General features: G+C 64.3%; 51 protein-coding genes, 1 tRNA gene and 1 other RNA gene (2 of these 53 cut by a window edge). 47 read left to right on the forward strand and 6 right to left on the reverse strand.

Translation table 11 applies throughout. The features are described from left to right. The 7 genes from KOL99_RS14390 to KOL99_RS21825 form a co-directional block, all read left to right on the forward strand. Positions 1-310, forward strand: the end of a protein-coding gene (locus tag KOL99_RS14390; RefSeq protein WP_216511177.1) for a sensor histidine kinase. Its footprint begins 1,628 nt before the window's first position; the window shows 310 of its 1,938 coding nt (coding positions 1,629-1,938); the start codon falls outside the window, past its left edge; its stop codon occupies positions 308-310. A 13-nt stretch (positions 311-323) separates the two neighbouring features. Next, the gene (locus KOL99_RS14395) at positions 324-974 is read left to right on the forward strand and encodes a response regulator transcription factor (protein WP_216511178.1); all 651 of its coding nucleotides are present in this window, start codon (positions 324-326) and stop codon (positions 972-974) included. A gap of 133 nt (positions 975-1,107) precedes the next feature. Beyond that, complete coding sequence (locus KOL99_RS14400; protein ID WP_216511179.1) at positions 1,108-1,365, forward strand: hypothetical protein; 258 nt, start codon at positions 1,108-1,110, stop codon at positions 1,363-1,365. Positions 1,366-1,575: 210 nt separating this feature from the next. After that, complete coding sequence (locus tag KOL99_RS14405) at positions 1,576-1,755, forward strand: CsbD family protein (protein ID WP_199396606.1); 180 nt, start codon at positions 1,576-1,578, stop codon at positions 1,753-1,755. Between the two features lie 150 nt (positions 1,756-1,905). Next, complete coding sequence (locus KOL99_RS14410; protein WP_216511180.1) at positions 1,906-2,097, forward strand: Thivi_2564 family membrane protein; 192 nt, start codon at positions 1,906-1,908, stop codon at positions 2,095-2,097. Positions 2,098-2,151: 54 nt separating this feature from the next. Continuing rightward, positions 2,152-2,301, forward strand: coding sequence for a lmo0937 family membrane protein (locus KOL99_RS14415; RefSeq protein WP_183345221.1), 150 nt, complete (start codon positions 2,152-2,154; stop codon positions 2,299-2,301). A 73-nt stretch (positions 2,302-2,374) separates the two neighbouring features. Further along, positions 2,375-3,196, forward strand: coding sequence for a hypothetical protein (locus tag KOL99_RS21825; protein ID WP_328760460.1), 822 nt, complete (start codon positions 2,375-2,377; stop codon positions 3,194-3,196). Positions 3,197-3,315: 119 nt separating this feature from the next. On the opposite strand, the gene KOL99_RS14425 is transcribed toward KOL99_RS21825, so the two are convergent. After that, positions 3,316-5,886 carry a sensor domain-containing protein gene (locus KOL99_RS14425; protein ID WP_216511181.1) on the reverse strand — a complete coding sequence of 857 codons (2,571 nt, stop codon included), beginning with the start codon at positions 5,884-5,886 and terminating at the stop codon, positions 3,316-3,318. A 248-nt stretch (positions 5,887-6,134) separates the two neighbouring features. Between KOL99_RS14425 and KOL99_RS14430 the strand changes: the two genes are divergently transcribed. The 5 genes from KOL99_RS14430 to KOL99_RS14450 all read left to right on the forward strand — a co-directional run bounded on the left by KOL99_RS14430 (position 6,135) and on the right by KOL99_RS14450 (position 11,827). Then, the gene (locus tag KOL99_RS14430; protein ID WP_216511182.1) at positions 6,135-7,667 is read left to right on the forward strand and encodes a mercuric reductase; all 1,533 of its coding nucleotides are present in this window, start codon (positions 6,135-6,137) and stop codon (positions 7,665-7,667) included. Between the two features lie 60 nt (positions 7,668-7,727). Then, positions 7,728-8,411 (forward strand): TVP38/TMEM64 family protein, encoded by a 684-nt coding sequence (locus KOL99_RS14435; protein ID WP_216511183.1) that lies wholly within the window; start codon positions 7,728-7,730, stop codon positions 8,409-8,411. A gap of 66 nt (positions 8,412-8,477) precedes the next feature. Then, positions 8,478-9,533, forward strand: coding sequence for a pyruvate dehydrogenase (acetyl-transferring) E1 component subunit alpha (pdhA, locus tag KOL99_RS14440; RefSeq protein WP_216511184.1), 1,056 nt, complete (start codon positions 8,478-8,480; stop codon positions 9,531-9,533). Beyond that, entirely contained in the window at positions 9,533-10,495 is a 963-nt protein-coding gene (locus KOL99_RS14445; RefSeq protein ID WP_216511185.1) for an alpha-ketoacid dehydrogenase subunit beta, read from the forward strand. Before pdhA ends, KOL99_RS14445 begins: the two co-directional genes overlap by 1 nt. A 15-nt stretch (positions 10,496-10,510) precedes the next feature. Continuing rightward, positions 10,511-11,827 carry a dihydrolipoamide acetyltransferase family protein gene (locus KOL99_RS14450; protein WP_216511186.1) on the forward strand — a complete coding sequence of 439 codons (1,317 nt, stop codon included), beginning with the start codon at positions 10,511-10,513 and terminating at the stop codon, positions 11,825-11,827. A gap of 11 nt (positions 11,828-11,838) precedes the next feature. Here the strand turns inward: KOL99_RS14450 and KOL99_RS14455 are convergent, their stop codons facing one another. Beyond that, positions 11,839-12,930 carry a Glu/Leu/Phe/Val family dehydrogenase gene (locus KOL99_RS14455; protein ID WP_216511187.1) on the reverse strand — a complete coding sequence of 364 codons (1,092 nt, stop codon included), beginning with the start codon at positions 12,928-12,930 and terminating at the stop codon, positions 11,839-11,841. 217 nt (positions 12,931-13,147) lie between these two features. On the opposite strand from KOL99_RS14455, the gene KOL99_RS14460 reads away from it, so the two are divergent. From KOL99_RS14460 to bfr, 4 genes are all read left to right on the forward strand, one after another. Further along, positions 13,148-13,984 (forward strand): rhomboid family intramembrane serine protease, encoded by an 837-nt coding sequence (locus KOL99_RS14460; protein ID WP_216511188.1) that lies wholly within the window; start codon positions 13,148-13,150, stop codon positions 13,982-13,984. Positions 13,985-14,201: 217 nt separating this feature from the next. Continuing rightward, positions 14,202-14,831 (forward strand): uracil phosphoribosyltransferase, encoded by a 630-nt coding sequence (upp, locus tag KOL99_RS14465; protein WP_216511189.1) that lies wholly within the window; start codon positions 14,202-14,204, stop codon positions 14,829-14,831. A 64-nt stretch (positions 14,832-14,895) separates the two neighbouring features. After that, a complete protein-coding gene (locus tag KOL99_RS14470; RefSeq protein ID WP_216511190.1) occupies positions 14,896-16,176 on the forward strand; it encodes a uracil-xanthine permease family protein in 1,281 nt (426 codons plus the stop codon). A gap of 398 nt (positions 16,177-16,574) precedes the next feature. Further along, on the forward strand, positions 16,575-17,042 hold the full coding sequence (gene bfr, locus KOL99_RS14475; protein WP_216511191.1) for a bacterioferritin: 468 nt from the start codon (positions 16,575-16,577) through the stop codon (positions 17,040-17,042). Between the two features lie 61 nt (positions 17,043-17,103). Here the strand turns inward: bfr and KOL99_RS14480 are convergent, their stop codons facing one another. After that, complete coding sequence (locus KOL99_RS14480) at positions 17,104-17,556, reverse strand: PAS domain-containing protein (protein ID WP_216511192.1); 453 nt, start codon at positions 17,554-17,556, stop codon at positions 17,104-17,106. A gap of 211 nt (positions 17,557-17,767) precedes the next feature. Here KOL99_RS14480 and KOL99_RS14485 point away from each other — a divergent pair, with 211 nt between their 5' ends. Then, positions 17,768-19,849 (forward strand): methyl-accepting chemotaxis protein, encoded by a 2,082-nt coding sequence (locus KOL99_RS14485; RefSeq protein ID WP_216511193.1) that lies wholly within the window; start codon positions 17,768-17,770, stop codon positions 19,847-19,849. 659 nt (positions 19,850-20,508) lie between these two features. Continuing rightward, a complete protein-coding gene (locus KOL99_RS14490) occupies positions 20,509-22,107 on the forward strand; it encodes an acetyl-CoA hydrolase/transferase C-terminal domain-containing protein (protein WP_216511194.1) in 1,599 nt (532 codons plus the stop codon). A gap of 178 nt (positions 22,108-22,285) precedes the next feature. Here the strand turns inward: KOL99_RS14490 and xerC are convergent, their stop codons facing one another. Further along, positions 22,286-23,161 (reverse strand): tyrosine recombinase XerC, encoded by an 876-nt coding sequence (gene xerC, locus KOL99_RS14495; RefSeq protein WP_216511195.1) that lies wholly within the window; start codon positions 23,159-23,161, stop codon positions 22,286-22,288. A gap of 61 nt (positions 23,162-23,222) precedes the next feature. Between xerC and KOL99_RS14500 the strand changes: the two genes are divergently transcribed. From KOL99_RS14500 to KOL99_RS14520, 5 genes are all read left to right on the forward strand, one after another. After that, positions 23,223-24,359 carry a DUF362 domain-containing protein gene (locus KOL99_RS14500; RefSeq protein WP_216511196.1) on the forward strand — a complete coding sequence of 379 codons (1,137 nt, stop codon included), beginning with the start codon at positions 23,223-23,225 and terminating at the stop codon, positions 24,357-24,359. A gap of 438 nt (positions 24,360-24,797) precedes the next feature. Continuing rightward, a complete protein-coding gene (locus tag KOL99_RS14505; RefSeq protein ID WP_216511197.1) occupies positions 24,798-26,321 on the forward strand; it encodes a lytic transglycosylase domain-containing protein in 1,524 nt (507 codons plus the stop codon). Between the two features lie 60 nt (positions 26,322-26,381). Beyond that, entirely contained in the window at positions 26,382-27,110 is a 729-nt protein-coding gene (locus KOL99_RS14510; RefSeq protein WP_216511198.1) for a tetratricopeptide repeat protein, read from the forward strand. A 104-nt stretch (positions 27,111-27,214) separates the two neighbouring features. After that, positions 27,215-29,020 (forward strand): translational GTPase TypA, encoded by a 1,806-nt coding sequence (typA, locus tag KOL99_RS14515; protein ID WP_216511199.1) that lies wholly within the window; start codon positions 27,215-27,217, stop codon positions 29,018-29,020. Between the two features lie 77 nt (positions 29,021-29,097). Beyond that, positions 29,098-29,877: an outer membrane protein assembly factor BamD gene (locus tag KOL99_RS14520; RefSeq protein WP_216511200.1), complete on the forward strand. Its 780-nt coding sequence runs from the start codon at positions 29,098-29,100 to the stop codon at positions 29,875-29,877. 56 nt (positions 29,878-29,933) lie between these two features. Here the strand turns inward: KOL99_RS14520 and KOL99_RS14525 are convergent, their stop codons facing one another. Next, positions 29,934-31,223 carry a sensor domain-containing diguanylate cyclase gene (locus tag KOL99_RS14525; RefSeq protein WP_216511201.1) on the reverse strand — a complete coding sequence of 430 codons (1,290 nt, stop codon included), beginning with the start codon at positions 31,221-31,223 and terminating at the stop codon, positions 29,934-29,936. 380 nt (positions 31,224-31,603) lie between these two features. Here KOL99_RS14525 and KOL99_RS14530 point away from each other — a divergent pair, with 380 nt between their 5' ends. The 24 genes from KOL99_RS14530 (at position 31,604) to KOL99_RS14645 (ending at position 57,308) form a co-directional block, all read left to right on the forward strand. Further along, entirely contained in the window at positions 31,604-32,728 is a 1,125-nt protein-coding gene (locus KOL99_RS14530; protein WP_216511202.1) for a THUMP domain-containing class I SAM-dependent RNA methyltransferase, read from the forward strand. A 75-nt stretch (positions 32,729-32,803) separates the two neighbouring features. Next, a tRNA-Ile gene (locus tag KOL99_RS14535) sits at positions 32,804-32,880 on the forward strand. A 120-nt stretch (positions 32,881-33,000) separates the two neighbouring features. Then, a complete protein-coding gene (locus KOL99_RS14540; protein WP_216511203.1) occupies positions 33,001-34,119 on the forward strand; it encodes a Nif3-like dinuclear metal center hexameric protein in 1,119 nt (372 codons plus the stop codon). A 47-nt stretch (positions 34,120-34,166) separates the two neighbouring features. Further along, positions 34,167-34,880 (forward strand): zinc ribbon domain-containing protein, encoded by a 714-nt coding sequence (locus KOL99_RS14545; RefSeq protein ID WP_216511204.1) that lies wholly within the window; start codon positions 34,167-34,169, stop codon positions 34,878-34,880. Between the two features lie 15 nt (positions 34,881-34,895). Further along, an RNA gene (rnpB, locus tag KOL99_RS14550) (RNase P RNA component class A) lies at positions 34,896-35,316 on the forward strand. A 296-nt stretch (positions 35,317-35,612) separates the two neighbouring features. Then, positions 35,613-36,107 carry a hypothetical protein gene (locus KOL99_RS14555; RefSeq protein ID WP_216511205.1) on the forward strand — a complete coding sequence of 165 codons (495 nt, stop codon included), beginning with the start codon at positions 35,613-35,615 and terminating at the stop codon, positions 36,105-36,107. Positions 36,108-36,126: 19 nt separating this feature from the next. Next, entirely contained in the window at positions 36,127-36,453 is a 327-nt protein-coding gene (locus tag KOL99_RS14560) for a hypothetical protein (protein ID WP_216511206.1), read from the forward strand. Between the two features lie 276 nt (positions 36,454-36,729). Beyond that, positions 36,730-37,212: a division/cell wall cluster transcriptional repressor MraZ gene (gene mraZ / locus KOL99_RS14565; protein WP_216511207.1), complete on the forward strand. Its 483-nt coding sequence runs from the start codon at positions 36,730-36,732 to the stop codon at positions 37,210-37,212. Next, positions 37,213-38,151, forward strand: coding sequence for a 16S rRNA (cytosine(1402)-N(4))-methyltransferase RsmH (gene rsmH, locus KOL99_RS14570; protein ID WP_216511208.1), 939 nt, complete (start codon positions 37,213-37,215; stop codon positions 38,149-38,151). Positions 38,152-38,165: 14 nt separating this feature from the next. Continuing rightward, on the forward strand, positions 38,166-38,501 hold the full coding sequence (ftsL, locus tag KOL99_RS14575; RefSeq protein ID WP_216511209.1) for a cell division protein FtsL: 336 nt from the start codon (positions 38,166-38,168) through the stop codon (positions 38,499-38,501). Then, positions 38,498-40,456, forward strand: a complete 1,959-nt coding sequence (locus KOL99_RS14580; protein ID WP_216511210.1) for a penicillin-binding protein — start codon at positions 38,498-38,500, stop codon at positions 40,454-40,456. Before ftsL ends, KOL99_RS14580 begins: the two co-directional genes overlap by 4 nt. A gap of 14 nt (positions 40,457-40,470) precedes the next feature. After that, complete coding sequence (locus KOL99_RS14585; RefSeq protein WP_216511211.1) at positions 40,471-41,985, forward strand: UDP-N-acetylmuramoyl-L-alanyl-D-glutamate--2,6-diaminopimelate ligase; 1,515 nt, start codon at positions 40,471-40,473, stop codon at positions 41,983-41,985. A gap of 153 nt (positions 41,986-42,138) precedes the next feature. After that, positions 42,139-43,548: a UDP-N-acetylmuramoyl-tripeptide--D-alanyl-D-alanine ligase gene (locus KOL99_RS14590; RefSeq protein WP_216511212.1), complete on the forward strand. Its 1,410-nt coding sequence runs from the start codon at positions 42,139-42,141 to the stop codon at positions 43,546-43,548. After that, entirely contained in the window at positions 43,548-44,624 is a 1,077-nt protein-coding gene (mraY, locus tag KOL99_RS14595) for a phospho-N-acetylmuramoyl-pentapeptide-transferase (protein ID WP_216511213.1), read from the forward strand. Before KOL99_RS14590 ends, mraY begins: the two co-directional genes overlap by 1 nt. 16 nt (positions 44,625-44,640) lie before the next feature. Then, positions 44,641-46,002, forward strand: a complete 1,362-nt coding sequence (murD, locus tag KOL99_RS14600; protein WP_216511214.1) for a UDP-N-acetylmuramoyl-L-alanine--D-glutamate ligase — start codon at positions 44,641-44,643, stop codon at positions 46,000-46,002. A gap of 20 nt (positions 46,003-46,022) precedes the next feature. Further along, on the forward strand, positions 46,023-47,102 hold the full coding sequence (gene ftsW / locus KOL99_RS14605) for a putative lipid II flippase FtsW (RefSeq protein ID WP_216511508.1): 1,080 nt from the start codon (positions 46,023-46,025) through the stop codon (positions 47,100-47,102). After that, positions 47,099-48,178 carry an undecaprenyldiphospho-muramoylpentapeptide beta-N-acetylglucosaminyltransferase gene (gene murG, locus KOL99_RS14610; protein ID WP_216511215.1) on the forward strand — a complete coding sequence of 360 codons (1,080 nt, stop codon included), beginning with the start codon at positions 47,099-47,101 and terminating at the stop codon, positions 48,176-48,178. The genes ftsW and murG overlap by 4 nt, the downstream gene beginning before the upstream one ends. 45 nt (positions 48,179-48,223) lie before the next feature. Next, on the forward strand, positions 48,224-49,609 hold the full coding sequence (gene murC / locus KOL99_RS14615; RefSeq protein ID WP_216511216.1) for a UDP-N-acetylmuramate--L-alanine ligase: 1,386 nt from the start codon (positions 48,224-48,226) through the stop codon (positions 49,607-49,609). Further along, positions 49,606-50,511: a UDP-N-acetylmuramate dehydrogenase gene (gene murB, locus KOL99_RS14620; protein WP_216511217.1), complete on the forward strand. Its 906-nt coding sequence runs from the start codon at positions 49,606-49,608 to the stop codon at positions 50,509-50,511. The genes murC and murB overlap by 4 nt, the downstream gene beginning before the upstream one ends. Before the next feature lie 64 nt (positions 50,512-50,575). Continuing rightward, positions 50,576-51,493, forward strand: a complete 918-nt coding sequence (locus KOL99_RS14625; RefSeq protein WP_216511218.1) for a D-alanine--D-alanine ligase — start codon at positions 50,576-50,578, stop codon at positions 51,491-51,493. Positions 51,494-51,613: 120 nt separating this feature from the next. Next, positions 51,614-52,438 (forward strand): cell division protein FtsQ/DivIB, encoded by an 825-nt coding sequence (locus KOL99_RS14630; protein ID WP_216511219.1) that lies wholly within the window; start codon positions 51,614-51,616, stop codon positions 52,436-52,438. A 15-nt stretch (positions 52,439-52,453) separates the two neighbouring features. Further along, positions 52,454-53,692 carry a cell division protein FtsA gene (gene ftsA / locus KOL99_RS14635; protein WP_183345316.1) on the forward strand — a complete coding sequence of 413 codons (1,239 nt, stop codon included), beginning with the start codon at positions 52,454-52,456 and terminating at the stop codon, positions 53,690-53,692. A 111-nt stretch (positions 53,693-53,803) separates the two neighbouring features. After that, complete coding sequence (gene ftsZ, locus KOL99_RS14640; protein ID WP_216511220.1) at positions 53,804-54,958, forward strand: cell division protein FtsZ; 1,155 nt, start codon at positions 53,804-53,806, stop codon at positions 54,956-54,958. A gap of 184 nt (positions 54,959-55,142) precedes the next feature. Beyond that, positions 55,143-57,308 (forward strand): sensor histidine kinase, encoded by a 2,166-nt coding sequence (locus tag KOL99_RS14645; RefSeq protein WP_236026260.1) that lies wholly within the window; start codon positions 55,143-55,145, stop codon positions 57,306-57,308. Here KOL99_RS14645 and KOL99_RS14650 read toward each other — a convergent pair. After that, positions 57,274-57,671: the end of a DNA polymerase III subunit alpha gene (locus KOL99_RS14650; RefSeq protein WP_216511221.1), read on the reverse strand. The gene runs 2,707 nt beyond the window's last position; the window shows 398 of its 3,105 coding nt (coding positions 2,708-3,105); the start codon falls outside the window, past its right edge — the gene reads right to left on this strand; it ends in the stop codon at positions 57,274-57,276. The genes KOL99_RS14645 and KOL99_RS14650 overlap by 35 nt on opposite strands.

Consider the following 57,671-nt stretch of genomic DNA (forward strand, 5'->3'; position numbering starts at 1 on the left):
CTTGCCCTACGAGATCCGCTCCACCGTGTTCCAGGCCGTCCGCGAGCTCATGCTGAACGTGGTGAAACACGCCGGCACGCTGCAGTGCCGGGTCGCGTTGTTTAGGAGCGACGGGTTCCTGGTCATCGCGGTCGAAGACGACGGCATCGGCTGCGGCGCGGAGCAGGGTGAGGCGGAAACACGAGGCGGCGGCTTTGGCCTCGCCAACGTAAGGCAGAAGATACAGCATCTGGGCGGGACTTTTACCATCACCAAAAAGGGAGCAGGCGGAACCCTGGCCACCATAACGGTGCCGCTCGGGTCAGGCTGATAAAGGGGGAAGCATGAAGTTGAAGGTTCTGATCGCCGACGATCACGCCATCGTGCGCCAGGGGCTGCGTGCGCTGATAGACAAGGAAGACGACATGATGGTGAGCGCCGAGGCGGGGACCGGCGCCGAGGCTATCAGCTTGACCCGGGAGGAGCGCCCCGACATCATCGTCATGGACATCTCCATGCCCGACACCAACGGCATCGATGCCACCCGCAGCATCACGGCTGCCTTCCCCGAGGTGAAGGTGCTGGCCCTGTCCATGGAGTCGGACCGCCGCTTCGTGGTCGAAGTGCTGAAGGCGGGGGCCAACGGCTACGTGCTCAAGGATGCCGCCTTTTCCGAGCTCGCCACCGCCATCCGCGCCGTGGCCGCCGGTGAAACCTACCTCCCTTCGCGGGTGACCACCCTCTTGATCAAGGAGTACCTGCAGCGCATCCCCGAGGACGTTCCGGCGACCTACGAGAACCTCTCCACGCGGGAGAGAGAGATCCTGCAGCTCATCGCCAACGGCTCCAACGCCAAGGAGATCGCCTTCGCCTTCGGCGTCAGCGTCAAGACCGTGGAGAACCAGCGCCACAGCATCATGAAGAAGCTCGACCTGTTCAGCATCGCCGAATTGACCAAGTACGCCGTGCGCCAGGGGCTGACCTCCTTGAAGTGAGGCCCATCCCAAGGCCCGCGCTGCTTGTGATATGCCGCAGCCGGGCCTGCCGATTCACCTATTTATTTGCGGGTGCGCTTCACCGCATACTGGCGCAGTCTCAACTGCAACCCACGCGCGCCAGGGGTAGGAAATGCACACGAAAGTCCAACCGGAGGAGGTCCGGGACTCCACGAAAGAGCAAGCGGACGAGGCGCGGGAGCCCTCCGGCGCCGCGACCGATCAGCCCGACGAGGCCCGCTGCCGCACCCAGTCGCTGGTCTCGGCGTTTTCCATGTGCCTGCTGAAGAAGCGTTCCTGCCCCTACGCCATGTCGTTCGGCCACCAATATTTGTGCCGGCATCCCAATCACACCAGGTTCCTGGTCCCTTCCCAAAAGCCTAAAAAGTAGACCGCGTCCTCCCTCGTCCCGGCATCCCCGCCATCTATCGCTTGACACGAAAGCGACCCACTATACACTTGTCCAGTTGTAAATTAATAAAATCTAATATTTGAACAGCGCTTCCCCTGTCAGCCGTCGCGTCGATCGCCAGCAGAGCGACCGCAGTCACCATGCAACCTGCATCCTCCCGGCACAAAGGTATGACTCAGGAGGTACACCATGAAAGCGAGTACGAAGGACCAAGCCAAAGGCAAAATGCATGAGTTGAAAGGACAGGTAAAGGAATCGGCAGGAAAGACCACCCGTAACGTTTCCATGGAGCAGCAAGGCAGGGGGGAGAAAATCACCGGCAAGGTTGAGAAGAACGTCGGTAAGGCGGAGAAAAAACTGGAGAAATAACGCCACACCTGGCCTGCCACCGGGTGGAACAACGCTGCGGGGGGTGCCGTCACGGGACTTTCCCGGATGCCCGGTGGTGGCTGCGGTCGCTCTGCTGGTGATCGTGGCGTTACCTTGAGTGAAGCGAGCCGGTCAAAGAGGAGGTCCTTCATGCCGCTGGTACATGTCCTACTGGTTCTGATCGTGGTCGGCGTTTTGCTGTGGCTCGTCAACACCTACATCCCCATGGCGGGGTCGATCAAGTCGATACTCAACGCCGTCGTCGTCATCGTGGTCGTGCTCTGGCTTCTGAACGTCTTCGGACTCATGGACAACCTGACGAGGCTCAGAGTGGGTAAGTGACAACAGGCAACCGGGAGCCGCGGCAGGTAACTGGAGGTTCCCAAAGGAGGCAACATGCTCTGGACGATCGTAGTGATACTTCTGGTACTGTGGCTGCTGGGACTGGTAACCAGCTACACCTTGGGCGGGTTCATCCATCTGTTGCTGGTCATCGCCATTATCATCGTTATACTGAACCTGATACAGGGACGCAGGCCTCTATAGCCAGAGAGGCTGCGGCAAAGACAACGGGACGGGGTGTCAAACCGTCTCGACACGGTACGAGGGGGAGCCGCCAGTGAAAACAGTGTTAACACTCTTAGCAGTTCTTGCCGCCTTGCCGGCCTTCGCCGCCGGCCCTGACGCCATGCCGGGAATGGACGCCGCGGTGCCCGCCTCCCCCGGTTACGTGATGAAGCGCCCCATGGCGGGCCAGATGATGCGCTCCCCGGAGCACCAACTGATGATGGCCTACCACAAAAACGTAGCGAACTTCGGCCGTCTGCTCTACAGGGCGGCGGAAGAAGGGGCCACGGTCTCGCCGCAGCTGGCGCGGGTGGCGGTGGCCGAGATGAGGCGCAGCGTCGATGAGATGGAGAAGTACCGCGCGTCCGTAGCGGGGCAGATGCCCCCCGAGCGGCAGCGCATGATGGACGGGCACCTGGTGCAGGTGAAGAGCCACCTGAGGGAGCTGGAGCTGGTGGTGCGGCAGGACCGGATCGACTCCGAACAGGTGAAGCGGCTTGTCGAGCCGATGCTTTCCGGTCGCGGTGCCCCCGACTGCGCCCCCGGGAGGGGAAGCGGGGACGGGTGGCGCGGCGGGGCTCCCGGGCCCGGCATGATGATGGAACGGATGCTGGGTAAGGTGAAGGAGCAGGACGCGGAGCTGGCGGCGCGGGTGCGCGAGATGGAACAGGCGCCGCGCGAGAAGAAGCTGGATCTCCTGGCGGCAATCGTGGCCAGTATGGTGCGGCAGCGGGCCGAGATGACGGAGGAGATGGAGAAAAACCACCACGAGATGATGCACCGGTTCGGGCCGATGCCGCAGCAAGAGATGAATGAGGATGACTCCGACGACGAGGACCATGGCTGGAACGGCGACGAGTCGGACGAGGATTGACCGGTAACGGTGCGGCGCGTGCCGCACGTGTCTGACACCAAAAGAGGCCGGCGCATGGGAGGTGATCTTCTTTCCCGCGCCGGCCTCTTCTCGTTTGCCGAACCGCCAGCCTGACCTTTTCAGAACTGCTTCGCCTGCATCCGCCCCCGGGGGTTGTGCAGGAAGTTGGCCTTCTCCTTGAGCAGCGCGGTTATCGTCCGTACCGGTACCGGGCGGCTGAAGTAGTACCCTTGCGCCTCTTCGCTCCCCTCTGCCTGCAGCCAGGCCAGTTGCGACGCGTTCTCCACCCCCTCGGCGATCACCTTGAGCTGCATGCTGCGCCCGATGCTGATCACCGCCCGCACCACGGCCGCGTTATCGCTGTCGCGGGCGATGTTGCGGATGAAGGACTGGTCGATCTTCAGTTTGTCCACCGGCAGCTTCTTTAAATAGCTGAGGCTCGAGTAACCGGTGCCGAAATCGTCGATGGAAAGCTGCAGCCCGAGCGCCTTCATGGCAGCCATGCTCCCCAGCACCCGCTGCGGGTCGCTCATGATGGTGGCCTCGGTGAGCTCAAGCTCCAGGGACTCGGGCGGGATGCCGGTCTCCAGCAGCGAGGCCTCGATGGTCTCCTCGAAGTCGCGGTGCTGGAAAAAGCTGGCGGAAAGGTTGACCGCCGCCGATACCTGCCCAAGCCCCTGCTGCTGCCACTGGCGCAGCTGCCGGCAGACGGTGGGGATGATCCACTTGCTGATCTGGTGCAACAGGCCGCTGTCCTCGGCGGTCTGGATGAAATACTCGGGCATCATCAGGCCGTGCACGGGGTGCTGCCAGCGGATCAGTGCCTCCATGCTGCAGAAGTGGCCGGTGGCCAGGTCCACCTTGGGCTGGTAGTGGAGCACGAACTCGTCGTGTTCCAGAGCGTGCCGCAACTCGGCCTCCAGGGCGAAGCGCTGGTTGGCCATCTCGTTGAGCCTGTGGGTGAAGAACTCGAAGTTGTTCCCCCCTCCTTTCTTGGCGTGGTACATGGCGATGTCGGCGTGCTTCAGGAGGGAGAGGTAGTCCTTGCCGTCCTCGGGGTAGATGCTGATGCCGATGCTCGGGGTCACGATGACGTTGGTCCCCGGGAGCGGGAAGCCGGCATTGATGATCTTTTCCGCCACTACGGTCGTCTCGGTTACGCCGCAGTCCCAGAGCACCACCACGAACTCGTCGCCGCCGAGCCGGGCCACCACGTCGCAGGAGCGGGTGCAGTCTCCGAGCTTGCGCGCCGCCGACTGCAACAGTCGGTCCCCCACGTCGTGCCCCAGCGAGTCGTTGATCTGCTTGAAACCGTCGATGTCGAGGAACAAAAGGGCCACGCTGGTGCGCGTTTTCTGGGCCACCTTGAGGACGTCCTCGATCCTGGCGTAGAGGGTACTGCGGTTGGGGAGCTTGGTGAGCGGGTCGTGGTGGGCGAGGAAAAAGATGTTTTCCTCGGCGCGCTTGATGTCGGTGATGTCGAGGATGAAACCGTCCAGGCGGGATATCGCGATGCGGTTCCCCTTGCGGACCCGTTGCACCGCGCAGTTGTTGAGGATCCAGCGTATCGACCCGTCCTTGTGCATGATCCGGTGCCGGATCGGGTCCTGGTCTTCTCCAGCGAAGATGCTGTTGAGGAACTGGACCACCTGGTTGCGGTCCTCCTCGTGGATCATGGTGAACCACAAAAGGGGATCGCGGTAGTACTCCTCCGGGCTGTACCCGGTGATATCCAGGCACTTGGGGCTGTGGTAGATGGACTTGATGTCGCCGTCCTCGAAGCGGACGCTGTAGACGTACTCGTTGATATTGCTGACGATGGTGCGACACTGCTCCTCGCTTTTCAAAAGCGCTTCCTCCGCGTTCTTGCGCACCGTGATGTCGCGGATGTTGAACTGCAGCACCTTGCTCCGGTCGATACGGTAGCCGGTGACCACCACCTCGACGATGACGCCGCGGCCGTCGCGCGTGGCGAGGCGCAGGTCGTCGTTGTGCAGGTAATCCCGGTGCTGGAGCACCGCGAACTCGGCGTCGCTCGCGGCGAGGGGGGTGAGGGGGGGGACTTCCCAGAGCAGCTTTCCCACCAGTTCGTCCCGTTGGTATCCCAGCATCTCGGTGAGGTAGGGGTTGACGTCGTGTATCTCGCCGGTGCCGGCGTCGACGATCATGATGCCGTCCTTGGCGGCCTCGAAGAGACCGCGGTAGCGCGCCTCCGTGATCTGCAGGGCCTTGGCGGCCTTCTCGCTTTCGGTGATCTCTATCAGGGCGAGCCTGATCTCGGAGCCGTCCCGGCAGGGGATGGCCTCGATGCGTAGCTGTTGCAACGCGTTGCCGGCGTCGGAGAGCAGGGCGTTGCAGGAGTTTCTCTGGTTCGAGGCGAGCAGGCGCTCGAAAAAGTCGGCCAGCGGCCGGCGTGAGCTCTCGCTGAACAGGTCCGCGAACGGGCGCCCGATCAGGGAGTCGCGCTCCACGCCGAGCATCTGTGCCCCGGTAAGGTTGACGGCGCGGATCACCCCGAAGCGGTCCAGGGTGATGTGGGCAACCGGTGCATGCTCGTAAAGGTCGGCATACAGCTTGAGTTCCGCAGCGAGTTCGTTGCGGGAAAGGCGCGTGGCCTTGGCGGTTTTTTTCGAGTTGCTTTTTTCGGAACGAATCCGGGTGGTACTCTTCGTTCCTACTGCTCCGCTCATGGGCTCCTCCGTGTTGTCGGCCAAATGAGGTTTGCGGCTAGTTTCGATGCTGTGATTCCAGTGGGTTACCCGTAGGGGGGCGGTCACTCTCCTAATTGGTCCGGCGCCCCTGTCGTTATTATGATAAAAATGATAAGGGAAAAGGAGCAAAAGTGCACCGGGAATTATCGAAACAAAGGTTCATTTAGCCCCTGCAATGGGCGATATTTCAGCATGTTGCGGGGTGGCAGCCTGAAACGGGAACGGCCATGATCACCAACGACCTGGAACCATTGCCGGATAACGAGGAGAACCGTTTGCTTGCGGCGAACGTGCATCCCGAGGGGTGGTGCAACCCGCAACCCGCGGAGCGCTACAACCTTGTCGTCGTGGGTGCCGGAACCGCCGGCCTGGTCTGCGCGGCGGGCGCCGCCGGCCTCGGAGCGCGGGTGGCCCTTGTCGAACGCGGTTTTTTAGGCGGTGACTGCCTAAACGCCGGTTGCGTCCCGTCCAAGGCGCTCCTGCGGGCGGCCCGCGCCGTCTTCGATGCCCGCTCCGGCGGCGGGTTCGGCGTGGTTGGAGGCGAAGGGGTGGGGGGCGATTTCGGCGCCGCCATGGCACGGTTGCGGAGCCTGAGGGCCGATATCAGCCGGCATGACGCGGCGCGGCGCTTCCGGGACGAACTGGACGTCGACGTCTTCTTCGGCGCGGCGCGCTTCACCGCGGCGGATCGAATCGAGGTGGCCGGTGCGGAGCTGAAATTCGCCCGCGCCGCCCTCTGCACCGGTGCCCGCGCCGCCGTACCCCCCGTTCCCGGCCTGGCAGAAGCGGGCTATCTTACCAACGAGACCGTCTTCTCGCTCACCGAACTCCCGGCGACCCTGGCGGTGATCGGCGGTGGCCCCATCGGCTGCGAGCTGGCCCAGGCCTTCGCCCGCTTCGGGGCGCGGGTGACCCTGGTCGAGCCGGGACCGCGGCTCTTGGGGCGTGACGACCCCGATGCGGCGAGCCTGCTGTTGGAGGCTTTCCGCCGCGAAGGTGTGACGGTGCACCTGGGCACCGAGGTGATCGCCGTGGAGCGGGGCGGCGCCGGCGGCAAGGTACTGCGATTGCGGCGGCAAGGGATGCCTTTGGAGGTGGAGGTCGACACCATACTGGTCGGCGCCGGGCGCGCCCCCAACGTGGAGGGGCTCGGGCTGGAGGAGGCCGGGATAACGTACGACCGAAACGGGGTCACCGTGAGCGACACGCTGCAGACCGCCAACCCGCGCGTCTACGCCGCCGGGGACATCTGCTCGCGCCTGCGCTTCACCCACACCGCCGATGCCCAGGCCCGCATCCTCATCGCCAACGCGCTCTTCAAGGGGAGACGCAAGAACTCCGCGCTCACCATCCCCTGGTGCACCTACACCGATCCCGAGGTCGCCCACGTCGGCATGTCCCCGGCCGAGGCCGCGGCTGCCGGCCTCGACGTGGACACCCTGACCGTTCCCTTCACCGAGGTGGACCGCGCCGTATTGGACGGCGAGGAGGGGGGCTTCGCCCGGGTGCACCTGAAGCAGGGGACCGACACCATCCTCGGCGCGACCATCGTGGCGCGGCACGCGGGTGAGATGATCAGCGAGATCACCCTCGCCATCGGCTCCGGGCTCGGCCTCATCGCCATTGGCAACACCATCCACCCGTATCCCACCCAGTCCGAGTCGTGGAAGAAACTCGCGGACGCCTACCAGCGCCGCCGCCTCACCCCCCTGGTGCGCAGGCTCCTGGCGGCCTGGCTTTCCTGGCAAAGAAAATGGTAACGCCCGGCGCGCCGATATGCTAAAACCTGCATACCCCACAGATGCAGGAGCCGCACTTTCATGAACCTGAAGAAGATCCTGATACTTCTCGCCGTCGCCGCAGCGGTGGCGCTGTTCTTCCTTTTCGACCTGCAGCGTTTCCTCACGCTTGAGGCGCTCAAGGCGAACCGGCAGCTCCTGGCGGGCTACTATGCCGAGCACACGGGGACGAGCGTCGCCCTGTTCATGGCGATCTACATCCTGCAGACCGCGCTTTCCCTTCCCGGCGCCGCCATCCTGTCCCTCGCGGCGGGCGCGGTCTTCGGGGTGCTGGCCGGGACGGTCTATGCCGTCTGCGCCGCCACCATCGGGGCGACCCTCGCCTTCCTGGTCACCCGCTACCTGCTGCGGGACCTGGTTGCTGGGCGCTTCGGGGCACGCCTCGAGGGGCTCAACCGGGAGCTGGAGCGGCGGGGCTTAAACTACCTGCTGTTTTTGCGGCTGGTGCCGCTCTTCCCGTTTTTTCTGATCAACCTCGCCGCGGGGCTCACCCGGCTGCCGCTGCGCGTCTTCGTGCTGGGGACGCTGGTCGGCATCATCCCCGGGGGCTTCGTCTTCGTGAACGCCGGGGCGAGCCTCGCCGCCATCAACTCCCTTGGCGACGTCGCCTCGCCGCGGGTCCTCGGCTCCTTCGCCCTGCTGGGGCTGTTCGCACTGGCGCCGGTCCTCTACGGCAGGCTGAAACAGCGGCAGAATCATTTTTGACATCCCGCAAGTGTCCGTTTACACTCTCCTAATCGCTCGGCCCACCTTTTAATAAACGAGGCGTCCATGCCGGAAGTGTTACTTGCCGATTTTCAGGTCAAACGCCTGGAAGTCCTGAACGAGAAGGGGGAGGCGGACCAGGAGTTGCTGCCGGACCTCTCCGACGCCGAAATCTGGCGCCTGTACGAGCTGATGCTGCTGGCGCGCATCTTCGACGAGCGCGCCGTCGCCCTGCAGCGCGAGGGACGCATCGGCACCTATCCCCCCATCCGGGGGCAGGAGGCGGCCCAGGTCGGCAGCGCCTTCGCCCTGGCCCAAAAGGACTGGCTCTTCCCCTCCTTCCGGGAGATGGGCGCTCACCTGACGCTGGGCTACCCGATTCCGCAACTGCTGCTGTACTGGGGCGGCGACGAACGGGCCCAGAAGGTGCCGCCAGGATTGAACATCTTCCCCTTCTGCGTCGCCGTCGGGAGCCAGATCCCGCAGGCGGCGGGAGCGGCGCTCGCCGCGCGCTACCGGAAGGACCCGGTGGCGGTGATCACCTACTTCGGCGACGGTGCCACCTCCAAGGGAGACTTCCACGAGGCCATGAACCTCGCCGGCGTCTTCAACCTCCCCCTGGTCTTCATCTGCCAGAACAACCAGTGGGCCATCTCCATTCCGCTGAAAGGGCAGACCGCCTCCGCATCCCTGGCCCAGAAAGCGATCGCCTACGGCTTTCAAGGGGTGCAGGTCGACGGCAATGACGTTTTCGCCGTGTACCGGGCCACCCGCCAGGCGGTGGAGAAGGCGAGAAGCGGCGCCGGCCCCACCTTCATCGAATGTCTCACCTACCGCATGGCCGACCATACCACCGCCGACGACGCCGGGCGCTACCGATCCGGTGAAGAGGTGGCCTTCTGGGCCGCGCGCGATCCCATCCTGCGCCTGGAGCGCTTCCTGGAGGGCCGCGGGCTCTGGACCCCGCAAAAACGCGAGGAGGCGGCGGCACAGGCCGCCGCCATCGTCGACGCCGGTGTTGCAGCCATGGAAGCCTCGGCCCCGCCGGTCGCATCGGAACTTTTCGACGAGGTCCTCGCCACGCTCACCCCGCGCCAGGCCGGCCAAAGGAAGGTGCGCTGATGGCCCAGCTTAACATGGTACAGGCGATCAACCAGGCGCTGTCCCTGGAGATGGCGCGCGACGACCGGGTGCTTCTGCTCGGGGAGGACGTCGGGCGTGACGGCGGTGTGTTCCGGGTCACCGAAGGGCTCCTGGAGCGCTTCGGCAGCGAGCGCGTGCTCGATACGCCCCTGTGCGAATCGGGCATCATGGGGGCGGCCATCGGCATGGCGGCCTACGGCCTGCGACCGGTCCCGGAAATCCAGTTCCTCGGCTTCACCTATTCCGCCTTCGAACAGCTCTTCGCCCACGCCGCGCGGCTTCGTTCCCGCTCGCGCGGCCGCTACAGCTGCCCCATGGTGGTGCGCACCCCCTACGGCGGCGGCATCAAGGCGCCTGAACTGCACGAGGAGAGCACCGAGGCGCTCTTTTGCCAGGTCCCGGGGCTGAAGGTGGTGGTGCCGTCAGGGCCCTACGTCGCCAAGGGGCTCTTGCTGGCGGCGCTGCGCGACCCTGACCCCGTGCTGTTCCTGGAGCCGACTAGGCTGTACCGCCTGCTGCGCGAGGAGGTGCCGGAAGGGGAGTACCTGGTGGAGCTGGGGCGGGCCCGGGTGGCGCGGCCGGGAAGCTCGGTGACCGTGGTGGCCTGGGGGAGCATGCTGGAGCGGGTGCTGAAGGCGGTCGAGGGGTACGACGCCGAGGTGCTGGACCTGCTGACACTGAACCCCTTCGACAGCGAGACGATCGTCAACTCCGTGCGCAAGACCGGGCGGCTGGTGATCGTGCACGAGGCGGCCAAGACCTGCGGCTTCGGCGCGGAGATAGCCGCTACCGTCGCCGAGGAGGCGATCCTGCACCTGCGCGCCCCCATCCTTCGGGTCACCGCGCCGGACGTGCCGGTCCCCCTGGCCAAGCTGATCGACCACTACCTTCCGTCGGCGGAGCAGATCAGCTCCGCCCTTGACGAGGTGCTGCAGTACTGAAAAGGAGAAGGACGCATGCCTTTCGACTTCAAACTTCCGGATCTGGGCGAAGGGATCGTCGAGGTGGAACTGCGCCGCTGGCTGGTCTCCGAAGGGGATGCGGTCGGGGAACACCAGCCGCTGCTGGAGGTGGAGACCGACAAGGCGGTGGTCGAGGTCCCCTCGCCCCGGGCGGGTGTGGTGGCCGGGTTGCGCCACAAGGAGGGGGAAACCGTCAAGGTGGGCGAGGTTCTGCTGACCTTGGCGGAGCGCGCAGCTGAACCGCGACCGCAGTCGCAGTCGCAGGGGCAGGGGCAGGGGCAGGGGCAGGGGCAGGGGCAGGGGCAGCAGCAGGGGGGGGCTCCGCGTCCGGCCTCGGTGGGCATCGTGGGATCCCTCCCGGAGGCGGAGGAGGAACCGGGCCCGGCATCTGCCGGCATGGCCGGTTCGCTCCCTAAGGCGGGGGAGGCGCCAGCCGCCACGGGCCCCGCCGAGTTCGAGGGACTGGCGACGCCGATGGTGCGCAAGCTGGCGCGCGAGCGCGGCATCGACCTTCGGAGCGTCAAGGGGAGCGGCCCGCGCGGCTGCATCAGGCCCGAGGACCTGGATCGGCAGCTTCCTCCCGCCGCCAGGGTCATGGGGGGCGCCGGGGCGGAGGAGCGGGTGCCGCTGCGCGGCCTGCGCCGCACCATCGCCCGCAACGTGATCGCCTCCCAGAGGACCACGGCCTTCGTTACCAGCATGGAGGAGGTGGACATCACCGACATCTTCGAGATGCGCATCCGCGAGCAGGGGGAGGTGGAGTCGCGCGGCACCCACCTCACCTTCCTCCCCTTCTTCATGAAAGCCGTGCAGCATGCGCTGAAGGAGCACCCGCTCCTGAACGCCTCCGTCGACGACGAGGCCCAGGAACTGGTGTTGAAGCGGCACTACCATTTCGGCATCGCGGTGGACACGCCGGAGGGGCTCATGGTCCCGGTGATCCGGGATGTGGACAAGAAGAGCATCATCGAGCTGGCGCAGGCGATCCAGGAGCTGGGGCGCAAGGCGCGCGAGCGGAGCATCGCCCTGGAGGAGCTGCGCGGCAGCAGTTTCACCATCACCAATTACGGCCACTTCGGCGGCACCTTCGCCACCCCCATCATCAACTGGCCCGACGTCGCCATCATGGGGTTCGGGCGCATCGTGGAGCGCCCCTGGGTGCACCGGGGCCAGATCGTCATCAGGAAGATCCTTCCTCTGTCCCTCACCTTCGACCACCGGGCCACCGACGGCGCCGACGCCGCCCGCTTCCTGGGCAAGGTGCTCCGCTACCTGGAAGACCCCGCCCTGTTGTTCCTCGACTGCGGCTGAGCGGGGGCGCCTCAGTAATCCCTGAAGCTCATCGCCTTCTTGACCCGCTCGCGGGCCAGCGCATCCGCGGCCGCCCGGGGCGGGACGCCGGCATCCGCCGCCCTCTCCAGCACCATCCTGGTGTTGCTCCTGATCCTCTCCGCGATCGCCGCGAACGCCTCCCGCTCGTTTCGGCCGGCGTACTCCATGGCCGCCATGATCACGCCCCCCGCGTTGGCGATGAAATCGGGCAGCACCAGGGTGCCGCGGGCGTGCAGCTGCTGTTCGGCGTCGGCGGTGCAGGGGATGTTGGCCCCCTCCAGGATCAGGCGGGCCCGGACCTCCCCGACGTTGCCCGCGTGGATGACGTCCGGCGTCGCCGCCGGCACCAGGATGTCACAGGGAACGGCGAAGATTTCATCACGGGACAGGCGCATCCCCTTGCCGCAGTCGGCGACGCTTCCCCCTTGGCGCTTCGCCTCGACCAGTGCCGCAAGCTCCAGCCCGGCTGGATCGTGGACGGCGCCGCGGCTGTCGGAAGCCGCCACCAGCCGCGCCCCCTTGTCGAGGAGGAAGCGCGCCGCCGCCTTGCCCACGCTCCCAAACCCCTCGACGGCGACCCGTGCCCCCTGCAACTCGATCCCCGCGTATCCGGCCGCGACCTCGGCGCATTCGGCCACACCGAATCCCGTCGCCCCCAGTTGGTCCAGCGGCAGTCCCCCCAGTTCCGCCGGGAGCCCGACCGATCTCCCGGTCTCGTCGCGGATCCAGGCCATGGCCGTCTCGTCGCACCCCATGTCGGGGCCGGGGAGGTAGTCGGTGAGGTCGGCGATCATGCGCGCGAAGACCCGGAAGATCCTCTCCTTGCGCGGGCTGGTCGGGTCGGCGACGATCCCCGCCTTGGCGCCGCCGTGCTGCAGGCCGGCCGCGGCGTTTTTCAGGGTCATGGCCCGCGCCAGCCGCGCCACCTCCTCGACGCTTACCGTCGGCGACATGCGCACCCCGCCGACCGCGGGACCAAGGGCGGTATTGTCGATGACCACGAAGGCACGGATCTCTTCCTTCGGGGAATAAAGGTGGATGACCCGTGAAGGGCCAAGTTCATCGTAGTGGATCTCTGTCATAGGACACCTCACCGGGTCGCTGTAGCACATTAAACAGAAGGCAATGACGTCAAATGAATCTATCACGCTCCCGGCAGGTCGCAACGCACCGCCCCTACGAACTGCGGATGTGACTGCCTGCGAGCCTTTTTTTCAGCCGTACATGGCATGGTCGCTGTTGTTTTATTTGGCGGAGATGGTAGAGTGGGGGCGCAAACTGACTGAGAGGATCCTCCGAATGGCCCACCCTTCCATAACCTGTCCCGAATGCGGACGCGCCACCGATGCCAGATACTCCTCGTGCCTTTGGTGCGGCGCGGCACTGCCGCGCTCCGGCGGGAGGATCATCGAGGTGGTGCGTGGGGACCGGGGGGGCGACCTCGTCATCAACGGCATCATCGTCGCCAACGTGCTCTACTACCTCCTGTCGCTGCTGATCTCCAGCCGGAGCGCGCTTGGCGGTGGGATCTTCGGTTTCCTGTCCCCGGACGACAACAGCCTGGCGCTGCTGGGCGCCACCGGGACCTACCCCGTCTTCCGTTATGGCCTCTGGACGCTCGTTTCCGCCAACTACCTGCACGGCGGGGCGCTGCACATCCTGTTCAACATGATGGCGCTGCGCCAGATCGGACCGTGGGTATGCGCCGAGTTCGGCGCGAGCCGCATGTTCGTCATCTACACGGTGAGCGGCATCGCGGGATACGTCCTCTCCTTGCTCGCCGGTGTCCCCTTCACCATCGGCGCCTCGGCGGCGGTGTGCGGCCTCATCGGGGCCCTGTTTTATTTCGGCAAGAGCCGCGGCGGCAACTACGGCCAGGCCGTCTCCCGCGAGGTGAGCGGGTGGTTGATCAGCCTGGTGGTCTTCGGCCTGATCATGCCGGGCATCAACAACTGGGGGCATGGCGGCGGCATCGTCGGCGGCATCATCATGGCCAAGCTCTTGGGCTACCGGGAGCGCAGCCCGGAGGGGGGCCTGCATCACGTGGCGGCCCTGTTCTGCGTGCTCCTCACCGTCGCCGTCCTCGCCCTGGGCGCCTGGAAGGGCCTTTTGGTCCTCTCCTACCGTCATTTCTGATCCACGACCTCCTGGTCAACCCCGCGCCGGCGCGTCGTTTTTCCCGCGCACCGCATCCCGCCGCCGACGCTCTCCCCGTCAACAAGATCCCGCCCCGCAGTTGGTCTGACCAGGTCAAACCACCCCGGTCCCGATTGGCTTTGTCTAATGCGTAACTGCTTGTTTGCAGACGTAAAATCCGGTATGGTATGACCAAAATTTTCGACGGGAGAGGCAGATGAGTGTCCACGAAGTAAACCACCCCCTGGTGAAGCACAAGATTGGCCTGATGCGCGAGTCCGGTATCAGCACGAAGAAGTTCCGGGAACTCACCGCCGAGATCGCCTGCCTGCTCGCCTACGAGGCCACCAGGGATTTCCCGCTGGAGTCCCGTTCCATCACCGGCTGGGACGGCAGCAGCATCGACATCCAGCAGATCAAGGGGAAGAAGGTGACCGTGGTCCCCATCCTGCGCGCCGGCATCGGCATGCTGGAAGGCGTCCTGGACATGATCCCCAACGCGAAGGTGAGCGTGGTGGGCCTGGCCCGGAACGAGGAGACCCTGGAGGCGCACACCTACTTCGAGCGCTTCGTGGGCAAGCTGGACGAGCGCCTGGCGCTGATCATCGACCCGATGCTCGCCACCGGCGGCTCCATGGCCGCCACCATCGAGATGCTCAGGAAAAGCGGCTGCCGCCAGATCCGCGTGCTCTGCCTGGTGGCCGCGCCGGAGGGGCTCCAGAAGATCACCTCGGCCTATCCGGACATCGACATCTACGTGGCCGCCATCGACCAGCGGCTCAACGAGCACGGCTACATCCTCCCCGGGCTGGGCGACGCCGGCGACAAGATCTTCGGCACCAAGTAACACCCCTGCTGCACTCAAGCGGGGGGTGCCCCCTCCGTATCATCTTCCTAGCGAGGTCAATTGCATGTCTGAAGTAAAAGATCCGGTCTGGCGCCAGGCGCTGTCCGGCGCGCAGATCCTTTTTGTCGCCTTCGGCGCGCTGGTGCTGGTTCCGATCCTCACCGGCCTGAACCCGAGCATGGCCCTGCTGGGCGCGGGGGTGGGCACCATCATCTTCCAGCTCTGCACCAAGCGCCAGGTCCCCATCTTCCTGGGGTCCTCCTTCGCCTTCATCGCGCCCATCATCTACAGCGTGCAGACCTGGGGGCTCCCCTCGACCATGGGCGGGCTTTTCGCCGCCGGCTGGCTCTACCTCGCCTTCTCGCTCGCCATCTACCTGCGCGGCGCCGATTTCGTGCACCGCATCATGCCGCCGGTCGTGGTCGGCCCGATCATCATGATCATCGGCTTGGGGCTTGCCAACGTGGCGGTCAACATGGCCATGGGCAAGACCGGGGACGGCAAGGCGGTCCTCATCGATTACAACACCGCGCTCATCGTGGCCGGCATCTCGCTTGCCACCACCGCCACCGTCGCGGTGCGCGCCCGCGGCATCTTCCGGCTCCTGCCGGTGCTCTCCGGCGTCGCCGTGGGGTACGTGGTCTCCATCTTCCTCGGCCTCGTCGATTTCTCCAAGATCGCCGCCGCCCCTTGGCTCGAAGTCCCCACCTTCGTGACGCCGCAGTGGAACTGGTCCGCCGTCCTGTTCATGGTCCCGGTCGCCCTGGCGCCCGCCATCGAGCATGTCGGGGACGTGGTCGCCATCGGCGCGGTGACCGGCAAGGACTACACCGACAAGCCGGGCCTGCACCGCACCATGCTGGGTGACGGCCTGGCGGTCTGCGCCGCGGCACTCGTGGGCGGCCCTCCGGTCACCACCTATGCCGAGGTCACCGGTGCGGTCATGATCACCCGCTGCTACAACCCGGTCATCATGACCTGGGCCGCCGGCTTCGCCATCGTGATGGCCTTCTTCGGCAAGTTCAACGCCATCCTGCAGTCCATCCCGGTGCCGGTCATGGGGGGGATCATGATGCTCCTGTTCGGCTCCATCGCCTCGGTGGGCCTGAACACCCTGATCCACGCCCAGGTCGACATGCACCGCCCGCGCAACCTGATCATCGTGTCGCTGGTGCTGGTCTTCGGTATCGGCGGGCTCAGCGTCAACGTGGCCGGCCAGCACCTGCACGGCGTGAGCCTGTGCGGCATCGCCGCCATCCTCTTGAACCTCCTGCTCCCCAAAGGGGAAGCCGCCCCGATGGGGGGCGATGCTGTCGAGGAAGAGCCCGAGGAGACCGTAGCCTAGCCTCCGGCCGACGCCTCTCGCAAAACCAACCAAAACGCCGTCCCGCTCTCGCAGGGCGGCGTTTTTTTTCGTGGCCTGACAATGTCGGGGCGAATAATTATTCGCCCGCCTCTCCCTCGTGGATAAAGGCCCGCGTCCCCTCCCCGGCGAGGCGCCTTTCCCCTCCCCAGGTGTTTACTTGGCGGCTCCGCGCCTGGACGCCTTTGCGTTACCCGCTTGATGCTGTCGGGTTTTGCTTGCCCTCCTGACGCCCCGTCTCAATTGCCAACTCCGCCGACATCGGTATAATCTATTCGTTTTAAATTAGAATAAATTAACCTTGTAGGCCGGCGCACCCTTTCGGTTGCCGGAAGCGAACCGCGCCCCGCGGCAGCCGGGCGCCCAAAAAGGAGGTCGTCATGAAGGGAAACGAGAGGGTGATCGAGCAGTTGAACGTACGCCTGGCGGAGGAGCTGACCGCGATCAACCAGTACATGGTGCACGCGGAGATGTGCGAAAACTGGGGCTACAAGAGGCTGTATTCTGCCATCAGGGAGCGCGCCGTCACCGAGATGAAGCACGCCGAGAAGCTGATCGAGCGGATCCTGTTTCTGGAGGGAAGGCCCATCGTGAGCAGGCTGGATCCGATCCACATCGGCGGGGAGATCCCGAAGATGCACCAGTTCGACCACGCCCTCGAGGAGAGCGCCATCAAGGGGTACAACGAGAGCATCAAGCTGGCCATGGAACTGGGCGATAACGGGACCAAGGAACTGCTGGAATCGATCCTCAAGCAGGAGGAGAACCACATCGACGACATCGAGGCCCAACTCGACCAGATCTCGCAGATGGGGGTGCAGAATTACCTGGTGGACCAGGTCGGCTGACGCAGGTTGCCGGCTGGCGGATACGGAGAGAGGGCGCCGGGATCACTCCCGGCGCCCTCTTTTAGTGTGCGCCCTGGGCGTCCTGCGCCTTTTCCAGTTCTGCCAGGCGCGCCCGCAGCGCCTTTTCCTTCTGCCACCGGGCGCTCACGTCCCGCATCACCGCCACGGTTCCGGCGACGTTCCCCTCGGCATCCCTGATGATGGTCATGGAGAATTCGGTCGAGATGCGTGAGCCGTCCTTTTTCAGTGCGGGGGCCGCCAGCAGTTCCTTCGCGTAGCGCGTGGCGCCGGTTTCCATGACCCGGTAGTACCCCTCCCAGTGCCGGGCGCGCTGGTTCTCCGGGATGAAGATGTCGAGCGACTGCCCCAGCGCCTCCTCCGCGCTGAACCCGAGCATCTCTTCCGCCCCCTTGTTCCAGAGTCTGATCAACCCCTCCCTGTCAGAGAAGATGATGGCGTCGTTGCAGTTCTGTACCAGCTGCCGGTGCAGCTCCTGTATATCGATATCCTTCATGGTGACCTCCCGTGCGGTTTTGTCTCAATAGTACCATCCCCCGTGCAACCGGCTCTTGACCCAGGTCAAGAGATCGGGATGGTGCGGCGCGTGACGTGTCCGGTTTCCATTAAATATACATAATATTGAACACTGTTTCTAAAGATGATGTAAACAGCAGCCGATATTCACACTACTGACAGAGGACTCTGGGGTCCATCGGGGAGGGGTGATGTTCAAGAACAAGCTGATGCACAAGATCCTGGCGATCATAGGTGTGAACCTTCTGGTGGGAAGCACCATAGTCGGTTGCCTGGCGATCTGGCTCCAATACAGCTCCACCATGAAGCTGCAGGAGCAAAACAGCCGTACCATGTCCGCGGTCATCATCGACGAGATCAAGTCTTTCATGATGAAGGACGACTCGAAGTCGGTGCTGAACCTGGCCAAGGCAGCGAAAGAGCAGAATTTCGGCTTCGACCTGCAGATCTATGGCAAGGACGGCAAGGATCCGGTCACCGGCGCGGTCAACAAGGACGTGACCGAAAGCTTCGCCACCGGCAAAAGGATCGAGCGGCGCGAGACGGTGAATGGCCTGCACGCCCTGCGCGCGGTGGTGCCGATGAAGAACGAGCAGCGCTGTCAGCAGTGCCACGACGCCGGGGACAAGTACCTCGGGGCGGTGCTGCTCACCTCGTCCCTGGAGGGCGGCTACCAGAGCGCCGTGAAGATGATCACCATCCTGGTGGGGGCCGGTTGCGTCTTCTTCCTCTGCATGATGGTCGGGATGTACGTCTTCTTCAAGAATTCTGTGATGCGCGAGATCCTGTTCTTCTCGGAGAAGCTCAAGGACATCGCGGAAGGGGAGGGGGACCTCACCAAGGAGATCCCGGTCCGCTCAGACGACGAGGTCGGCGACCTGGCACGCCACATCAATCACCTGGTCAAAAAACTGCGCGAAACCATCACGGTGCTCTACGACCTGGCCGAGAGCATCTCCATCTCGCTGTGCCAGGTCTCCAGCCGGGCCACGAACACGGTCGCCTCGGCCGCGGACCAAAAGCAGCGCTCCGAGGCGGTGGCGGTGGCCACGGAGGAGATGGCGGCGACCCTCAACGTCGTCGCGGGCAACACGCACCAGGCGGCGGAGTTCTCCTCGGAGGTCGACGAGGCGGCCAACCGCGGCATGGGCGTCGTGGACAGCGCCTGCAACTCGATCACCCTGATCAGGGAAAACGTGGCGCAGACCCTGGGGACCGTGCAACGGTTGGAGACCTCGTCGGCGCAGATCGGCGACATCATCGTCCTGATCGAGGACATCGCCGACCAGACCAAGCTCTTGGCACTGAACGCCGCCATCGAGGCGGCCCGCGCCGGCGAGCACGGACGCGGGTTCGCCGTGGTCGCCGACGAGGTGAAGATGCTTTCGGAGAAGACCGCCACCTCCACCAAGGAGATCGCCAAGATCATCACCAACATCCAGATCGAGAGCCGCGAGGCGGCCCGCTCCATCACCGAGGAACAGGGGCGGGTGGATGACGGCGTCGAGAAATCGGCGGCGGCTAAGGAGTGCCTGGAGCGGATCCTGGGGCTCGCCGGAGAGACGGCGCAGCTCATCAACCAGATCGCGTCCGCCACCGAGGAGCAGAGCGCAACCACCAACGAGATCGCGGAAAAGATCCACAACGTCTCCAGTTCGGCCTCCGCCGTCCACGAGGACATGCTGGAAAGCGACCGGGCCTTCACGGACCTGACCCGGGTGGCGGAACAGATCTTCTCCACGGTGGGGAAATTCAGCGTGGGGAACCGGCACGACGAGATGAAGGCTCTCGCCACCGAGCTGAGGGACAAGCTGGCGGCGACCATAGAGCAGGGGGTGGCCTCGGGGAGGATCTCCATGGCCGACCTCTTCGACCGCAACTACCGCCCCATCGCCGATACCTCGCCGCAAAAGTATCACACCGCCTTCGACAGCTTCTTCGACCAGTACGTCGGGCCGGTGCAGGAGGAGATCCTGGCGCGTGAGGGGACCATCTTCTTCGCCATCTGCGTCGACGATCACGGCTATGTCCCCTGCCACAACGTCCGCTATTCCAAGCCCCTGACCGGCGACCCCGAAACCGACAAGGTGAACAACCGGACCAAGCGGATCTTCGACGACAAGACCGGCCTCAAGGCCGCGCAGAACACCGAGCCGTACCTGCTGCAGACCTACATGAGGGACACCGGGGAGATCATGAACGACATCTCGACCCCCGTCATCCTGAACAACCGGCACTGGGGCGCGGTCCGGATCGGCTACCTCGCCAAATAGCGCGGCGCCCGGGGCGCGGGACACGGTCCCCCCGGGCGCCACCGCGTCACACCTGGGTGCCGCTCCACGAGGGGCGGCCGTCCACCCTTCATTTGTTTTATTTTTGTGTAAGACGCCCAGCCGGCAGCGGCTGCCGCCGCGGCGCGCGCCGAGGCTGGCACCCCCGGTCGCGCCGGCTCGCTCCGCCTGGGCGACCGCTACCCCTCTGTCGTGCTGGCGTCCATAGAGGGGCAGAATAGAAAGAAAAATTTCCTCCGGTGGCCGCACGCCCCCCTTCATGAAAATACCCAATTTAACAGAGTAAACCGCGCCGTCACGGGCGGGGTCCGCTTCCCCGGAGGCACGAAACAACTTTTTATTCTTGACGTGAACGGCAAGTTCAGATTAGATTGCATACTGTATACATTGCCGCGGTGTCCGCTCAACGGGCTCCCACCGCGGCGCGAGGGGATCCAGGGGGTCCCGTGGGTGGCGCTTGGGGTTTTTAGTTGACTCGACGGCCCCGCTTAAGTAGAATCCGGTTCTAATTTTACCTCAAACAGGGATAAAGCCGCGCCTGACAAGCCCTTTACCGCGCGGGAAATGGCGTCAAAAAACATGCGATTTGTCAGCTTTACGCTGATTTGGATGTAAACATCAAAACAAAACAGGAGGCAGATATGTCCGAGTACGGCACACTTCAAGACCGGGTACAATGCAAACAACTTTTGAACAAGGTCAAGACTCCCGAGCAGACGATAGAGTTCTTCAAGAACGGGATGAACCTTGGTTGGTCTGGTTTTACCCCGGCCGGTTATCCGAAAGTGGTGCCCATCGCCCTGGCTGACCACGTTGAGAAGAACAACCTGCAGGGCAAGCTGAAGTTCAACCTCTTCATCGGCGCTTCCGTCGGTGCCGAGACCGAAGACCGTTGGGCGACTCTGGACATGATCGACCGCCGCTGGCCGTACCAGACCGGCAAGAACATCGCCGCGGGCATCAACTCCGGCCGCATCCGCATGGGCGACAAGCACCTCTCCCTGTTCGCACAGGACCTGGGCTACGGCTTCTACACCAAGGACTCCGAGAGCGGCAAGCTCGACCTCGCCATCATCGAAGTCTCCGCCATCAAGGAAGACGGCTCTCTGGTGCCGACCTCTTCCTGCGGCGTCATCCCTGAGATCCTGATGATCTGCGACAAGATCATCCTCGAGGTGAACACCGGACAGCCCTCCTTCGAAGGGATCCACGACCTCCTGACCCCGCTCACCCCGCCGAACCGCCAGATCTTCGGCATCACCCATGCCGGCGAGAGGATCGGTTCCACCTCGATCCCCTGCGACCCGAACAAGGTCGTCGCCGTGGTCGAGTCCAAGCTGCGTGACCAGGGTCGCGCCTTCGCCGAGCAGGATGACACCTCCGAGGCGATCGCGAACCACATCATCGACTTCTTCACCGCCGAGGTTAAAGCGGGCCGTCTGCCGAAGAACCTGCTCCCGATCCAGTCGGGCGTGGGCTCCATCGCCAACGCCGTCATCGGCGGTCTGGCCAAAGGCCCCTTCAGCAACCTGACCGTCTACACCGAGGTGCTCCAGGACACCATGCTGGACCTGTTCGACTCCGGCAAACTCGACGCAGCTTCCTCCTGCTCGCTGTCCCTCTCCGCAAGCCCGGGCTTCCCGCGCTTCTTCGAGAACATGGACAAGTACTTCGACAAGATCACCCTGCGTCCGCTCTCCATCTCGAACGCACCGGAGCCGATCCGTCGTCTGGGTTGCATCGCCATGAACACCCCGGTCGAGATCGACATCTTCGCGCACGCCAACTCCACCCTGGTCGGCGGTACCCGCATGATCAACGGCCTGGGCGGCTCCGGCGACTTCCTCAGGAACGGCTTCCTGAAGATGATGCACACCCCGTCTTCCCGTCCGAGCAAGACCGACCCGACCGGTATCTCCTGCGTCGTGCCGCACTGCTCGCACATCGACCACACCGAGCACGACCTCGACTGCGTCATCACCGAGCAGGGCCTGGCCGACCTGCGTGGCCTGGCTCCGAAGGAGCGCGCCCGTCGCATCATCGAGAAGTGCGCGCACCCGGATTACAAGGCGCAGCTCACCGAGTACCTCAACATCGCCGAGAAGGACTGCCTGGCGAGGAAGGTCGGCCACGAGCCGCAGCTGTGGGATCGCGCCTTCAAGATGCACCTCAACCTTGAGAAGAACGGCACCATGAAGCTCAAGAACTGGGATGTGAAGATCGACCTCTGCGAGGACTAGTCGGTCGCAGCGCAAGCAACGAAAAGGCCCCGCCGGCAACGGCGGGGCCTTTTTTGTTGGCCGGCGTGGCTGTCCGACTGGGAAGACTGGGAAGACTGGGAAGACTGGGAAGACTGGGAAGACTGGGAAGACTGGGAAGACTGGGCTGGGCTGCGGGCTGCGGGCTGCGGGCTGCGGGCTAGCCGCGCGCCTTGGGGTGGGCTTTGTCGTAGACCTCCATCAGCTTGTCGATGCTGACGTGGGTGTACTTCTGGGTGGTGGAGAGCGATGCGTGGCCGAGAAGCTCCTGGATCGCCCTTAAGTCGGCCCCCGCCTCCAAAAGATGGGTGGCGAAGGTGTGGCGCAGGGTGTGGGGGGAAACCTTGCGCATGGAGGCGATGAACAGCATGTGGCTGTCCACGATGCGCGTCACGCTGCGCCGGTTGATCCTCTTGCCGCGGCTGTTAAGAATCAGCGGCTCCCCGGCGGCGGGCTCCCCGCGCTCGGCGAGGTAAGCGGCAAGGGCTTGGCGGGCGTACGATCCCACCGGCACGATGCGCTCCTTGCCCCCCTTCCCCATGACCCGCGCCACTCCGTCGGCGAGATCGAGGTCTCCCACGTTCATCCCGGTCAGCTCGCTCACCCTGATGCCGCAAGAATAGAGGGTTTCCAGGACCGCCCGGTCCCGAAGCGGCAGCCTGGTCCCGGCCGGCGCCTCCACCAGCGCGCTCACCTGGTCGATGTTCAGATGAAAGGGGAGGCGCTTTTCCTTCTTGGGCGTACTGACCAGTTCGGCGGGGTTCTTCTCCAGGCGCCCCTCCCGAAGCAGGAAGCGAAACAGCGCCCGGATCGCGGAGAGTTTGCGGCCGATGGAGCTCTTGGCGTGCCCCTTGTGCAACTGGGCCAGGTACTGCCTGATGGCCAGGTGGTCCACGCCCTCCGGGCGCGGCTCGCCGCGCTGCGCCAGGAAGGTGGCGAACTGCTCCAGGTCACTTTGGTAGGCGGCGAGGGTGTGGGGGGAGACGTTGCGCTCGGTCTCCAGGTAGCCGCAGAATTGCTCGATGGCGCGTTTCATGGTATGTGAATCTACCTCAGGGCGATGCCCCTTTACAACAGCTTTTGAAACGGAGGGTGAGATGTATCAGGTGGCGCTGGAGCTGGTTCCGGATTACGGGCGCGAACAGATGAGGGAAGGGGTGGCCCGGCTCCTGGAACCGCTGGGCGGGATGGAGCGCTACGTGAAGCCGGGCGAGCGGGTGCTGATCAAACCCAACCTCCTTTCGGCGAAACCGGCCGAGGCGGCGGTGACCACCCACCCGGAGCTTTTGCGCGCGGTGATCCTGGAGGTGCGGCGGGCCGGCGGGGTGCCGCTGGTGGGGGACTCCCCCGGGGTGGGGAGCGGCAGGCGGGTGGCCGAGCGTTCGGGGATGATGGCCGTCATCGAGGAGACCGGCGCCGAGTTCGTCCCCTTCACCGAATCCCTTCCCGTCGCCGGTTCCGGGACCTTCAAGGAGTTCCAACTGGCGCGGCCGTACCTCGAAGCGGACCGCCTGATCAACCTCCCCAAGCTGAAAACCCACGAAATGATGACCATGACCTGTTGCGTGAAGAACCTGTTCGGGGCCGTGGTGGGGACCGCCAAGGCGGCCTGGCATCTCAAGGCGGGCGCGGACAAGGAGCTCTTCGCCGACATGCTCCTCGAACTCTACCGGCTGCGCGAGCCGGACCTGAACATCGTCGATGCCGTGGTCGCCATGGAGGGGAACGGCCCGGGAAGCGGGGACCCGTGCCAGGTCGGCGTTCTCTTGGCCGGGGACAACGCGGTCGCCGTGGACCAGGTCGCCGCCCGGGTGGCTGGCTTCCCGCGCCAGCTCCTCTACCTGGAGAGCGCCGCGCGCCGCATGGGGCTTGCCGGTTCCAATCCCGACGAGGTCGCGGTGCTGGGCCCGGACCCCGACCAGGTGCTGGAGCGCCCGCTGCGGCTTCCCCACCTGTCCGACGTCCAGTTCGGGCTCCCCGGCTTCCTGAAAAACCGGCTCAGGAACCAGTTCACCTCCCGCCCCGAGGTCGCCCCCGGCAAGTGCGAACTCTGCAGCGTCTGCGTCAAGGCCTGCCCGCCGGCGGCGATACGGGTGCAGGGGGGAAGGCTTCGTTTCGACTACCAGCGCTGCATCCGCTGCTTCTGCTGCCGCGAGCTCTGTCCCCATGCGGCGCTCACGCTCAGGGACGGTTGGCTGCTGTGGCTCGTGAAGAAAACCGGCCGCTCCTTGTAGGTGGGGGCGGTTGACAAGGGGAGGGGGGGGCATTATATTTTTTCCCATCCTCCGGGAACCACACAGTGAGGGATGAAAATCCAACCAGGGAAAAGGAGATCACGACATGTGGACTAACTTCTATATGATCCGTCCGGTGACCCACTGCAAGGAAGGTTGCCCTAGTTGGCCCGTCGCCTGACCGCGGCGGGCTCCCCATGAGAAAAGCCCCCCGTCAACAAGCCGGGGGGCTTTTTCGTTTGGGGCGGCGGAAGCCGTCGAAAGCTAAAGTCCTGCGCCGCGGCGCCCGGTGCGAGTCAGGGGCGGAGAGTGTCGCGCGCCGCGGCCGCCCCTGCGCCTTGTATTTCTTCAAAACCCGTTTGAATTGACAACTGTGCCAAATTCCGCTATTCTGCGCACCTGTGCGTACGCACGCCGTCACCCAAAAATAGGTATTGAATGCTTAAAGTTACCCTTGTCATACTCGCTCTTCTGACCCCCTGCTTCGCCCTCGCGGCGCCCGGAGACCAGCTCCAGGAACCCGGACGCAAGGATCGTCAGACCCAGCAGCTCGCCTCGGCCGATCTCGCCCTCTCCAAGGGGCTCGGCCTCACCTCCGCCGATTTTCCCGATAACGATGACCTCGCCTCCGCCGATCCCGATGATTTCGAATTGAAGCTGCCGGAGATGGAGCTGCCGGAATCCGACATCCCGCTTACCTTTAATTCCAAGGTGGAATACTTCACCCGCTACTTCCAGGGCTCCGGCCGCGGCTTCTTCGCCAAGTGGCTCTCCAGGAGCGAGCGCTACATCCCGATGATGAAGACGGTGCTGAAGAAGGAAGGGCTCCCCGAGGACCTGGTCTACCTGGCCATGATCGAGAGCGGGTTCATCCCGCACGCCGTTTCCGTGGCCGCCGCCGTCGGCCCCTGGCAGTTCATGCCGGCGACCGGCAAGCGCTACGCCCTCAGGATCGACCCCTGGATCGACGAGAGGCGCGATCCGCTCAAGGCCACCGTCGCCGCCGCGCTCTACCTGAAGGAGCTCTACGCCCTCTTCAACAACGACTGGTACCTGGCCGCGGCGGGGTACAACGCGGGAGAGAACAAGATCCTGCGCGCCATCAACATGTACAACACCCGCGACTTCTGGGAGATCTCCAAGGGGAGCTACCTGGCCCGCGAGACCAAGGACTACGTCCCCAAGCTCCTCGCCGCGGCCATCATCGCGAAGGAGCCGGCCAAGTACGGCTTCGCCGACGTCGCCTACCTCCCGCCGATCGAGTTCGACCAGGTGCCGGTCCCGTCCCGCACCGACCTGGACGTGATGGCCAAGGCCTGCGGCGTCCCGATGCAGAACATCAAGGAGCTGAACCCGGAGTTGCGCCGCGCCACCACGCCGCCGGACTACCCGGGGTACCAGTTGAAGGTCCCCAAGGGAGCCGGCGTCACCTGCGCCACGGAGTACGCCAAGATTCCCGAGTCCGAGCGCTACGTCGAGCGGGTCAGGAACGTGCAGTACCGTGCCAGGAAGCGCGACACCCTCGCCTCCATCGCCCGGCGCTTCAACACCAGCCAGCAGACCATCGCCGAATTGAACAACCTGGGCAAGAAGAAGGTGAAGCTCGCCGGCCGCGTGCTGACCATCCCGGTCCAGGTGGCGTCGGCGCGTGCCGCAGCCCGTCCGGCCGCGGCGGATGCGAAGGTTGAAGCCAGGGTGGAAGCAAAGGCAGAGGCGAAGATCGAGGCCAAGGCCGCGACCCACGTGGCCAAGGCCGAGGCGGAACCCAAGGAATTGCACAAGTACTACACCGTCAAAAAGGGCGATACCCTCGCCTCTCTCGCCAAGAGGTTCAACGTAACGGCCAGGCTCCTCTCCGCCTGGAACAACCTGAAGACCCGGGTGGCCCTCAAGCCCGGCAAGCGCATCATCGTCGCCAAGTACCAGGAGAAGAAGGGCGCCCTGGTCAAGGACGAAGGCTAACCCCGTCAACCGCTTCCAAAAAAATCACGTGACCCGCACCACGAAAGGATAAACCAACCGATGTACAACCTTCTCATTTCCGCAGGCGCAGCTATCGCAGTCTTCCTCGTCGTCATCCTCGCCGCCGGCACCTCGTACTGGTGGGCGGCGCTTCTGGGCGCCATGATCGTCTTCATGGCGAGCTTTTTGATCATCTCCCGCATCATCACCAAGAAACTCGAGGCGATCATGGAGCCGGCCATGAAGGACATCCAGGCCCAGCGCTTCGAGAAGGGGATCCGCGACCTGAAGGCGGCGCTGCGCTACGGCAAGTGGCAGATCTACGTGGAGAGCCAGATCAACTCCGCCATCGGCATGGTCTACTTCGTCAGGCGCGAGTTCGCCACCGCCTTCCCGTACCTGGAGAAGGGTTTCTTCAAGAACTGGGTCACCATGGGGATGCTCGGCGTCACCTACATGAAGAAGAACAAGCACGACAAGATGAAGGAGACCTTCGACAAGGCGCTCATGGCGAGCCCGAAGGAGTCGCTGCTCTACGCCCTCTACGGCTACTGCCTGAACGAGATCGGTGACAACGTGAAGGCGTGCGAGATCCTCGCCAAGGGGGCGGCGAAACTCCCCGGCGACGAGAACCTAAAGCAGAACCTGGAGCTTTTGCGCGAAGGGAAGAAGATGAAGATGAAGGGGTACGGCGAGATGTGGCTGCAGTTCCACCTGGAGAGTTTGGCGACCATCCAGAAGCAGCAGATGGCGGCCATGGGCGGAAAGCGCCGGATTATCAGAAAATAGCTTGTAAAGATATCTCAAAAATGCCATATTGAGCTGTTTTTTAAGACGGGCTTCGCTGCTCGTCTTTTTATTTGTAGCCGAGCCAAGAAAAGGAGCAGTAAAGCATGCAGGAGAAGATCAGAAACATCGCCATCATCGCCCACGTCGACCACGGTAAGACCACTCTGGTCGACGCCATGTTGAAGCAATCCGGTGTTTTCAGGGAAAACGAGGCGATCACCGAGCGCGTGATGGATTCCAACGACCTGGAGAAGGAGCGCGGCATCACCATCCTCGCCAAGAACCTCTCCATCCACCACGGCGACTACAAGATCAACATCGTTGACACCCCGGGACACGCCGACTTCGGCGGTGAAGTGGAGCGCGTGCTCAAGATGGTCGACTCCGTGCTGCTGCTCGTCGACGCGCTCGACGGCCCGATGCCGCAGACCCGCTTCGTGCTCAAGAAGTCGCTCGACCTGGGCTTGAAGCCGATCGTGGTCATCAACAAGGTGGACCGCCCCGGCGCCCGCCCCGCCGAAGTCGTCGACATGGTCTTCGACCTGTTCTGCGAACTGCAGGCATCCGACGCCCAGCTCGACTTCGCCATCTGCTACACCAGCGCCAAGATGGGCTACGCGATGCGCGAGATGGACCAGCCCTCCGAGAACATGGAGCCCCTGTTCGAACTGATCAAGGACAACGTGCATCCCCCCGAGGGGAACCCGGACGCGCCGTTCCAGCTCCTGGTCACCAACATCGACTACAACGACTACATCGGCCGCATCGCCACCGGCAAGATCTTCAACGGCAAGGTGAGCGCCGGCGAGACCGTGGCCCTCATCAAGCGCGACGGCACCATCTCCAAGGGGCGCGTCACCAAGCTTTTGGGGTACGAGGGGCTGAAGCAGGTCGAGATCCCGGAAGCCTTCACCGGCGACATCGTCACCATCGCGGGCTTCACCGAGGTGGGCATCGGCGAGACGCTGGCCTCGGCCGAAAACCCGATGCCGCTCCCCTACGTCGCCATCGACGAGCCGACCCTCTCCATGAACTTCATCGTCAACTCCTCCCCCTTCGCCGGGCGCGAGGGTAAGCTGGTCACCTCCAGGAACATCCGCGAGCGCCTGGACCGCGAGCTGCGCACCAACGTGTCGCTCAGGGTCGCCAACACCGCCAACGCCGACACCTTCCAGGTCTCCGGCCGCGGCGAGCTGCACCTCTCCATCCTGATCGAGAACATGCGCCGCGAAGGGTTCGAGATGGCCGTCTCCAAGCCCGAGGTCATCATGCGCATGGTCGAGGGGGTGCGCCACGAGCCGATGGAGTACCTGGTGGTGGACGTCCCCGCCGAGTACCAGGGGGCCATCATCGAGCGCATGGGACCCCGCAAGGGGGAGATGGTCGCCATGAACCCGATGGGCGAGACCGTGCGCCTGGAGTTCATCGTTCCGGCCCGCGGCCTGATCGGGATCAGGGGCGAGTTCCTGACCGAGACCCGCGGCACCGCGGTGATCACGCATACCTTCCACAACTACGCACCCTACAAGGGAGAGATCCCGGGAAGGAAGAACGGCGTCCTGATCGCCATGGAGCAGGGGGAGACCACCGCCTACTCGCTGGACGCGCTGCAGCCGCGCGGCATCCTCTTCCTCGGCGCCGGCGTCGAGGTGTACGGCGGCATGATCATCGGCCAGCACGCGAAGGACAACGACCTCGAGGTGAACCCCTGCAAGGGGAAAAAGCTCACCAACGTGCGCGCCTCCGGCAGCGACGACGCCATCAAGCTCACCCCGCCGCGCGTCCTCACCCTGGAGCAGGCGCTCGAGTTCATCGACGAGGACGAACTGGTCGAGGTGACGCCACAGTCCATCCGTCTGCGCAAGAAGGAGCTCGACCCGACCAAGCGTAAGCGCGCCGGCCGGGCCTGATAGATCAGCCCCCGCAGCCGCGGCGTTATCGGCCGCGGGGGCTTTTTATGAACTCATCGCACCTCAAGGAGGCATACATGCACTCTCGAACCCTGCGTTCCCTGGGCCTTTTCTCCCTGCTCACCCTCCTGGGCGCCTGCGCCACCGCTCCCCCCCCGGTGAAGAGCCCCGAGACCTACTTCAAGGAAGGTGAGGCCGCCTACGCCGCCAAGCACTACGAGGATGCCATCGCGCAGTTCAAAAAGGTGAAGGAGAGCTACAGTAACGCCGAGCTGAGCGCCCAGGCCGAGCTGAAGATAGCGGACGCCCACTTCGAGAACGGCGCCTTCATCGAGGCGGCCGCGGCCTACGAGGATTTCCGCAAGCTCCACCCCAGTAACGAGAAGGCCCCCTACGCGCTGTACCGCCTGGCGCTCTCCAACTACAACCAGATCGCCGGCATCGATACCGACCAGACGGCGGTTAAGAACGCGGTGCACTACCTGGAGATGTTCCTGGCCCAGTATCCCGGTTCGGAGTACGCGGCGGACGCCAAGGCCAAGCTGGCCGACTGCCACGACAAGCAGCTCGCCTACGAGAATTACGTGGGCAACTTCTACCTGCGCACCAAGAAGTACCCCTCGGCGATCAAACGCCTGAACGAGGCGCTGCAGCGCTTCCCGGGACAGCCGGGGCTGGCCGACACCCTGTTCAACCTCGAGCAGGCCTACCAGAAGTCGGGGGACACGGCGCGTGCCGAAGAGGTGCACAAGAGGCTCGAGGCTGAATATCCGGCGAAGGCGCGCGAGGCGAAGGGGGAGGAGGCGAAGCCCGCCGCTGGCAAGGGCGAGCTCCCCATGATCATCTTCAAGGAATAAAAAAAAGGCGCGCGCCCCGGTAGCGGGACGCGCGCCCTGACTGCTGACCGCCGGCTCTAGGCCACCAACTGGTGCTGCCTGTTGCCGGCGTTGCTGTTTTTGCGTCCTTTCTTCTGCCGGTACATGCGCTGGTCGGCCAGGCGCCAGGACGCCATGAGCTCCTCGCCGTCGTGGGCAGTGGCGGCCCCGATGGAGAGGCTCAAGGTGAGCCGTTCCTGCTCCTGGTTGCTCTGCGCGAGCTGGGCCTGGAGCCGCTCCATCGCCTCGCGCAGGGTGGTCTCGTCGGTGTTGGGAAGCAGGGCGGCGAATTCGTCCCCCCCCACGCGCGCCACCACGTCCTCGCGCCGGAAGGCGTTTTTAAGCACCTCGGCAGCGTGGCGCAGCAGTTCATCGCCGGCCGCGTGCCCCTGCTGGTCGTTGACCTCCTTCAGGCGGTCCACGTCGACCATGACGATGCTGACCGGGAACTTGCGCCCCTTGCTCAGCCGCTCGAGCTCCTCGTCGAAGTAGGCGCGGTTGTAGATGCCGGTCAGGATGTCGTGGCTGCTCAGGTAGCGCAGCTTCAACTCGGCCTGCTTGCGCTCCGAGATGTCCAACAGCGCTCCCACCACGCCGCCGGAGCTGTTCCCGGAGTTCTTGAACGTGGCGCTGTAAAAGATCATGTCGCGACGCTCGCCGTCGGCGCAGGTGATGGTCCCCTCGAAGCTGCGCGGGCCGACCCCGTCCTGCGCCTTCTCCTCGCCGCGGTTGTACAGGGCGGCAAGGTCCGGGGGGAGGATCTCGTAGATGCTCCTGTTGACGTGGTCGCCCGGTTTCATGCCGATCTGCTCCTCGAAGGCCTTGTTGCAGCCCAGGTACAGACCGTTGGGGTCGTTGTAGAAGATCGGGGTGGGCAAGGTGTCGATGAGTACCTGGATGAATTCCAGCTTCTCCTTCAGTTCCTGCTCATGGCGGCGGCTTTGCTGGCGCAGCGCCGCCTCGGCGATGGAGCGCTGCACCGCCGGCACCAGCCGGGCCAGGTTCCCCTTGAGCACAAAATCGTCGGCGCCGGCACGGATGGCCGCGGCGGCGGCCTCCTCGCCGACCTTCCCGGAGATCATCAGGAAGGGAATGTCGCGGCCGCGCTCCTTGAGTATCTGCAGCGCCTTCAGACCGCTGAAGCCGGGCATCACGTAGTCGCAGATGATGACATCCCACGGGGATGCCTCGAGCGCCTCGGTCAGGGCCTGGGCGCTGTCCACCCGCTGGCTGTGGACGTCGAATCCCCCCTGCTCGAGCTGGATCACGATCAGCTGGGCATCGTCTGGGGCGTCCTCGACGATCAGGACTCTTAAAAGTCTCTTCATGTGCGGTTTTCTCCGACAAAACAGGGGATTGTGGCACCGGACACCGGAAATTGTAATCGACGCCGACACGAAGGCAAGCGCGTGCCGGAGGGGGGCAAAAACCCCGATCGACGGCGCTATCGGCGCGAGGGGCCGCCTGCACCGTGTTCATGAAAACACCTATCGGCAATTGGCAGCGCGAACTAAAGAAATTAATTTTTTATCATTATTTTTAATCAGCGCAACACGCGTGCAACATTAATTTACGGTTTGACGTTGCGGCGTCAAAGCCGCTGCGTGTATAGTTCTCATGAAGATGTCGGCGCGGGGGCGCCCCGTACCGGGGGCGCTGCTACGGCACGCTCATGACGAGGGCGCGGTCGCGTCATTAAGGAGAGAGGATGAAGCAATATTTTTTCGCCACCACCGCCAAGGGCGTGGAAGAGGCGCTGGCTGCCGAGCTGGTGAGGCTGGGGATACCCGAGGTGAGCGCCGAGAGCGGCGGCGCCCGCTTCGGCGGCGGGATGGAGGCGGCCTACCGGGCCAACCTCTGGCTGCGCACCGCGAGCCGGGTGTTGATGACGCTGGCCGAGTTTCCCTGTGAAACCCCGGATGAGCTGTACCGGGGCGTGCGGGGCATCTCCTGGGAGCGCTTCCTGACCCCGGCGCTCACCCTCGCCGTCGACTGCAACCTGAGGGACTCCGCGCTCACCCATTCCGGCTTCGTGGCCTTGAAGAGCAAGGACGCCATCGTGGATGCCCTGCGCGACCACTACGGCAGCCGCCCCAGCGTGGACACCAAGGACCCGGACCTGCGCGTCAACGTGCGCCTGTTCAAGAACCGCTGCACCTTGAGCCTCGACCTCTCCGGCGAACCGCTGGACCGGCGCGGCTACCGTCTGGACCGGCACGAGGCGCCGCTCAAGGAGAACCTGGCGGCGGCGCTGGTGGAGCTCTCCGGCTGGGACGGCAGCACGCCGCTGGTCGATCCCATGTGCGGCACCGGGACCATCGCCATCGAGGCGGCACTGAAGGCGCTGCGCATCCCCCCCGGGCTGAACCGCCGTTTCGGGTTCCAGCGCTGGCAGGGTTTCGACCGCGCGCTCTGGGACCGCATCCAGGCCGAGGCGCGCGCCGGCATGCTGGACCGGCTCCCGGCGCCGGTGCAGGGGACCGACCTGTCGCACTCCGCGGTGGGGATGGCGGCGCAGAACGCCAAGCGCGCGGGGGTGCTCGAGCACCTGGTGCTGGGCAGGCTCCCCATGGCCGAACTGACGCCCCCCCCGGGGCCGGGAGTGCTGATCATCAACCCTCCCTACGGCAAGAGGCTCGGCGAGCAGGAGGAACTGCGCCCGCTTTACAAGGAGATCGGCGACACCCTGAAACAGCGCTGCAAGGGGTACACCGCCTACCTCTTCACCGGCAACCTGGAGTTGGCCAAGTCGGTCGGCCTGAAGGCGACCCGCAGGATGGTGCTCTATAACGGCCCCATCGAGTGCCGCCTGCTCAAGTACGAGATGTATTAAGACCGTCGGTTTCTGTCATTAAAATAGAAGCTTGACACGCTAATCCTTTTACTATATGTTTTAATTTCGCTTTTCGGGCCTATAGCTCAGTTGGTTAGAGCTACCGGCTCATAACCGGTCGGTCCCAGGTTCGAGTCCTGGTGGGCCCACCACCTTACAAATTAGGATGATGTGGGGATGCCCTTAAAGCACCTGGTCAGACGAAAAAATACACTTCAAGTGGGGAGAAAGAGTGCACACCAAGCGGTTGCACTCTTTTTCTTTTGAGCGTGATGATAACTCCGAGACTTTCCGATCTAGTTGGAATAACTGGCAAAATCGCCCCAATTCACTTCGCTGAATCCTGGGACAACGTGGGGCTGCAGCTTGGCGACCCCGTCGCGCCGGTTTCCCGGATCATGGTGGCGCTCGATCCCGGCCGTCCCGCCATCGAGGCCGCCATCGAGGCCAGCTGCCAACTCCTGGTCACGCATCATCCGTTCATCTTCTCCCCGCTCAAAAAGATCACCGCCGCCGACGAAACCGGCCGCCTCACCATCCTCGCCATCAAGCACGACCTCGCCATCATCTCCCTGCACACCAACCTCGACATCGCCCAAGGGGGCGTCAACGACCTTCTGGCCGGGCGCCTGGGACTCCAGGGGGCGCAGCCTTTGAAGATCACCGGTGGCGAGGAGTCCGTCAAGATGGTCCTTTTCGCGCCGCGGGGCTTCGAGGAGAAGCTTTTGTCCGCGCTCTCCCCTTTCATGCCCCTGATCGGCAACTACCGCGACTGTTCCTACCAGGTCGAGGGGACCGGGCGCTTCACACCGCTCGCCGGCGCCAGGCCGTTCGTGGGCGAGGTCGGGGCGGGGCACGCGGAGCCGGAGAGCAGGCTCGAGTTCCTGATCCTGAAGGAGCGCATCGGCGCCGCCGTGACCGCCCTCAAGGGGGCGCACCCCTACGAGGAGCCCGCCTACGACCTGTACCCGGTATTGAACCAGGGGGCGCCGCGCGGCCTGGGGCGCATCGGGACGCTGGCCGCCCCGGTGTCCGCGGGAAGCCTCGCCAAGGAGGTCCGGGAACGCCTGGGCGCCGCGGGGGTGCGGCTGGTGGGAGATCCGGAGCGCCAGGTGAGGAAGGTCGCCGTCTGTGGCGGCTCGGGCGTTTCGCTGCTGCATGATGCGGCCCGCAAGGGTGCCGACGTCCTGGTGACCGGGGACGTGAAATACCACGAGGCGCGCGAGGCCGAGGCCCTCGGGGTGGCGCTGCTCGATGCCGGGCATTTCGCCACCGAGCGGCTCATGGTGCAGGGGCTCGGCGCGCAGTTGAAGGAAGTCCTCGCGGCACGCCGCTTCGAGGCGGAAGTAGTTGAATACCAAGGGGAGCAGGAGCCTTTCAGCTTCTGGTGAGACCTCTGCTCTTTAAGCACATAAAAAGGTAGTTGGGGAGGCGGATTTTGCGTAACAAACTGAAGGCGTTATACGAATTGCAGGAGATCGATCTGAGGATCGACGGGCTGGACGGCGAGAAGGCGCAGCTGGTGAGCGAGTCCCAGGCGCTGGACGCAAAGCTTGCGGAGGCGCGCGAGAAGATCGCGGCGCGGCGCGAGGAAGTGGCTGCGCTTGAGGAGGAGAAGGGGGGCCTCGAGGCCAACCTCGCCTCCGAGAACGACAACATCAACCGTTCCGAGTCGCACCTCAAGGAGATCAAGACCCAGAAGGAGTACCAGGCGGTCTCCAAGGAGATCTCCGGCGCCAAGAAGCTGATCGCCGAGCTGGAGGAGCAGATCCTGCAGAAGATCAACGCCATCGAGGAGATCAACGGCGACATCGCCAAGCGCGAAGCCGACCTTGTCGAGCTCGAAGGCAACGTGGCGGCGCAGCAGGCCGAGGTGCAGCAGAAGGTGGAGGCCCTGGAAGGGGGCATCGCCAAGGATGCCGCCACCCGCGAGGAGACCATGAAGATCATTCCGGCCTCCGTGATGAAGCGCTACAGCAGGCTGCGCGACCAGCGCAGGGGTGTCGCGGTGGTCGAGGCCAAGGAAGGGAACTGCATGGGGTGCAACATGCACCTGCCGCCGCAGCTCTACAACACCCTGTTCCGTGCCGACGACGTGCTGACCTGCCCGCACTGCCAGCGCATCCTGATCATGAAGCAGGAAGTGGAATAGAAAAAGCTTTTGGCCGAAGCAGACCAGATGGTCGCCGTTCCCCTAGCCTCGTGCGAAGGGGGAGGGAGGAAAGTCCGGGCTCCACAGGGCATGGTGCTGGATAACGTCCAGCGGGGGCAACCCCAGGGAAAGTGCCACAGAGAGAAGTCCGCCCACCAAAACCGAAGCTGAAGGGGCTCGTCCCCCGAAGCCTTGGCGCACGTGGGTAAGGGTGAAAGGGTGAGGTAAGAGCTCACCGGGTTCGGCGGCGACGCCGGATGCCAGGTAAACCCCACCAGGAGCAAGACCAAATAGGGAAGCGTTAAGGACGGCCCGTCCGTGCTTCCGGGTTGGTTGCTTGAGGGTGTCGGTAACGGCACTCCTAGATGAATGACCATCACCCGCCTCCGGGTAACCGGCTGCGGGAACAGAACCCGGCTTACGGTCTGCTTCGGCCAATATATAAAAACTGCTCAACGTTCAAGGTTCAACGTTCGCCATCCGCCCCCTTCGGCCATCTGCCCGGCGGCGGGCGGACGACTCGTGAATCTCGAGCCTGGAACAATGGAATCCAAACGCAAAGCCGCGGAGCCGCAAAGAAAACCCGGAACCTCGGAACTTCGAGTTTTTGCACTCCCCGTTTTTCAGTCGTCTCTGCGTCTTGGCGCCTTTGCGTTAAAAAAACGGTTTGTAACTGTAGACCCGCCTTCCGGTCGCCCTGGACGGCGTTTTTTTATGTTGCACGAGGTTGGCGTGGCCGATTGGGATCATGAATGGCAGGAGGCGGTGGGCAGGGTGACGGCGGCGTTCGAGCGGCTCCCCGCTGCCGTCCGAGGTGAGCTTGCAGGGGGCGCCCGCGCCATGGTGGCGCACAAGGAGGCGATGCAGCGGCTGGTCGCCCGCGTCGATGCCGCCACCCATTGCGCCGGCTGCGGCGGCGCCTGCTGCGTCAAGGGTAAGTACCATTTCAGCGCCGTGGACCTGCTGGTCTACCTGGCTACCGACAAGCCGCTCTTCACGCCGCGCTTCGACAACGGGCTCTGCCCTTTCCTGGGCGAGCCGGAGTGCCTGATCCCGTCGGGCTACCGTCCCTTCAACTGCATCACCTTCAATTGCGACCTCATCGAGGACCAGCTGACGCGGGACGAAGTCTCCCGCTTTTACCGGATGGAGCAGGAGCTTGCCGCCCGCTACGCCGACATCCGCGGCCTTTTTCCGGCGCGGAGCATGGACGGCTCCCTGCTTTGACCGCAAAGGAGAAGTGAACATGGTGACGACCATCAATGACATCGTGCTGGTGCACATCGACAACAAGCCCGCCTTCTACGCCAGGATCGAGGACATCACCCCCGACGCGAAGCCAGGATGGTGGCAGGTGCAGCTGTTGGTGCTCACCGTACCGCTCCAGGTCTACCACTGGATCCTGGACGAGAGCCAGGTGAACGGCGCCCCCTTCACCATGTCCGGCACGCCGATCATGCTCGAGAAGGTGGTCTCCCCGGAGCCGCCCCAGAAACCGGTGGCGCCGGTCGACAAGGGGGCCGGGCAGAAGAAGGGGAACGTGGTTTCCCTCTTCGACAGGAAAAAGAATTAATGATGTCGCATCCTTCCGGGCGGGGTCACCAGGACCCCGCCCGTCGCGTTTTTTCCTCCGTTCTCCGCGATACATTTTAATTTACCCCGGTTCACTCCCCGCTTTTTCCACTTCTTGCCACCGGTTCCCGTCCCCCCGCTTAACTCACTGGAAAACCTCCCAAAAATTCCCTATTTGCCGCTAATTTTGCCTTGACATCAAAGGTGGCCTCCCGTATAGTTCGTGCACGAAAGTGGTATGTAGTGGTATAAAGTGGCAACGAGTGCCGGGGAAACCATGTTCAGAGGGAAGTTCGACACGACCATCGACGCCAAGGGGCGCACCAGCATTCCCGCGAAATTCCGCGAGGTTTTGGTGGACAGCTTCGGCGACGAGCGCTTCTTCCTCACCAAGAGCATTCCGATGCGACTGGGGGGGGAGCAGATGAGCTACGGTCTCGTCATCTATCCCCACAGCGAGTTCCTGGCCCTCGAGGAGCGGCTCAAGGACGGGGGCGACCTGGGCTTCTCCGTCGAGCAGCTCGCCGCGTTGCGCCGCACCGTGCTGGTTCCCGCGGTCGAGTGCACCGCCGACAAGCTGGGGCGCATCCTGGTGCCGCCCGACCTGAGAAAGACCGCGCAGCTGGAGCGCGAACTCCACTTCGTGGGCATGCAGAAAAAGATCGATATCTACAGCCAGGCCGTCTGGGCCAAGGTCTGCGAGCAGGACGAGCAGAACTTCCCGCTCGACTCGCCGGGGCTCGCGGCGCTGGGCCTGTAGATGGCGGACTTCCATCACATATCGGTGCTCCCGAACGAGGTCCTCGAGCTGCTCGCCCCCAAGGCCGGCGGCGTCTACGTGGACGGCACCCTGGGAGGCGCCGGCCACGCCGGCCTGGTGCTCACCGCGAGCGCGCCGGACGGCGTCCTGATCGGCTTCGATCGCGACGCGGAGGCGATCGCGGTGGCCCGCGAACGGCTCGCCCCGTTCGGCGACCGGGTCCGCCTCTTCCAGAGGAACTTCTCCTCGATAGCGTCCACCCTGGCCGAGACCGGGGTGGACGCCATCGACGGCTTCGTCCTCGACCTCGGGGTCTCCAGCCACCAGCTGGACAAGGAGGAGCGGGGCTTCAGCTTCCAGGCCGACGCCCCCCTGGACATGCGCATGGACAGAAGCTCCGGCGCGAGCGCCGCTGATCTGGTCAACACCCTCCCCGAGGGGGAGCTGTTCCGCATCATCGCCGAGTACGGCGAGGAGCGCTGGGCCAAGCGGATCGCCTCCTTCATCGTCAAGGCGAGGGAAGAGGCCCCCATCGAAACCACCATGCAGCTGGTGGACATCATCAAGGGGGCGATACCCAAGGCCAAGTGGGAGGAGCGGCTGCACCCGGCGACCCGGACCTTCCAGGGGCTCAGGATCGCGGTGAACGAGGAGCTGAAGAGCCTGGAGGACGGGCTTGCCGACCTCCTGAAGCTCCTGAAGCCTGGAGGGCGCGGTGCGGTGATCTCCTTCCACTCGCTGGAGGACCGCATCGTCAAGGAGGCCTTCCGCGACGCCGCCGCCGGCTGCACCTGCCCCAGGGAACTCCCGATCTGCGTCTGCAACCGGGTACCGCGGTACAAGGTGCTGACCAAGAAGGCGGTCAAAGCGGGGGATGAGGAACTGACCGCGAATCCGCGCTCCAGGAGCGCACGCCTTAGAGGCATCGAGAAGCTTTAACAAGAGGTAGCACTATGGCACAGAGCAAAGTTGCCTACGGCAAGGTCGCCGCACCGGTACGAACCGGCGCGGTGGTGAGGGAAAACTGGATCAGCTTCCGGTACCTGACGGGGGTCATGGTCCTGCTCACGCTGGTCTCCATCTTCCACGTCTGGTCCCGGGTCGAGGTGATCAACCTGAACCTGAGGATCGGCGAGGCCAACAAGCAGTTCCGGGACCAGCAGCAGGAGAACAAGCGCCTCAAGGTGGAGGTGGCGTCCCTGAAGGCGCCCGCCCGCATCGAGGCGCTCGCCAAGGGTGAGCTCGGCATGGCGCTCCCCACCGACCAGCAGGTGGTCCTGGTCAAGTGATAGACAAGTGGGAGAAATGGGCCCGGGTCCGCATGCGCTTCGTGGCTCTGCTCTTCGTCGGTTTCTTCATCGCGGCAACCGGGCGCGCCTTCTACCTGCAGGTCGTGGACAACGACAAGCTGGTGAAGATCGCCGAGAAACAGCACCAAAAGAGCATCCTGCTCACGCCCAGCCGCGGCGGGATCTACGATCGCAACAACGCGCCCTTCGCCGTTTCCATCGAGATGGACTCCTGCTACGCGGAGACCAGGAACATGGAGAACATCCCGGAGGCCGCGACGCAGCTGGCGCCGGCCCTGGGCTGCTCCAGGGAGGAACTCGAGGCCAAGCTCAAAGCCGCCAAGAACTTCGTCTGGCTGGCACGCAGGATGCCCCCCGAGCAGGCCAAGAAGGTGAAGGCGTTGGAACTGGAGGGGGTCGGCTTCGTCAAGGAAAGCCGCCGCTTCTACCCCAACTCGCAGGTCGCCGCCCACGTGATAGGGTTCACCGGTCTTGACCCCAGCGGCCTGGAAGGGGTCGAGAAGAAGTACGACAACATCATCCTCGGCAACACCGGCTACCTGGTCACCGAGCGCGACGCCCTCGGGCGCGACATCGCCCTCAAGAAGGGGAGCGAGGGGAAGGCGGGTTCCAAGGGGAGCAACGTCGTCCTCACCCTGGACAAGAACATCCAGTACATAGCCGAGAAGGAACTCACCAAGACCATCGAGAAAAACGGCGCCAAGGCCGGCATCGCGATCGTCATGGAGCCCGACACCGGGCGGGTGCTGGCCATGGCCAACTACCCCTCCTTCAACCCGAACAACGTGAAGGAACTCACCCCGGGGACGATCAGGAACCGCGCCATAGCCGACAGCTTCGAGCCCGGCTCCACCTTCAAGATCTTCCTGGTGGCGGCGGCGCTGGAAGCGGGGGTGATCCGTCCCGGGGACAGCTTCAACTGCGAGAACGGCTCCTGCAACATGTACGGCAGGACCATCCACGACACGCACAAGTACGGTGCCCTGACCGTACCGCAGGTCCTCAAGTACTCGAGCAACATCGGTGCCGCCAAGATCGGCCAGAGGCTCGGCTCGCAGCGCCTGTTCACCGCGCTCACCGGCTTCGGGTTCGGCGAGAAGAGCAGCATCGACCTCCCCGGCGAAGTGTCCGGCATGCTCCGCCCGCAGGAGAAGTGGTACGGCATCGACCTCGCCACCATCTCCTTCGGCCAGGGGGTGACCGCCACCGCCCTGCAACTCACCGCCGCGGTTTGCGCCGTCGCCAACGGCGGCAACCTGATGAAGCCGTACCTGGTGGACCGGATCGTGGACGACGAGGGAGTCGTCCTGCAGCAGTTCGGGCCGCAGGTGAAGAGAAGGGTGATCTCGCCCGAGACCGCGAAGACCGTCGCCCGGATGCTGGAGGGGGTCGTGGCCGAGGGGGGTACCGGCACCGGGGCCGCGGTCGACGGCTACCGGGTCGCGGGCAAGACCGGCACCGCCCAGAAGGTCGAGGGGCGCAGCTACTCGGCCAGCAAGCGCATCGGCTCCTTCGTGGGGTTCGTGCCGGTCGAGAAGCCGCGGCTGGCCATCATGGTGATGGTGGACGAGCCGACCGCCAACGTCTACGGCGGTGTGGTCGCGGCGCCGGCCTTCAGCGCCATCGCGCAGCAATCCCTGTGCTACCTGAACGTCCCGCCGGACAAGAGCGTCAAGAAGAAGCCGGCACCCGCACCCGAGAAGGCCGCGCCGGAGCAGGCGGTGGTCGAGGGGGTGACGGTGGAAGGGGCGGACGCCGGGGCCATGCCCAACTTCCGCGGCATGAGCATGAGGCAGGTGCTGAGGGTCATGGAACAGCGCGGTCTCAACGTCAAGTTGCAGGGGAGCGGACGGGCGGTCGAGCAGAACCCGCCGCCGGGAGCCCGCATCACCACGCAGGATCAGGTCTGGGTACGCTTCGTGCCGTCGGCCTGACCCATGGGGGAACAATGAAACTAAAACAACTTCTGGCCTGTGTCCCCGGCGCCAAGCTGACCGGTGACGATGCCATCGAGATAGGGGCGCTCTGCTACGACTCGCGGCAGGTGACGCCAGGCGCGCTCTTCTTTGCCCTGCGCGGGGTGAAGAGCGACGGAACCGAATTCGTTTCATCCGCTGTAAAGGGGGGGGCGGTCGCAATTATTGCGGACCGCCCCTGCGCCGTTGCCGGGGTAACCTGCGTCGAGGTCCCGGATGCGCGCCGCGCCATGAGCCTCATGGCCGCCGTCTTCTACGGCACCCCCACCGGGGAGATCCCGCTGGTCGGCATCACCGGGACCAACGGCAAGACCACCACCACCTACCTCGTCGAGGGGATAATGGAGCGCGCCGGCATCCCCGCGGCGGTGCTCGGCACCATCAGCTACCGCTTCGGCGAGACCATCATCCCGGCCCCGAACACGACGCCGGAATCGGTGGACCTGCAGCGCATCCTCCGGGAACTGGTGGACCAGGGGGCGAAGGGCGCGGTGATGGAAGTCTCCTCGCATTCGCTGGAGCAGCGCCGTGCCGACGGCTGCATCTTCGACGTCGCCATCTTCACCAACCTGACGCGCGACCACCTCGATTACCACCTCGACATGGAGTCCTACTACCAGAGCAAGCTCCGGCTCTTCACCGACCTGTTGACGCCGAACGTGCACAAGCCGCTGCGGCGCGCCGTGGTGAACCTGGACGACCCGTACGGGGCGCGCATCGCGGCCGACTCCGCGGCGCCGGTGCTCACCTACGCGGTGAACGGCCCGGCCGACCTGAGCGTCGCCGAGGTGAACTTCTCGGTGCACGGCATCCGCTGCCGCCTCAACTCGCCGGTGGGTGAGATCAACATCAACTCCGACCTCCTGGGTCGCTTCAACCTGTACAACATGATGGGCGCCGTGGGCGCCGGCCTCGCGCTGGGCATCCCCAAGGAGGCCATCGAGGCGGGCATCGAGGGGCACAAGAAGGTGCCGGGTCGCCTGGAGCGGGTGCCCAACGACCAGGGGATCATCGTGCTGGTCGACTACGCCCACACCGGCGACGCCCTGGAGAACGTCCTCTCCACCATAGCCGAGCTGAAAACGGACCGGATCATCACCCTCTTTGGCTGCGGCGGCGACCGCGACAAGGGAAAGCGCCCGGTGATGGGGGAGATCGCCGCCCGCTACAGCGACCTCGCCATCGTCACCTCGGACAACCCGCGCACCGAGGATCCCGAGGCGATCCTGGCCGACGTCAGGGCCGGCATCCCGGCGGGCATGAAGGAGTACGGCCTGGAGGAGTTGGAGGGGGGCTTCCGGGAGAAGGGGTTCGCCACCATCGAGTCCCGGCGCACCGCGGTGCGCGCCGCCATCCTGGCCGCGCGCCCCGGCGACATCGTGCTCCTGGCGGGGAAGGGCCACGAGGATTACCAGATCGTCGGCACCGAGAAATTCCACTTCGACGACCGGGAAGAGGCGGCCGCCGCGCTGAAACTCAGGGCGTAAAAAAAGGTTCCCTTTTCCTTTATTTTGCGGCACATTAGTCAGTTTCGACCAGACCTGCTCCTCCCGGGACTGAAGGCGCCACCCCGCCTTGCCAGGGAAATCAGAATAAGGGACGCATCAAGCGTCCGGCAGCACAAGGAAACAAGGATCCAGATGGCGATGTTCACGCTTAAAGAAATAGCCGAGGCAACCGGCGGCAGGATGATCGGGGAGGCGCAGGCCGTGGTGGCCGACGTCTGCACCGACTCGCGCCAGGTGGCCCCGGGAGAGCTGTTCGTGCCGCTCGTGGGAGAGCGCTTCGACGGCCACGACTTCATCGCCGCCGCGGCCGGGCGCGGGGTCACCGCGTTCCTCATGGCCGAGAGCTGGCACGCCGAGCACGGCCTTCCCGCGGGCGCCTGCGCCGTGACCGTCAAGGACACCCTGCGCGCCCTGGGGGACCTGGCCGCCTGGCACCGCCGCCGCTTCGACCTCAAGGTGGTTGCGGTGACCGGCAGCAACGGCAAGACCACCACCAAGGAGATGCTGGCGCGCATCCTGGCCCAGACCGGCCCCGGGTTGAAGACCGAGGGGAACCTGAACAACCTGATCGGCCTGCCGCTCACCCTGTTCCGGCTCACCGGCCGCGAGCGCTGGGCCGTGGTCGAGATCGGCATGAGCGAGTTCGGCGAGATCGATCGCCTGGCCGAGATCGCCGAGCCGCAGGTGGGAATCATCACCAACGCCTTTCCGGCGCACCTGGAGACCCTGGGGAGCGTCGAGGGTGTGGCGCGCGCCAAGGGCGAGCTCTTCCTGCGCCTGAAGGAGGGCGCGGTGGCGGTCTACAACGTGGACGATCCCCTCATCTCCGCCTGCCCGACCCACTTGAACGTTACCCGGCTCACCTTCGGCCTGCGCGGCGCGGAGGTCTCCTCCGCCTCCATCAAGAGCCTGGGGAAAGAGGGGGAGAGCTTCACACTGCGCCTTCCCGACGGCGAGGAGCCGGTGATACTCAAGGCCTACGGCCGGCACAACATCTACAACGCCCTGGCCGCTGCGGCCGCGGCGCACGCGCTCGGCGTGCCCGGCCAGGTGATCCGCCAGGGGCTCGAGGAGTTCACCCCCTACGACAAGCGCTTCCAGCTCGAGGACGTGGCCGGCGTGACGCTCATCGACGACAGCTACAACGCCAACCCCGCCTCCATGGCGGCCGCCCTCACCACCTTGAAGGACGTGGCCGGCGGCGGGAGGTGCGCAGCGGTCCTGGGCGACATGCTGGAGCTTGGTCTTGGCACCGAGGAGGCGCACCGGGAGCTGGGGCACAAGGCGGCGGCGAGCGTCGAGCGGCTCTTCCTTTTGGGCGAGTTGGCCGCTGAGATCGAGCAAGGCGCGCTCGAGGCGGGGCTCCCCGCCGAGCGGATCCTCCACGCGGCGAGCCACGAGGAACTTTCCACCGCGCTGATTGCCTGGCTCGAGCCCGGCGACTGCGTCCTCTTCAAGGGGTCGCGCGGCATGAAGATGGACAAGGTGGCGACGACGGTAAAAGAGGCGCTGGCACCCACGAAACAAGGGGGGCATGACTGATGCTGTACCATCTGCTGTATCCGCTCGCCTCGGACTACAAACTTTTTAACGTCTTCAAATACCTGACCTTCCGCACCATCTACGCCATGATCACGGCGCTGGTGCTCTCCTTCATCGTGGGCCCCTGGGTGGTCAGGAAGCTGGAAGGGCTGCAAGCGCGCCAGGTGATCCGTACCGACGGGCCCGAATCGCACCTGAAGAAGCAGGGCACCCCCACCATGGGCGGGGTGTTGATCCTGGTCTGTATCATCGTGCCGACCCTCTTGTGGGCCGACCTGAAGAACGTCTTCATCTGGCTCACCCTGCTCATCATCGCCGGTTACGGCGTGCTCGGTTTCGTGGACGACTACAAGAAAGTGGTGGAGAAGAACCCGAAAGGGCTCTCGCCGCGCCAGAAGATGTTCTGGCAGGTGATCCTGGCCGGCGGCGTCGGCATCTTCCTCTACAACCTCCCCGGCTTCTCGACCGAGTTGTATTTCCCGTTCTTCAAGAGGCTGCATCCGGAATTGGGCATCCTCTTCATCCCGTTCGTGACCCTGGTCATCGTGGGCGCGAGCAACGCGGTGAACCTGACCGACGGCCTCGATGGTCTGGCCATAGGTCCCGTGGCCATCAACGCCGCGACCTACATGCTGTTCTGCTACATCGCCGGCAACGCGCGGCTCTCCGGCTACCTGCAGATCCCGTACGTCCCGGGCGCCGGCGAGTTGGCCGTCCTGTGCGGCGCCATGGTGGGCGCGGGTCTTGGTTTTCTCTGGTACAACAGCTACCCCGCCGAGGTCTTCATGGGAGACGTCGGCTCGCTGTCGCTGGGGGGAGGGCTCGGCACCCTGGCGGTACTCACCAAGCAGGAGATCCTGCTGGTCATCGTCGGCGGCGTGTTCGTGGTCGAGGCGCTCTCGGTCATTTTCCAGGTGGGTTCCTACAAGTACCGCGGCAAGCGGATCTTCCGCATGGCGCCCATCCATCATCATTTTGAATTGAAGGGGGTGGCCGAGCCGAAGATCATCGTCCGGTTCTGGATCATCACCATCATCCTGGCGCTGGTCGCTATCTCGACCCTGAAGATGCGCTAGAGGCAAAGAAGGTCATATGGAATTAAAGGACAAAAAAATACTGGTGGTAGGCCTGGCGAAGACCGGCGTCGCCGTGACCCGCTTCCTGGCGGAGCGCGGGGCCCAGGTCACGGTCACCGACATGCGCGACGACGAGGCCCTGCAGGATGTCCTCGACGAGCTTGCCGACCTCGACCTCTGCCTGGAGCTTGGGCGCCACGTCCCCTACAGCTTCCTGATGGCCGACCTGATCGTGGTCTCCCCCGGCGTTCCCATGGACATCAAGCCGCTGGAGATGGCGCGCGCCCAGAAACGCCGCGTGGTAAGCGAGGTGGAACTCGCCTCCTGGTTCATCGAGGCCCCCATGGTCGCCATCACCGGCACCAACGGCAAGACCACCACGACCACCCTGACCGGCGAGATCTTCAAGGGGTGCGGCTTCGACACCTTCGTCGGCGGCAACATCGGCAACCCCTTGATCGAGCTTGCCATGAGCGGTGAGCGGGTCGAGCGCGTCGTGGTCGAGCTCTCCTCGTTCCAACTGGAGGGGATCGAGAGCTTCCGCCCGCACGTCGCTGTGCTTTTGAACCTGACCGAGGACCACCTGGACCGCTACCACAGCTTCCAGGAGTACATCGACGCCAAGCTGCGCATCTTCGAGAACCAGGGGCCCGATGACTTTGCGGTACTGAACATCGACGACCCGCTCGTCGCCGCCTGCGCCTCCAAGCTGAAAGCGCGCCTCTTCCCCATGAGCCGTTTCCACGAGCTCCAAGAGGGGATCAGCTACCGCGACGGCTTCATCACCTTCGCCCACGACGGCAAGGTGCTCCGTTTCGGCACCGACGGCTTTAGGCTCAAGGGGGTGCACAATCTGGACAACATCATGGCCAGCATGGCGTCCACCCTCCTCATGCGCTGCGACGGCGACTGCGCCTACGGGACCGTGAAGGAATTCAAGGGGCTGCCGCATCGCATGGAGTTCGTCGAGGAAGTGAACGGCGTCGCCTACTACGAGGACAGCAAGGGGACCAACGTCGGCAGCGTGGTCAAGTCCCTGGAGAGCTTCGATTCCGGCATCACCCTGATCGCCGGTGGCAAGGACAAGGGTGGCTCCTACGAGCCGCTGGCGAAACTGGTCTCGGAGCGGGTCAGTCACCTGGTCCTGATCGGCGAGGCGCGCGAGCGCATGCACCAGGCGCTGGGCGATCTCACCGACACCCACTTCGCCGACACCCTGGAGGAGGCGGTTGCTACCGCCCGCAAGCTGACCAAGCCCGGCGGCGTGGTGCTCTTCTCGCCAGCCTGTTCCAGCTTCGACATGTTCAAGAACTACGAGGAGCGCGCCGAGCGCTTCAAGGCGGCGGTACGCGCTGCCAAGGAGGAAGCCAAGGCGTGAGGCGGCTGGAGGGGTACGACATGATCGTGCTGATGATGGCGGTGATCCTCACCTGTTTCGGTGTGGTCATGGTCTACTCCGCGTCCTCCGTAATGGCGGCCAAGAAGTTCCACGACGGTTTCTTCTTCCTGAAACGGCAGTCCCTCTACGCGCTGATCGGCTTCATCGGCATGGGGCTCGCCATGCACGTCGACTACCACGTCTGGAAGAAATGGGCGGTACCGCTCTTTCTGGGCACCTTCTTCCTGCTCCTGTTGGTGTTCGTCCCGGGTATCGGGGGGACCGCCAAGGGGGCGTCGCGCTGGATCCGGCTCCCCGGCTTCAACTTCCAGCCCTCCGAGCTCGCCAAGGTGGCGCTGATCATGTACATGGCCTATTCGCTGGAGAAGCGTCAGGAAAAGCTGAAGCAGTTCATGTCCGGCTTTTTCCCGTACATGCTGATCCTCGGGGTCTTCATCGCCATCCTCCTGGCGCAGCACGACATGGGGGCGGCGCTCACCATGCTGGTGGTGGCCATCGTCATGCTCTTCGCGGCGGGCACCAAGGTGCAGTACATCCTGGGGATGGGGCTCGTGGCCATGCCCGGGGTCTGTTACCTGGTCTTCACCAAGGCCTACCGCATGCGGCGCATCACGGCGTTTCTGGATCCGTGGCAGGATCCCACCGACGCCGGGTTCCAGATCATCCAGTCCTGGCTGGCCCTTGGGACCGGCGGCTTCTTCGGACAGGGGCTCGGCGAAGGGAAGCAGAAACTGTTCTACCTCCCCGAAGCGCATACCGACTTCATCCTTTCCGTGCTCGGCGAGGAGATGGGGTTCATCGGGGTGGTCGTGATCGCCTCGATGTTCCTGTTGCTGGTGCAAAGAAGCATCCGGGTCGCCATTTCCGCCGAGGACAGCTTCGGCCGCTTCTTAGCCTTCGGCATCGCAACCTTGCTCGGCCTGGAGGCCTTCATCAACATGTCCGTGGTAACGGGGCTCTTGCCTACCAAGGGGATCGCGCTCCCGTTCCTGAGCTACGGCGGCAGCTCGCTGATCATCTCGCTCTGCGCGGTGGGTGTCCTGCTCAACGTCTCCACGCGGATGAGGGGGGCGTCATGAGGCTGATTATCGCGGGAGGCGGCACCGGGGGGCATCTCTTCCCGGGGATAGCCGTGGCCGAGGAGTTCCTGGCCCGCGGCCCGGAGAACGAGGTCCTCTTCGTGGGGACCGAGCGCGGCATCGAGGCGCGCCTGCTGCCCAAGCTCGGCTACAAGTTGGAGCTGATCTCCGCCAGCGGCATGAAGGGGATGGGGACCGTCAAGAAGCTCATGAGCGCCGGACGCCTGCTGTACGGCTACTCGCAGTCCAGGAAGATCCTGAAGAGCTTCCAGCCCGACCTGGTGCTCGGCGTCGGCGGCTACGCCTCAGCGCCCATGCTCCTGGCCGCGCGCGGCATGGGAGTCCGGACCTTCATTCACGAGCAGAACGCCGCTCCCGGCCTCACCAACAAGGTGCTGAGCCGGGTGGTCGACGGGATCTTCATCTCCATGGAGGAGGCAGCCAGCTTCTTCCCGGGCAAGAACACCCAGATGACCGGCAACCCGATCCGCAAGGAGATCCTCTGGAGCTTCCAGGAGCAGCGGACCAGGACCACGGGCGACACCTTCAGCCTGCTGGTCTTCGGTGGCAGCGCCGGTGCCCAGCGCATCAACAGCGCCATGCTGGAGGCGCTCCCGCACCTGGGAGAGGTGAAGCACAAGCTGCGCATCACCCACCAGACCGGTGAGAAGGACGTGGCGCGGGTGCGCGAGGGGTACCAGTCCCAGGGTGTCCTGGCGCAGGTGCTCTCTTTCATCGACAACATGTCCGCCGCCTACGGCGCGGCCGACCTGGTGCTCTGCCGGGCCGGGGCGACCACCATCGCCGAGGTGACCGCCTGCGGCAAGGGGTGCATCTTCATCCCATATCCCTATGCGGCCGACGATCACCAGAGGAAGAACGCCGAGTCGCTGGTGAAGCGCGACGCGGGGCGGATGATCCTGGAAGAGGACCTGACCGGCGAGCACCTGGCCGCCGAGATCTTGAACCTGATGAATCACCCGGAAGAGGTGGCCGAGTTGGAGAAGAACGCCAGGTCGCTGGCCCAGCTCGACGCCGCCCAGGCCATCGTCGCGGCCATGGTTTTGAAAGACTAACTGACGTTCTAAGTTCTACGTAGAACATGTTTTAAGGAGTTTTAAGTGTACGGAAAGATAGAGCGGATACATTTCGTCGGCATCGGCGGCATCGGCATGAGCGGGATCGCGGAGGTGCTGCTGAACCTGGGCTACAAGGTCTCGGGCTCCGACCTGAAAAGCTCGGACACCACCCAGCGCCTGGAAGGGCTCGGGGGGGAGATCTTCATCGGCCACGCCGCGGAGAATGTGGCCCATGCTGACGTGGTGGTCATCTCCAGCGCCGTGCACGAAGACAACCCGGAGGTCATCGAGGCGCACCTGAAGCTGATCCCGGTGATCCCGCGCGCGGAGATGCTGGCCGAGCTGATGCGCATGAAGTACGGCGTCGCGGTCGCCGGCACCCACGGCAAGACCACCACCACCTCGATGGTGGCGACGCTCCTCGCCAAGGGGGGCATCGACCCGACCATGGTCATCGGCGGCAGGCTCAATTCGCTCGGGACCAACGCGCGCCTCGGGCAGGGGCAGTTCCTGGTGGCAGAGGCGGACGAGTCCGACGGCTCCTTCCTGCTCCTCTCCCCGACCATCGCCGTGGTGACCAACATCGACGCCGACCACCTCGACTTCTACAGCGGCATCGAGGAGATCAAGGACACCTTCGTCGAGTTCATCAACAAGGTTCCTTTCTACGGCCTGGCCGTGCTTTGCCTCGATAACGGCAACATCGCCGACATCCTGCCCAGGGTGAAGAAGCGCTTCACCAGCTACGGCCTGTCGGCACAGGCTGACTTCCGCGCCACCGACGTGCGCCTGTCCGGTTTCTCCACCAGCTTCGTGGCCCACCACAAAGGGGTGAGGCTGGGCGAGATCAGCTTCTCCATGCCCGGCGCGCACAACGTGCTGAACGCCTTGGCCTCCATCGCCGTGGCCATGGAACTGGACATCCCGTTCGAGACCATCCAGGAAGGGTTCAAGGCCTTCGGCGGCGTCGGGCGCCGCTTCTCCCTGAAGGGAGAGGTGGACGGCATCATGGTGGTCGACGATTACGGCCACCACCCGACCGAGATCAAGGCGACCCTGGCCGCGGCCAAGGCCGGCTTCGCCGAAAACCGCCTGGTGGTCGTGTTCCAGCCGCACCGCTACTCGCGCACCAAGGAGCTCTTCGAGGACTTCGTCAAGGCGTTCCACGACGCGGACGTCCTGATCCTCACCGACATCTACGCGGCCGGCGAGGCCCCCATCGAGGGGATCACCGCCGAGTCGCTGGCGGCTCGGGTCAGGAGGCACGGCCAGAAGGACGTCACCTGGATCCCGGAGCGCGACCAGCTCTGCGAGCACCTGGAGCGGGTGCTGGCCCCGGGCGACATCCTGCTCACCCTCGGCGCCGGCAACGTCTGGCAGGTGGGTGAGGCCATGCTTGAGCGCCTGAAGGCGGCGGGGGATAAGTGACCTGGTCCCGTGCCGATCTGGAGCAGGCAGCGCAAGGGATGAGGGGGACCGTCCTGTGGGACGAGCCCATGTCCCGGCACACCTCGCTCAGGGTTGGCGGACCGGCGGATCTCTACCTGGAACCGGCGGATCTCGATGACTTGGAGCTGGCCCTGGCGCGGATCCGCTCGGCGGGTATCCCGTACCTGGTCATCGGCGGCGGCTACAACCTCCTGGTCCGCGACGGCGGCATCAGGGGATGCGTGGTCTCCCTGAAAGGGTTGAACACGATGGAGCCGCTGCCGGGCGCGCGGCTCGAGGTCGGCGCCGGGGTCACCAACCAGGCCCTCACCCGCTTTGCGGCGCAACAGTGCCTGGGAGGGGTCGAGTTCCTGAGCGCCATCCCGGGGAGCTTCGGCGGCGCACTGACCATGAACGCCGGCGCCCACGGCGGCGAGACCATGCAGCGGGTCGAGCTGCTGACCACGCTGCGGGACACCGGGGTGCTGGTCCGGAAACGGGACGAACTGGAGTACGGCTACCGCTTCCTCAGGCTGGAGCCGGGCGAGATCGTGCTGGGTGCGAGGCTGAGACTGGACCCCGTCGAGCGCCGCCTGATCGAGGAGAACATCCAGGAGTACGTCACCAAGCGCGGTGGCCAGCGGGTCGGCTTTCCCAACGCCGGATCGTTCTTCAAGAACCCCCCCGGCGAGAGCGCCTGGCGCCTGATCGACGAAGCCGGACTGCGCGGCTGGATGATCGGGGGAGCCCAGGTCTCCGAGGTGCACACGAACTTCCTGGTGAACAAGGGTGGCGCCACGGCAGCCGACCTCCTGACCCTGGCCGAGCTGATCAAGCTCCGGGTGCAGGAGAGTTCCGGGGTGGAGCTCGAAGAAGAAGTGAGGATCGTCGGCGAAGGATAGTTAAACTCCCTCACCCGCGGAAGTAAAAGCAACGACAGCAGCATCGAGAAAAGGACGTAACACGATGACCGTAGAGGACCTGAAAACCAAGAAGATCGCCGTGCTGATGGGGGGGCTTTCCGCCGAGCGCGAGGTGTCCCTGAACAGCGGCAAGGCCGTGCTCGCCTCCCTCACGCGCCAGGGCTTCAACGCCGTCGGCATCGACGTCGGGCGCGACCTGGCCCAGCGCCTGGCCGAGGAGCAGGTGGAACTCGCCTTCATCGCCCTGCATGGCCGCTTCGGCGAAGACGGTTCGGTCCAGGGGCTCCTGGAACTGATGGCGATTCCCTATACCGGTTCCGGCGTGCTCGCCTCGGCGCTCGCCATCGACAAGATCGCCGCCAAGGTGATGTTCGCCGCCGCCGGATTGAAACTCGCCCCCTACCAGGTGCTGCGTCGCGGCGAGGAACTGAAGCTTGAGAATCCCCTCCCGGTGGTGGTGAAGCCCTCCAGGGAAGGGTCCTCGGTCGGCGTCAGCATCGTAAAAGAGCCCGGGCAGATGGAAAAGGCGCTGGCGGAGGCCTTCCGCTACGACTCCGAGATCCTGGTCGAGGCCTTCATCAGCGGCAAGGAAGTCCAGGTCGGCATTCTCGACGGCCGCGCCATGGGCGCGATAGAGATCGTCCCGAAAAACGAATTCTACGACTACGAGGCGAAGTACACCGACGGCGGCGCCGAGCACATCCTCCCCGCCCGCCTGCCGGAGAACGTGTACCAGGCGGTCTTGAAGGAAGGCGAGAAGGCCCATGCCGCCCTTGGCTGCGACTGCTACAGCCGCGTCGACTTCCTGGTCAACGAGGCCGGCGAGTGCTACCTCCTCGAGGTGAACACCCTGCCGGGCATGACCGACCTGAGCCTGCTGCCGGAGATCGCGCGCGGCTCGGACATCGATTTCGATCAACTGGTGGTGCGCATCCTTTTGGCCGCATCGCTCAAGATCTAAAAGACAGGTCAAGGTTGAGGTTAAGGTTTAGATAGCGTCTCAACCTCAACCTTAACCTCAACCTGATGTATCGCCGGATGCTATTTGTTGCATTGAAATTCAATCTAGACGGTAACTGCCATGCGCGATCTGCACGCCAAAAAACAGAGGGTGCCCCACAACAGGGTCAAGAAGCCGCCCAAGGAGCGTAAGCCCATCAACTGGGGCCCCATCCTCAAGTGGCTCTCCCGGGGAATAGGCGCCTCGGCCATATGCGCCGTCGCCGGTTTCGGCGGCTGGAAGGCGTACCACCTTGTCTCGCGCACCACGCTGCTCCGTCTGGAAACCATCGAGGTCTCGCCGCTCAAGAAGGTGTCCCGTGACGAACTGATCACGCTTGCCGGGGTGAGGCCCGGCGACTCCATGCTGGGGCTCGACCTGAAGACGGTCATGGCGCGACTCGCCAAAAACCCCTGGCTGGAACAGGTCCAGGTGCGCCGCTACTTCCCGCACACGCTTTCCATCACCGCCTCGGAAAGGACGCCGCAGGCCGTGGCCAACGTCGGCTGCCTTTACTACCTCGATGAAAAAGGGGTGCTGTTCAAGTCCCTTGCCGAGGGGGACCGGCTCGACTTCCCGCTCATCACCGGCATTGCGGAGGAGGACCTGGCCCAGGACCCCAAGGGGAGCCAGGAAGCCCTGAAGAGCGCGCTGCAGCTGATCGGCACCCTGAAGTCCGGCAGCGTGTTCAGCCTGGCGGATATCTCGGAGATTCATTACAGCAAGGGGTACGGCTTCACCCTGTTCACCATGCAGGGGGGCGTTCCGGTGAAACTGGGCAACGGCGACTTCAGCCAGAAGCTCGCGCGCCTGTCCAACATCTACCGCGACCTCAAACCGCAGATGCACGCGTTGGATTACATAGACCTCGATTACATCGACAAAATCATAGTGAAAAAAGTGTAGGAAAAGGGGGGGAGCATGTCCGCAACCAGAAGGGATAACCTGATCGTCGGCCTGGATATAGGCACAACCAAGATCTGCGCCATCGTCGGCAACGTCACCGAGGACGGTATCGACATCGTCGGTATCGGCACCAGCCCGTCCAAGGGGCTCAGAAAAGGGGTCGTGATCAACATCGAGAGCACCGTCTCCGCGATCAAGAAGGCGATCGAGGAGGCCGAGCTGATGGCCGGCTGCGAGATCAAGTCGGTCTACGCCGGTATCGCGGGCGGCCACATCAAGGGCTTCAACTCCCAGGGTGTCATCGCCATCAAGAACCGCGAGGTTTCCCCCGAGGACGTCAAACGGGTCATCGAGGCCGCCAAGGCCATCGCCATCCCGATGGACCGCGAGGTGATCCACATCCTCCCCCAGGAATTCATCATCGACGACCAGGACGGCATCCGCGAGCCGCTGGGGATGAGCGGCGTCAGGCTGGAGGCCAAGGTGCACATCGTCACCGGCGCCGTGGCCAGCGCCCAGAACATCGTCAAGTCCTGTAACCGCGCCGGGCTGGAAGTGGCCGACATCGTGCTCGAGCAGCTCTCCTCCTCCGAGGCCGTGCTCTCCGCCGACGAGAAGGAACTGGGCGTCGCGCTGGTGGACATCGGCGGCGGCACCACCGACATCGCCATCTTCGTGGACGGCGCCATCAAGCACACCTCCGTGCTCTCCCTGGGCGGCAACCATCTCACCAACGACATCGCCGTCGGCCTCAGGACCCCCATGGCCGAAGCCGAGCGCATCAAGCAGAAGTACGGCTGCTGCCTCTCCTCGCTGGTCGGCAAGGACGAGACCATCGAGGTCCCGAGCGTGGGCGGCAGGAAGCCCCGCATCCTCTCCCGCCAGCTCCTGTGCGAGATTCTCGAACCGCGCGTCGAGGAGATCTTCACCCTGGTCAACCGCGAGATCGTGAAGAGCGGCCTCGAGGACATGATCGCCTCGGGCGTCGTGATCACCGGCGGCTCCACAATCCTGGAAGGGATGCCGGAACTGGCCGAGCAGATCTTCAACCTCCCGGTGCGCCGCGGCCTGCCGCAGCGGATCGGCGGCCTCACCGATGTCGTGAATTCGCCGGTTTACGCGACCGGTGTGGGCCTTGTGGTCTACGGCTCCAAGAACGTCGGCGTGCACGAGTTCCCGACCCAGCAAAGTGACGAGACGGTCTTCCGTCGGGTGAGCCGCAGGATGAAGGATTGGTTTGGCGAGTTCTTCTAAAAAAACACAACATATAGTGTTTTAGGGCTTCCATTATCAGGGCAAACGTAGTATAAAACCGGCTAATATTTTTACCGCCGCCGGGGGGCGCGATAATAAGGGGGGTAGTTCATGTTCCATTTCGATGAAAGCATCGATCAGACTGCGAAGATAAAGGTGATAGGCGTTGGTGGTTCCGGCGGGAACGCGGTCAACACCATGATGGCTGTGGGCATCGCAGGGGTCGATTTCATCGTTGCCAATACTGATGCACAGGCGCTCAGGATGTCGAAAGCGCCGGTCAAGATACAGATCGGAACCCAGCTCACCAAGGGTCTCGGTGCGGGCGCCAACCCCAACGTCGGCCGCGACGCAGCCTTGGAGGACAAGGACAAGGTAGTCGAGGCGCTGAAGGGCGCCGACATGATCTTCGTGGCCGCCGGCATGGGCGGCGGCACCGGCACCGGCGCCGCCCCGATCATCGCGGAGATCGCCCGCGAGCAGGGCGCGCTCACCGTGGGCGTGGTCACCAAGCCGTTCACCCGCGAAGGGCGTCAGCGTCTGGCCAAGGGTGAGGACGGGATCAAGGAACTCAAGAAGCACGTCGACTCCCTGATCGTGATCCCCAACGACAGGCTGCTGGGTCTCGCCGGCAAGTCCATGTCCATCCTGGACGCCTTCAAGCCTTCCGACGACGTGCTGCGCCAGGCGGTGCAGGGCATCTCCGACCTGATCACCCAGTCCGGCCTGATCAACGTCGACTTCGCCGACGTCAAGTCGATCATGAGCGAGCGCGGCATGGCCATGATGGGCATCGGTCTGGGCAACGGCGAGAACCGCGCCGTTGACGCGGCCCTGAAAGCCATCTCCAGTCCGCTGCTGGAAGATATCGACATCTCCGGCGCCAAGGGCGTCCTGGTCAACATCTCCGGCTCCTCCTCCATGACCATGGACGAGTTCGACGCGGCGAGCAAGGTGATCCACGAGAAGGTCCACGAGGATGCCAACATCATCGTCGGTCTGGTCATCGACGAGAACCTCGGTGAGACCATCAAGGTCACCGCCATCGCCACCGGCTTCGGCGACCGTTTCGACCTCGAGAAGGGGCGTCACGAGATCAAGAACGTGAGCACCCTGGTCAAGCCGCAGCCCGAGGTGAACCGCGAGATTCCGACCTACATCCGCGCCAAGCAGGAGCGTGAAGTCTCCAGGCAGCAGCGCAGTTTCCTGATGGACGACGAGGATCAGTACGATATCCCGACCTTCCTCAGGAAGTCGGTCGACTAACACCGAGTAGACAGAAGAAACGACAAGGCCCGGCCCCGCGAGGGAGCCGGGCCTTTTTCTTTTAAAAGCAAATCTCACCTAATCTCCAACCAATCCCTAAAGCATTCGCAGATTTACCCGATAGGTGCACAATGGCCCTTTAAAGTAAGGTCGCCCTTTGTCGCACGTACAGTCGGAGCTACCCTTGTCGATCGACGATCAGCCACTCTACAACAGCAAGATCATCAGTATCTTCGTGAGCCTCCTGCGCAAGAAGTATCCGCACGTCGACGTGCCGGAACTGCTGCGCTACGCGGAGATAACCCCTTACGAGCTCAGCGACGAGGGGCACTGGCTGACCCAGCGCCAGGTGGACCGCTTCCATGCCCGTATGACCCAGGTGGTTGGGAAGGACATCTCCAGGGAAGGGGGGCGCTACGCGGCCTCCGAGGCCGCCCACGGCATGATGATGAAGTACACGTTCGGGCTGATCGGACCGGCCAACACGCTGCTCGCCATCGGCAAGTGTTCCGGCAACTTCAGCCGGTCCGGAACCTACTCGGCGACCAAGCTGGCCGACAACAAGGTGGAGATTACCGTCGTGCCGCACGAGGGTGTTGAGGAACAGCCCTACCAGTGCGAGAACCGCATGGGCCTCTTCGAGGCGGTGGTAATGCTGTTCAACTACCAGTCCCCCGACATCGAACACAACGAGTGCATCTTCCAGGGGGGCGAGTGCTGCCGCTACATCGTCTCCTGGAAGAAGACGCTCTACGCCACGGTGCGCAGCGCGAGGAACCGGCTCATCCCCATCGCGCTCGTCGCCTACGCGCTGTCGCAGCATTTCTGGCAGGTGGGGCACCTCGTGGAAGTCCTCACCTCCCTCGCCTTTTTCGCCCTGGGGAGTTCCTACCTGGCACAGCGGCTGGAAACCCGGGAATTCGTCACCGCACTCGCCCAGGTGAAGGAGTCGACCGAGCAGGTGCTCGCGCAGATGGGGGTCAACTACAACAACGCGCGCATGGTCAACGAGGTCGGCCAGGCGCTCAGCAAGCAGGCGGGCATCAGCGACGTGCTGGGCAACGTGATCAAGGTGATCGAGAAGCGGCTCGGTTACGACCGTTGCGTCATCATGCTGGCCGACGCCAGGAAGTCGCGTCTCACCTTGAGCACCGGCTACGGGTATACCGACGAGCAACGCGATGCGCTTCTCCAAACCTCCTTCGACCTGACCGCTCCCGACACCCAGGGCGTTTTCGTCACCTGCTTCCGTGACAACCAGAGCCGGTTCGTGAGCGACTTCGCCGATGTGGCCCACCTGCACACGCCGCGCAGCGTGGTGTTGTCGCAGGAACTGGAGGCGCGCTCCTTCATCTGTTGCCCCATCGCCTGCGATGGCGAGGTGCTGGGGATCCTGGCCGTCGACAACAAGAAAACGCAGCGCCCGCTGATGCAGAGCGACCTGAGTCTCCTGACCGGGATCGCACCGGTCATCGGCATGAGCCTGCGTAACGCCATCCACCTCGAGCGGGAGCGGCGCATGTCCGAGCAGATCCGGCAGTCCCAGAAGATGGAATCCGTCGGCGTACTGGCGGGAGGCATCGCGCACGACTTCAACAACCTGCTGACCGGCATGATGGGGTTCGTCGCGCTGGCCCAGATGAAGCTGAAAAAAGACGACCCGGCCCAGGAGTACCTGGAACAGGTGCTGAACGCGGCGGAGCGGGCCGCTTCGCTCACCCAGGGCTTGCTCGCCTTCAGCAGGAAACAGGTCAACCATCCAGAGCCCGTCAACCTGAACCAGGTGGTCGACCACCTGCGCAAGCTCCTGAGCCGGCTCGTAACGGCGAAGATTACGCTGCACATCGAGCTGTGGCCGGAGAAGCTGGCGGTCGTGGCGGACTCCGGGCAGATCGACCAAGTCATCACGAACCTTGTCAACAACGCACGCGACGCCATGCCGGAAGGGGGGACCCTCACCATCTGCACCAGCTTGATGGAGATGAACGAGGAGTGGATCGACCAGCGCGGGTATGGGAGGCAGGGGAGCTACGCGGTGATCTCGGTGACCGATACCGGCACCGGCATCGACGAGGCGACCAAGGCCCACGTGCTGGAACCGTTCTTCACCACCAAGGAGGTCGGCAAGGGGAGCGGGCTGGGGCTGGCCATCGTCTACGGCATCGTCAAGCAGCACGAAGGGTACGTGGAAATCGACAGCACCCCCGGCATCGGGACCACCCTCAACGTCTACCTCCCGCTCCTCACCGGCGCGGCCGCGGCGGGAGTTCCCGAACTGAGACACGCCGACACCGGGGCCCCGGCGGTCACCGTGTTCAGCCGTCCAGAAAGCCGACCCACTTCACCCTGAGCGTCGCCACGCCGAACTCCTCCTCGACCACCCCCTTCAACAGGTAGGGGCGGCGCTGCGAGAGCTTACGGCAAAAGCGCGCGTAGACATCGGGGAAAAAGGTGGCGTCGAAGATCGCCGTCACGTCCTCGAAGGAGACGAATTCCATCGGGCGGCCGTGCTTGTCCTCCACCGTCTTGGTCGTGATCCACCATCCCACCATGGTCACCCACTGACCCGAATGCGTGATCAACTCCGAAGCCTTGATGGGGCGGTGCCGCTGCCACTGGGCCTTGTACAGGGCGAGCGGGTGCCGGGAGGCGAGAAAACCCAGCGCCTCCACCTCCTGCCGCAACACCGTTTCCGCGTCGTAGGGGGGCGGCG

Origin of the sequence: Geomonas azotofigens, assembly GCF_018919395.1 — a bacterium.
GTDB lineage: Bacteria > Desulfobacterota > Desulfuromonadia > Geobacterales > Geobacteraceae > Geomonas > Geomonas azotofigens.

Coding starts and splice junctions, on each gene's coding strand:
- KOL99_RS14395 (WP_216511178.1), top strand. CDS start 324: ATGAAGTTGAAGGTTCTGATCGCCGACGATCACGCCATCGTGCGCCAG.
- KOL99_RS14400 (WP_216511179.1), top strand. CDS start 1,108: ATGCACACGAAAGTCCAACCGGAGGAGGTCCGGGACTCCACGAAAGAG.
- KOL99_RS14405 (WP_199396606.1), top strand. CDS start 1,576: ATGAAAGCGAGTACGAAGGACCAAGCCAAAGGCAAAATGCATGAGTTG.
- KOL99_RS14410 (WP_216511180.1), top strand. CDS start 1,906: ATGCCGCTGGTACATGTCCTACTGGTTCTGATCGTGGTCGGCGTTTTG.
- KOL99_RS14415 (WP_183345221.1), top strand. CDS start 2,152: ATGCTCTGGACGATCGTAGTGATACTTCTGGTACTGTGGCTGCTGGGA.
- KOL99_RS14425 (WP_216511181.1), bottom strand. CDS start 5,886: ATGAGCGGAGCAGTAGGAACGAAGAGTACCACCCGGATTCGTTCCGAA.
- KOL99_RS14430 (WP_216511182.1), top strand. CDS start 6,135: ATGATCACCAACGACCTGGAACCATTGCCGGATAACGAGGAGAACCGT.
- KOL99_RS14435 (WP_216511183.1), top strand. CDS start 7,728: ATGAACCTGAAGAAGATCCTGATACTTCTCGCCGTCGCCGCAGCGGTG.
- pdhA (WP_216511184.1), top strand. CDS start 8,478: ATGCCGGAAGTGTTACTTGCCGATTTTCAGGTCAAACGCCTGGAAGTC.
- KOL99_RS14445 (WP_216511185.1), top strand. CDS start 9,533: ATGGCCCAGCTTAACATGGTACAGGCGATCAACCAGGCGCTGTCCCTG.
- KOL99_RS14450 (WP_216511186.1), top strand. CDS start 10,511: ATGCCTTTCGACTTCAAACTTCCGGATCTGGGCGAAGGGATCGTCGAG.
- KOL99_RS14455 (WP_216511187.1), bottom strand. CDS start 12,930: ATGACAGAGATCCACTACGATGAACTTGGCCCTTCACGGGTCATCCAC.
- KOL99_RS14460 (WP_216511188.1), top strand. CDS start 13,148: ATGGCCCACCCTTCCATAACCTGTCCCGAATGCGGACGCGCCACCGAT.
- upp (WP_216511189.1), top strand. CDS start 14,202: ATGAGTGTCCACGAAGTAAACCACCCCCTGGTGAAGCACAAGATTGGC.
- KOL99_RS14470 (WP_216511190.1), top strand. CDS start 14,896: ATGTCTGAAGTAAAAGATCCGGTCTGGCGCCAGGCGCTGTCCGGCGCG.
- bfr (WP_216511191.1), top strand. CDS start 16,575: ATGAAGGGAAACGAGAGGGTGATCGAGCAGTTGAACGTACGCCTGGCG.
- KOL99_RS14480 (WP_216511192.1), bottom strand. CDS start 17,556: ATGAAGGATATCGATATACAGGAGCTGCACCGGCAGCTGGTACAGAAC.
- KOL99_RS14485 (WP_216511193.1), top strand. CDS start 17,768: ATGTTCAAGAACAAGCTGATGCACAAGATCCTGGCGATCATAGGTGTG.
- KOL99_RS14490 (WP_216511194.1), top strand. CDS start 20,509: ATGTCCGAGTACGGCACACTTCAAGACCGGGTACAATGCAAACAACTT.
- xerC (WP_216511195.1), bottom strand. CDS start 23,161: ATGAAACGCGCCATCGAGCAATTCTGCGGCTACCTGGAGACCGAGCGC.
- KOL99_RS14500 (WP_216511196.1), top strand. CDS start 23,223: ATGTATCAGGTGGCGCTGGAGCTGGTTCCGGATTACGGGCGCGAACAG.
- KOL99_RS14505 (WP_216511197.1), top strand. CDS start 24,798: ATGCTTAAAGTTACCCTTGTCATACTCGCTCTTCTGACCCCCTGCTTC.
- KOL99_RS14510 (WP_216511198.1), top strand. CDS start 26,382: ATGTACAACCTTCTCATTTCCGCAGGCGCAGCTATCGCAGTCTTCCTC.
- typA (WP_216511199.1), top strand. CDS start 27,215: ATGCAGGAGAAGATCAGAAACATCGCCATCATCGCCCACGTCGACCAC.
- KOL99_RS14520 (WP_216511200.1), top strand. CDS start 29,098: ATGCACTCTCGAACCCTGCGTTCCCTGGGCCTTTTCTCCCTGCTCACC.
- KOL99_RS14525 (WP_216511201.1), bottom strand. CDS start 31,223: ATGAAGAGACTTTTAAGAGTCCTGATCGTCGAGGACGCCCCAGACGAT.
- KOL99_RS14530 (WP_216511202.1), top strand. CDS start 31,604: ATGAAGCAATATTTTTTCGCCACCACCGCCAAGGGCGTGGAAGAGGCG.
- KOL99_RS14540 (WP_216511203.1), top strand. CDS start 33,001: ATGATAACTCCGAGACTTTCCGATCTAGTTGGAATAACTGGCAAAATC.
- KOL99_RS14560 (WP_216511206.1), top strand. CDS start 36,127: ATGGTGACGACCATCAATGACATCGTGCTGGTGCACATCGACAACAAG.
- mraZ (WP_216511207.1), top strand. CDS start 36,730: ATGTTCAGAGGGAAGTTCGACACGACCATCGACGCCAAGGGGCGCACC.
- rsmH (WP_216511208.1), top strand. CDS start 37,213: ATGGCGGACTTCCATCACATATCGGTGCTCCCGAACGAGGTCCTCGAG.
- ftsL (WP_216511209.1), top strand. CDS start 38,166: ATGGCACAGAGCAAAGTTGCCTACGGCAAGGTCGCCGCACCGGTACGA.
- KOL99_RS14585 (WP_216511211.1), top strand. CDS start 40,471: ATGAAACTAAAACAACTTCTGGCCTGTGTCCCCGGCGCCAAGCTGACC.
- KOL99_RS14590 (WP_216511212.1), top strand. CDS start 42,139: ATGGCGATGTTCACGCTTAAAGAAATAGCCGAGGCAACCGGCGGCAGG.
- mraY (WP_216511213.1), top strand. CDS start 43,548: ATGCTGTACCATCTGCTGTATCCGCTCGCCTCGGACTACAAACTTTTT.
- murD (WP_216511214.1), top strand. CDS start 44,641: ATGGAATTAAAGGACAAAAAAATACTGGTGGTAGGCCTGGCGAAGACC.
- ftsW (WP_216511508.1), top strand. CDS start 46,023: ATGATCGTGCTGATGATGGCGGTGATCCTCACCTGTTTCGGTGTGGTC.
- murG (WP_216511215.1), top strand. CDS start 47,099: ATGAGGCTGATTATCGCGGGAGGCGGCACCGGGGGGCATCTCTTCCCG.
- KOL99_RS14625 (WP_216511218.1), top strand. CDS start 50,576: ATGACCGTAGAGGACCTGAAAACCAAGAAGATCGCCGTGCTGATGGGG.
- KOL99_RS14630 (WP_216511219.1), top strand. CDS start 51,614: ATGCGCGATCTGCACGCCAAAAAACAGAGGGTGCCCCACAACAGGGTC.
- ftsA (WP_183345316.1), top strand. CDS start 52,454: ATGTCCGCAACCAGAAGGGATAACCTGATCGTCGGCCTGGATATAGGC.
- ftsZ (WP_216511220.1), top strand. CDS start 53,804: ATGTTCCATTTCGATGAAAGCATCGATCAGACTGCGAAGATAAAGGTG.